The 55617-nt window shown below is 73.6% G+C and carries 52 protein-coding genes (1 of these 52 running past the window's edge); 15 read left to right on the top strand and 37 right to left on the bottom strand.

Annotation, left to right across the window (positions count from 1 at the left end; all coding sequences use genetic code 11):
* Window positions 1-751, top strand: partial view of an EamA family transporter gene (locus tag ACOTKD_RS35325; protein ID WP_424893074.1) — the 3' portion only. Its footprint begins 197 nt before the window's first position; only the last 751 of its 948 coding nucleotides appear in the window; its start codon lies off the left edge, out of view; it ends in the stop codon at window positions 749-751.
* A gap of 29 nt (window positions 752-780) precedes the next feature.
* On the top strand, window positions 781-1419 hold the full coding sequence (locus ACOTKD_RS35320; RefSeq protein ID WP_424893073.1) for an NAD(P)-dependent oxidoreductase: 639 nt from the start codon (window positions 781-783) through the stop codon (window positions 1417-1419).
* 193 nt (window positions 1420-1612) lie between these two features.
* Here ACOTKD_RS35320 and ACOTKD_RS35315 read toward each other — a convergent pair whose 3' ends face one another.
* Together ACOTKD_RS35315 and ACOTKD_RS35310 are read right to left on the bottom strand one after the other, a co-directional pair.
* On the bottom strand, window positions 1613-2005 hold the full coding sequence (locus ACOTKD_RS35315) for an RNA-binding S4 domain-containing protein (RefSeq protein WP_424893072.1): 393 nt from the start codon (window positions 2003-2005) through the stop codon (window positions 1613-1615).
* 10 nt (window positions 2006-2015) lie between these two features.
* Window positions 2016-3470 (bottom strand): PLP-dependent aminotransferase family protein, encoded by a 1455-nt coding sequence (locus ACOTKD_RS35310; RefSeq protein ID WP_424893071.1) that lies wholly within the window; start codon window positions 3468-3470, stop codon window positions 2016-2018.
* Between ACOTKD_RS35310 and ACOTKD_RS35305 the strand changes: the two genes are divergently transcribed.
* Together ACOTKD_RS35305 and ACOTKD_RS35300 are read left to right on the top strand one after the other, a co-directional pair.
* A complete protein-coding gene (locus ACOTKD_RS35305; protein ID WP_424893070.1) occupies window positions 3469-4404 on the top strand; it encodes a DMT family transporter in 936 nt (311 codons plus the stop codon). The genes ACOTKD_RS35310 and ACOTKD_RS35305 overlap by 2 nt on opposite strands.
* A gap of 136 nt (window positions 4405-4540) precedes the next feature.
* Complete coding sequence (locus ACOTKD_RS35300) at window positions 4541-4741, top strand: DUF1918 domain-containing protein (RefSeq protein WP_424893069.1); 201 nt, start codon at window positions 4541-4543, stop codon at window positions 4739-4741.
* 202 nt (window positions 4742-4943) lie between these two features.
* Here ACOTKD_RS35300 and ACOTKD_RS35295 read toward each other — a convergent pair whose 3' ends face one another.
* Window positions 4944-6236 carry a glycoside hydrolase family 10 protein gene (locus ACOTKD_RS35295; RefSeq protein WP_424893068.1) on the bottom strand — a complete coding sequence of 431 codons (1293 nt, stop codon included), beginning with the start codon at window positions 6234-6236 and terminating at the stop codon, window positions 4944-4946.
* 185 nt (window positions 6237-6421) lie between these two features.
* Here ACOTKD_RS35295 and ACOTKD_RS35290 point away from each other — a divergent pair, with 185 nt between their 5' ends.
* Window positions 6422-7279, top strand: a complete 858-nt coding sequence (locus tag ACOTKD_RS35290) for a 3-hydroxybutyryl-CoA dehydrogenase (RefSeq protein WP_424893067.1) — start codon at window positions 6422-6424, stop codon at window positions 7277-7279.
* A gap of 223 nt (window positions 7280-7502) precedes the next feature.
* Window positions 7503-7754 carry a hypothetical protein gene (locus tag ACOTKD_RS35285; protein WP_424893085.1) on the top strand — a complete coding sequence of 84 codons (252 nt, stop codon included), beginning with the start codon at window positions 7503-7505 and terminating at the stop codon, window positions 7752-7754.
* Window positions 7755-7791: 37 nt separating this feature from the next.
* Here ACOTKD_RS35285 and ACOTKD_RS35280 read toward each other — a convergent pair whose 3' ends face one another.
* From ACOTKD_RS35280 to infC, 10 genes are all read right to left on the bottom strand, one after another.
* Window positions 7792-8322: an NUDIX hydrolase gene (locus ACOTKD_RS35280; protein WP_424893066.1), complete on the bottom strand. Its 531-nt coding sequence runs from the start codon at window positions 8320-8322 to the stop codon at window positions 7792-7794.
* Between the two features lie 46 nt (window positions 8323-8368).
* The gene (locus ACOTKD_RS35275) at window positions 8369-9706 is read right to left on the bottom strand and encodes a tetratricopeptide repeat protein (RefSeq protein WP_424893065.1); all 1338 of its coding nucleotides are present in this window, start codon (window positions 9704-9706) and stop codon (window positions 8369-8371) included.
* Between the two features lie 99 nt (window positions 9707-9805).
* Window positions 9806-11014 (bottom strand): PP2C family protein-serine/threonine phosphatase, encoded by a 1209-nt coding sequence (locus ACOTKD_RS35270; protein WP_424893064.1) that lies wholly within the window; start codon window positions 11012-11014, stop codon window positions 9806-9808.
* A 267-nt stretch (window positions 11015-11281) separates the two neighbouring features.
* A complete protein-coding gene (gene pheT / locus ACOTKD_RS35265; RefSeq protein WP_424893063.1) occupies window positions 11282-13792 on the bottom strand; it encodes a phenylalanine--tRNA ligase subunit beta in 2511 nt (836 codons plus the stop codon).
* Entirely contained in the window at window positions 13792-14922 is a 1131-nt protein-coding gene (gene pheS / locus ACOTKD_RS35260) for a phenylalanine--tRNA ligase subunit alpha (protein ID WP_424893062.1), read from the bottom strand. Before pheS ends, pheT begins: the two co-directional genes overlap by 1 nt.
* A gap of 141 nt (window positions 14923-15063) precedes the next feature.
* Window positions 15064-16248, bottom strand: a complete 1185-nt coding sequence (locus ACOTKD_RS35255; RefSeq protein ID WP_424893061.1) for an ATP-binding protein — start codon at window positions 16246-16248, stop codon at window positions 15064-15066.
* A 37-nt stretch (window positions 16249-16285) separates the two neighbouring features.
* Entirely contained in the window at window positions 16286-17119 is an 834-nt protein-coding gene (locus ACOTKD_RS35250; RefSeq protein WP_030369868.1) for a TrmH family RNA methyltransferase, read from the bottom strand.
* Window positions 17120-17254: 135 nt separating this feature from the next.
* Window positions 17255-17641, bottom strand: coding sequence for a 50S ribosomal protein L20 (gene rplT, locus ACOTKD_RS35245; RefSeq protein WP_030369869.1), 387 nt, complete (start codon window positions 17639-17641; stop codon window positions 17255-17257).
* A 92-nt stretch (window positions 17642-17733) separates the two neighbouring features.
* Window positions 17734-17928 (bottom strand): 50S ribosomal protein L35, encoded by a 195-nt coding sequence (gene rpmI / locus ACOTKD_RS35240; protein ID WP_030369870.1) that lies wholly within the window; start codon window positions 17926-17928, stop codon window positions 17734-17736.
* A 127-nt stretch (window positions 17929-18055) separates the two neighbouring features.
* Complete coding sequence (gene infC, locus ACOTKD_RS35235) at window positions 18056-18715, bottom strand: translation initiation factor IF-3 (protein WP_106675931.1); 660 nt, start codon at window positions 18713-18715, stop codon at window positions 18056-18058.
* A gap of 321 nt (window positions 18716-19036) precedes the next feature.
* Here infC and ACOTKD_RS35230 point away from each other — a divergent pair, with 321 nt between their 5' ends.
* Window positions 19037-19402, top strand: coding sequence for a DUF1844 domain-containing protein (locus tag ACOTKD_RS35230; protein WP_106675956.1), 366 nt, complete (start codon window positions 19037-19039; stop codon window positions 19400-19402).
* 31 nt (window positions 19403-19433) lie between these two features.
* On the opposite strand, the gene ACOTKD_RS35225 is transcribed toward ACOTKD_RS35230, so the two are convergent.
* The 4 genes from ACOTKD_RS35225 to ACOTKD_RS35210 form a co-directional block, all read right to left on the bottom strand.
* Window positions 19434-20285, bottom strand: a complete 852-nt coding sequence (locus ACOTKD_RS35225) for an MIP family channel protein (RefSeq protein ID WP_424893084.1) — start codon at window positions 20283-20285, stop codon at window positions 19434-19436.
* A 159-nt stretch (window positions 20286-20444) separates the two neighbouring features.
* Entirely contained in the window at window positions 20445-21185 is a 741-nt protein-coding gene (locus ACOTKD_RS35220; protein WP_424893060.1) for an SseB family protein, read from the bottom strand.
* 695 nt (window positions 21186-21880) lie between these two features.
* Window positions 21881-23107 (bottom strand): type VII secretion-associated serine protease mycosin, encoded by a 1227-nt coding sequence (gene mycP, locus ACOTKD_RS35215; protein ID WP_424893059.1) that lies wholly within the window; start codon window positions 23105-23107, stop codon window positions 21881-21883.
* Window positions 23104-23982: a hypothetical protein gene (locus ACOTKD_RS35210; RefSeq protein WP_424893058.1), complete on the bottom strand. Its 879-nt coding sequence runs from the start codon at window positions 23980-23982 to the stop codon at window positions 23104-23106. Before ACOTKD_RS35210 ends, mycP begins: the two co-directional genes overlap by 4 nt.
* 203 nt (window positions 23983-24185) lie before the next feature.
* On the opposite strand from ACOTKD_RS35210, the gene ACOTKD_RS35205 reads away from it, so the two are divergent.
* Window positions 24186-25430, top strand: coding sequence for an alanine racemase (locus ACOTKD_RS35205; protein WP_424893057.1), 1245 nt, complete (start codon window positions 24186-24188; stop codon window positions 25428-25430).
* 34 nt (window positions 25431-25464) lie between these two features.
* Here ACOTKD_RS35205 and ACOTKD_RS35200 read toward each other — a convergent pair whose 3' ends face one another.
* The 4 genes from ACOTKD_RS35200 to ACOTKD_RS35185 all read right to left on the bottom strand — a co-directional run bounded on the left by ACOTKD_RS35200 (window position 25465) and on the right by ACOTKD_RS35185 (window position 30676).
* The gene (locus tag ACOTKD_RS35200; protein WP_424893056.1) at window positions 25465-26733 is read right to left on the bottom strand and encodes a haloacid dehalogenase-like hydrolase; all 1269 of its coding nucleotides are present in this window, start codon (window positions 26731-26733) and stop codon (window positions 25465-25467) included.
* A gap of 131 nt (window positions 26734-26864) precedes the next feature.
* Entirely contained in the window at window positions 26865-27650 is a 786-nt protein-coding gene (locus ACOTKD_RS35195; RefSeq protein ID WP_302859731.1) for a 3-oxoacyl-ACP reductase, read from the bottom strand.
* Between the two features lie 124 nt (window positions 27651-27774).
* Entirely contained in the window at window positions 27775-29151 is a 1377-nt protein-coding gene (locus ACOTKD_RS35190; RefSeq protein WP_424893055.1) for an aldehyde dehydrogenase family protein, read from the bottom strand.
* A 157-nt stretch (window positions 29152-29308) separates the two neighbouring features.
* Window positions 29309-30676: a glutamine synthetase family protein gene (locus tag ACOTKD_RS35185; RefSeq protein WP_424893054.1), complete on the bottom strand. Its 1368-nt coding sequence runs from the start codon at window positions 30674-30676 to the stop codon at window positions 29309-29311.
* Between the two features lie 71 nt (window positions 30677-30747).
* Between ACOTKD_RS35185 and ACOTKD_RS35180 the strand changes: the two genes are divergently transcribed.
* The 3 genes from ACOTKD_RS35180 (at window position 30748) to ACOTKD_RS35170 (ending at window position 33838) form a co-directional block, all read left to right on the top strand.
* Window positions 30748-31479, top strand: a complete 732-nt coding sequence (locus ACOTKD_RS35180) for a FadR/GntR family transcriptional regulator (protein WP_424893053.1) — start codon at window positions 30748-30750, stop codon at window positions 31477-31479.
* Window positions 31480-31593: 114 nt separating this feature from the next.
* Complete coding sequence (gene eat, locus ACOTKD_RS35175; protein ID WP_424893052.1) at window positions 31594-33069, top strand: ethanolamine permease; 1476 nt, start codon at window positions 31594-31596, stop codon at window positions 33067-33069.
* A 58-nt stretch (window positions 33070-33127) separates the two neighbouring features.
* Window positions 33128-33838, top strand: coding sequence for a gamma-glutamyl-gamma-aminobutyrate hydrolase family protein (locus tag ACOTKD_RS35170; protein WP_424893051.1), 711 nt, complete (start codon window positions 33128-33130; stop codon window positions 33836-33838).
* Window positions 33839-34036: 198 nt separating this feature from the next.
* Here the strand turns inward: ACOTKD_RS35170 and ACOTKD_RS35165 are convergent, their stop codons facing one another.
* Window positions 34037-34948 carry a LysR family transcriptional regulator gene (locus ACOTKD_RS35165; protein ID WP_424893050.1) on the bottom strand — a complete coding sequence of 304 codons (912 nt, stop codon included), beginning with the start codon at window positions 34946-34948 and terminating at the stop codon, window positions 34037-34039.
* A 70-nt stretch (window positions 34949-35018) separates the two neighbouring features.
* On the opposite strand from ACOTKD_RS35165, the gene ACOTKD_RS35160 reads away from it, so the two are divergent.
* Complete coding sequence (locus tag ACOTKD_RS35160; RefSeq protein WP_424893049.1) at window positions 35019-36143, top strand: TDT family transporter; 1125 nt, start codon at window positions 35019-35021, stop codon at window positions 36141-36143.
* Here the strand turns inward: ACOTKD_RS35160 and ACOTKD_RS35155 are convergent.
* The 3 genes from ACOTKD_RS35155 to ACOTKD_RS35145 are packed head-to-tail and all read right to left on the bottom strand — an operon-like array spanning window position 36070 to window position 39797.
* A complete protein-coding gene (locus tag ACOTKD_RS35155) occupies window positions 36070-36822 on the bottom strand; it encodes a helical backbone metal receptor (protein ID WP_424893048.1) in 753 nt (250 codons plus the stop codon). The two genes, ACOTKD_RS35160 and ACOTKD_RS35155, sit on opposite strands and share 74 nt — an antisense overlap.
* A 22-nt stretch (window positions 36823-36844) precedes the next feature.
* Window positions 36845-38650: an ABC transporter permease/substrate binding protein gene (locus ACOTKD_RS35150; protein ID WP_424893047.1), complete on the bottom strand. Its 1806-nt coding sequence runs from the start codon at window positions 38648-38650 to the stop codon at window positions 36845-36847.
* On the bottom strand, window positions 38643-39797 hold the full coding sequence (locus ACOTKD_RS35145; RefSeq protein ID WP_424893083.1) for a quaternary amine ABC transporter ATP-binding protein: 1155 nt from the start codon (window positions 39795-39797) through the stop codon (window positions 38643-38645). The genes ACOTKD_RS35150 and ACOTKD_RS35145 overlap by 8 nt, the downstream gene beginning before the upstream one ends.
* A 248-nt stretch (window positions 39798-40045) precedes the next feature.
* On the opposite strand from ACOTKD_RS35145, the gene ACOTKD_RS35140 reads away from it, so the two are divergent.
* Window positions 40046-40951, top strand: coding sequence for a 5'-3' exonuclease (locus ACOTKD_RS35140; RefSeq protein ID WP_424893082.1), 906 nt, complete (start codon window positions 40046-40048; stop codon window positions 40949-40951).
* Between the two features lie 80 nt (window positions 40952-41031).
* Window positions 41032-41880 carry a siderophore-interacting protein gene (locus ACOTKD_RS35135; RefSeq protein WP_424893046.1) on the top strand — a complete coding sequence of 283 codons (849 nt, stop codon included), beginning with the start codon at window positions 41032-41034 and terminating at the stop codon, window positions 41878-41880.
* A gap of 106 nt (window positions 41881-41986) precedes the next feature.
* Here ACOTKD_RS35135 and ACOTKD_RS35130 read toward each other — a convergent pair whose 3' ends face one another.
* The 12 genes from ACOTKD_RS35130 to ACOTKD_RS35075 all read right to left on the bottom strand — a co-directional run bounded on the left by ACOTKD_RS35130 (window position 41987) and on the right by ACOTKD_RS35075 (window position 54330).
* Window positions 41987-44812 carry a DEAD/DEAH box helicase gene (locus tag ACOTKD_RS35130; protein ID WP_424893045.1) on the bottom strand — a complete coding sequence of 942 codons (2826 nt, stop codon included), beginning with the start codon at window positions 44810-44812 and terminating at the stop codon, window positions 41987-41989.
* Window positions 44813-44891: 79 nt separating this feature from the next.
* A complete protein-coding gene (locus ACOTKD_RS35125) occupies window positions 44892-45803 on the bottom strand; it encodes a diacylglycerol kinase (protein ID WP_424893044.1) in 912 nt (303 codons plus the stop codon).
* Between the two features lie 18 nt (window positions 45804-45821).
* Entirely contained in the window at window positions 45822-46712 is an 891-nt protein-coding gene (gene tatC / locus ACOTKD_RS35120; RefSeq protein ID WP_424893081.1) for a twin-arginine translocase subunit TatC, read from the bottom strand.
* A 147-nt stretch (window positions 46713-46859) separates the two neighbouring features.
* The gene (gene tatA, locus ACOTKD_RS35115; protein WP_106677746.1) at window positions 46860-47141 is read right to left on the bottom strand and encodes a Sec-independent protein translocase subunit TatA; all 282 of its coding nucleotides are present in this window, start codon (window positions 47139-47141) and stop codon (window positions 46860-46862) included.
* A 229-nt stretch (window positions 47142-47370) separates the two neighbouring features.
* Window positions 47371-47586 carry a hypothetical protein gene (locus tag ACOTKD_RS35110; protein ID WP_030367646.1) on the bottom strand — a complete coding sequence of 72 codons (216 nt, stop codon included), beginning with the start codon at window positions 47584-47586 and terminating at the stop codon, window positions 47371-47373.
* 78 nt (window positions 47587-47664) lie between these two features.
* The gene (locus tag ACOTKD_RS35105) at window positions 47665-47904 is read right to left on the bottom strand and encodes a hypothetical protein (RefSeq protein ID WP_424893080.1); all 240 of its coding nucleotides are present in this window, start codon (window positions 47902-47904) and stop codon (window positions 47665-47667) included.
* 11 nt (window positions 47905-47915) lie between these two features.
* Window positions 47916-48878, bottom strand: coding sequence for a helix-turn-helix transcriptional regulator (locus tag ACOTKD_RS35100; RefSeq protein WP_106677749.1), 963 nt, complete (start codon window positions 48876-48878; stop codon window positions 47916-47918).
* A gap of 77 nt (window positions 48879-48955) precedes the next feature.
* Window positions 48956-49969: a helix-turn-helix transcriptional regulator gene (locus ACOTKD_RS35095; protein ID WP_424893043.1), complete on the bottom strand. Its 1014-nt coding sequence runs from the start codon at window positions 49967-49969 to the stop codon at window positions 48956-48958.
* A 128-nt stretch (window positions 49970-50097) separates the two neighbouring features.
* Window positions 50098-50472: an FKBP-type peptidyl-prolyl cis-trans isomerase gene (locus ACOTKD_RS35090; protein WP_235481847.1), complete on the bottom strand. Its 375-nt coding sequence runs from the start codon at window positions 50470-50472 to the stop codon at window positions 50098-50100.
* A 78-nt stretch (window positions 50473-50550) separates the two neighbouring features.
* Window positions 50551-51534, bottom strand: coding sequence for an FKBP-type peptidyl-prolyl cis-trans isomerase (locus ACOTKD_RS35085; RefSeq protein WP_424893042.1), 984 nt, complete (start codon window positions 51532-51534; stop codon window positions 50551-50553).
* 138 nt (window positions 51535-51672) lie between these two features.
* On the bottom strand, window positions 51673-53034 hold the full coding sequence (gene pafA / locus ACOTKD_RS35080; protein WP_424893041.1) for a Pup--protein ligase: 1362 nt from the start codon (window positions 53032-53034) through the stop codon (window positions 51673-51675).
* A 9-nt stretch (window positions 53035-53043) separates the two neighbouring features.
* On the bottom strand, window positions 53044-54330 hold the full coding sequence (locus ACOTKD_RS35075; RefSeq protein ID WP_424893040.1) for an MFS transporter: 1287 nt from the start codon (window positions 54328-54330) through the stop codon (window positions 53044-53046).
* Between the two features lie 122 nt (window positions 54331-54452).
* On the opposite strand from ACOTKD_RS35075, the gene ACOTKD_RS35070 reads away from it, so the two are divergent.
* The gene (locus ACOTKD_RS35070) at window positions 54453-55523 is read left to right on the top strand and encodes a LacI family DNA-binding transcriptional regulator (protein WP_424893039.1); all 1071 of its coding nucleotides are present in this window, start codon (window positions 54453-54455) and stop codon (window positions 55521-55523) included.
* Window positions 55524-55617: the final 94 nt, after the last annotated feature.

The following is a 55617-nucleotide window of genomic DNA, read 5'->3' as shown; positions in this document are numbered from 1 at the left end:
GCTGGTGCTCGGCGCGCTCAACATCGGCGCGTTCTTCGCGCTGCTGTTCGTCGCCGCGTACCGGCTGCCCGGCGGGGTCGCCGCGACCGTCGGCGCGATACAGCCGCTGCTCGTCGCCCTCCTCGCCTCCGGCCTGCTCGGCGAACGGCTCAAGCCGCGCACACTGATCGCCGCCGTCGCCGGCGTGGCGGGCGTCAGCCTGCTCGTCCTGCGGGCCGGCGCCCGGCTCGACGGGCTCGGCGTCGCCGCCGCGGCCGGCGGGGCGGTCGTCATGGCCACCGGCGTCGTCCTCAGCAAGCGCTGGACCCCGCCCGCGCCGCTGCTCGCGACCACCGGGTGGCAGCTCGTCGCGGGCGGCCTGCTCCTGCTCCCCGTCGCCCTCTTCACCGAGGGCCCGCCGCCGGTGCCGACGGGCACGAACCTCGCCGGCTACGCCTACCTCGCCGTCATCGGCTCGGCCCTCGCGTACGCCCTGTGGTTCCGCGGGATCCGCCTGCTCTCCCCCACCGACGTCACGTTCCTCGGGCTCCTCAGCCCGCTCGTCGCCACGGTGCTCGGGTGGCTGGCTCTCGGTCAGGAGCTCACCGCTGCACAGGGGTTCGGCGCGGTCGTCGTCCTCGGCTCGCTCGTCGCGGCGCAGGGAGGACGCGGACGGGGCCCGCGCGGCACGCGCACGCTTCCGCCCACGGACCGGCCGGCGGCCGGGACCGCCTCATCCACCGCCTCATCCACCACTTCATCCACCGTCTGACCCACCACCCAGCACAGGAGCTGACAGTCATGCGCATCACCGTCTTCGGAGCGGCCGGCAACGTGGGAAGCCGCGTGGTGGCCGAAGCCCTGGCCCGCGGCCACCACGTCACCGCCGTCGTACGCGACGCCGCCCGCTTCCCCGAACTGCCGGCCGCAGCGCGGGCCCGTACGGGCGACGCCTCGAACCCGGACGACGTCGCCCGGCTCAGCGCCGGGCAGGACGTCGTGATCGGCGCGACCCGTCCCGCGCCCGGCAGCGAGCGGCAGCTCGTCGCCGCCACGGAGGGGCTGCTGGCCGGGCTCGCCCGCACGGGGGTGCGGCTGCTGCTCGTCGGCGGCGCGGGCAGCCTGACCCTCCCCGGCACCGGGGGCACCACCGTGATCGACGGGCCCGGTTTCCCCGCCGACTGGCGGCCCATCGCCCTGGCCTGCAACGACCAGCTCGCGGCCTGCCACGCGGACCGGCAGGTGGACTGGGCCTACCTGAGCCCGGCCGCCCTCCTGGAACCGGGCGAGCGCACCGGCCGGTACCGGCTGGGCAAGGACGAGCTCCTGGTGGACGCCAAGGGCGTCTCGGCCATCTCCATGGAGGACCTGTCCGTGGCCCTCCTCGACGAGGCGGAACGCCCGGCGCACCACCGGACGCGGTTCACGGTGGCGTACTGACCGCGGGGCGGCGGCCGCGGCCGCGGTTGTGCCTTGCGGGCACGAGGGCCGGTGCTCCGGCACCGCCGGTACGGCCTCCGGCGGTTGCGCGCCGTCGCGGCGAAGAAATAGCCGCTCCGGCACCCTCCGCGCGGACGCCGCAGCGGGCACCGGTGCGGCGGCCGACCGCCGCACCCTGCTCGGCACGCCCGCGTCAGCGGCCCCGTTGCGCGCCCTGCAAGCGCTCCAGTTCGCGGCGGTCCCGCTTCGTGGGGCGGCCCGCGCCTCGGTCGCGGACGGCGGCCGCGGCCACGTGCTCGCGCGGCGGCTCCGGCGGGGAGTTGTCGACGTAGCACTCCGCCGCGACGGGCGCGCCGACGCGCTTGCTGATGAGCCGCGACACCACGACGACGCGCTCGCGCCCGGCGAGCCGCACCCGCACCTCGTCCCCGACGCGGACCGGCTGGGCCGGCTTGGCGCGCTCGCCGTTGACGCGGACGTGGCCCGCCCGGCAGGCGGTGCCCGCCGCGGAGCGCGTCTTGGCGAGCCGTACGGACCAGATCCAGCTGTCGACCCGCACCGGGCCGTTCCCCTCGTCTGAAGCCATGTCTCCGACTCTAGCCGGGCGCGCCGGTCACTCCGAGGAACGCCGTCCGCAGCCGCCCCACGCCCTCCGCCAGCTCCGCCACGCCGGCGGCCGCCGCGAAGCTGAGCCGCAGGTGCGGGGCGGCGGCTTCCGCGGGGTAGGAGGGGCGGCCCGAGGCGACGGCGACCCCGGCCCGCAGCGCGGCCACGGCCACGGCGTCCTCGTCCGTGCCGTCCGGGAGCCGGGCCCACATGTGGAAGCCGCCGGGCGGGACGAAGTCCACGGTGACGGCGGGCAGTTCGCGGCGGAGCGCGGTGAGCAGCGCCTCGCGGCGGATGCGCAGCTCGGCGGCGACGGTGCGCCGGTGGCGGGTCCAGGCGGGCGAGCCGACGAGTTCGAGGGCGGCCTCCTGGAGGGGCCGTGGCACGAAGAAGCTGTCGACGACCTGGATGGCCCGCAGGCGTTCGAGGACGGGCCCGCGGGCGGCGAGCGCCCCCACGCGCAGGCTGGGCGAGGTGGCCTTGGTGAGGGAGCAGACGTGGACGACGATGCCGTCGGGGTCGTCGGAGGCGAGCGTGGGCGGCAGCGGCGGGGCGTCCTCGTGGGCGAGGCGGCGCGCGAAGTCGTCCTCGATGACGAAGGCCCCGGCCTCGCGGGCCACCCGCATCACCTCGCGCCGCCGCTCGTCGGCCAGGACCGCGCCGGAGGGGTTCTGGAAGAGCGGCTGGCAGACGAAGACGCGGGCGCCGCTCGCCCGGAACGCGTCGGCGAGCAGGTCCGTGCGCACGCCGTGGGCGTCCGCCGGGACGGGGACGGGCCGCAGGCCGGAGGCGCGGGCGACGGCGAGCATGCCGGGGTAGGTCGGGGACTCGACGAGGACCGGCGCTCCCGGCGGGGCGAGGGCCCGCAGCGCGGCGGTCAGCGCGCTCTGGCCGCCGGCGGTGATGAGCACCTCGGAGGCGGCGACGGTGCCGGCGGGCCCGCCGATCTCGCGGGCGAACCAGGCGCGCAGCTCCGTCACCCCGTCGATGGGCGGGCGGCCCCACGCGCCGGGGCGGCGGCCGGCGCGGCCGAGGGCCGCGGCGAGGGCGCGCTCGGGCTGCAGGGCGGGGTGGAGGTAGCCGCCGCTGAGCTCGATGACGCCGGGCGGCGGCTCGGCGAGCGTGGTGAGCACGCCGGTGGCGTCCACGGCGCGCGGGATCGCCTCCGCGGCGCTCTCGGCGCTGAGGGCGACCTGCTGCCAGGAGGTGTCGCCGAGGCGCGCGGCCGCGCTGTGCGGGGCGGCTCGGAAGGCGCCCGCACCGGGGCGGGTGACCACCAGCCCCTCCGCGGCGAGCGCGGCGAGCGCCCGCGAGACGGTGACGGGGCTGACGCGGAAGCGCTCGACAAGGGTCCGGCTGGACGGCAGCTTCTCACCCGGAGAGTAGCGGTCGAGCTCTCTTTTCAGGGTTTCGGCCAGTTCAGCGACGCTGTTACGCTCGTGCATGAGACTCAAAGATAGCGCTATCCGCCCGACCGCGATAGCAGTGCAGCGCCCCGCGAGCGCCTCCGCCCCGGCCGACCGCACGCGGAGCGGCATCCTGCTGGCCGCCCTGGGCGTGGCCGCCTTCTCGCTGACGTTCCCCGCGACGGCCTGGGCCCTGGAGGGTCTCGGCCCGTGGTCCCTGGTCAGCTGCCGGATGCTGCTCGGCGGCCTGATCGCGGGCGGCTGCCTGCTGGCGCTGCGCGTACGGGCTCCCGCGCGCCGCCACTGGCCGGCGCTGTGCGCCGTGGCCGGCGGTACGGTCGTCGGCTTCCCCCTGCTGACCACGCTGGCGCTGCAGACCTCCACCACCTCGCACGCCGCCGTCGTCGTGGGCCTGCTGCCGCTGACGACGGCCGCCTACTCGTCCGTACGGAACCGGACGCGTCACTCCCGCACGTTCTGGGGCGCGGCCGTCGTGGGCGCGGCCGTGGTGATCGCCTTCGCCGCGCAGCAGAGCGGCGGCAACCCCACGACCAGCGATCTGTACCTGTTCGCGGCGCTGCTGGTGTGCGCGGCGGGCTACGCGGAGGGCGGTCAGCTGGCCCGCGAGATGCCGGGCTGGCAGGTCATCGCCTGGGCGCTGGTGCTGTGCCTTCCGGTCGCGGCCGCCGGTGCGGCGGTGGCGCTGCCGGCCGAGCCCGTACGGCTCACGGGCCACACGATCGCGGGGCTGCTGTGGCTCGCCGCGGGGTCGCAGTTCGTGGGCATGTGGGTGTGGTACCGCGGGATGAGCGCGATCGGCGTGGCCCGCGCCAGCCAGCTGCAGCTGGCCCAGCCCCTGCTCACCCTGGTCTGGTCGGTGCTGCTGCTCGGCGAGCACCTGACGCCCGCCGCGCCGGTGGCCGCGGTGGCGGTGCTCGTGTGCATCGGGGTGACGCAGCGGGCACGCGGCTGAGACGGCCTGTCACCGCGTTGCTCCACCTGGCCGAGGAGCGGGCCATATACCGCCGGTCACCGTAGACTTGGGAGCATCCCAGCGCACATCTCGAATCGCGAATCTCGAACGGAACTCGAACAGAAGGGCACCGTCGATGCATGCGAGCAAGGGTGACCACCTGGTGGTGCACGGTCGGGTCGTCGGCACGAAGGACCACGTCGTGGAGATCGTGGAGGTGCTGGGCGCCAATGGCAATCCGCCGTACCGGGTCCGCGACGACAAGGGCCACGAGACGATCATGTCGCCCGGCCCGGACTCGGTGGTCGACCACCGCAAGGCCTCCGGCCGGAGTTAGCCGATCGGGCTCCCCTCCGGCCCCCGGGGCGCGCACCCCTTCCGTCCGCCGCAGCGGCGCTCCGTCCCTGCGGCGGAATCCGGCGGTGCCGTACGCACCTCAGGTGGGTCCGGCGCCGCCGAAAAGGCGGTAGGGGGCTCGTCGCCGGCGCGGCGGAAGCAGCCTGCCGGAGCTCCGGAGGCACCCGTGACCGCGCCCGCCGTCAGCGGGGCGGGCGCACCCGGACCGGGTAGTGGTCCTTGACCACCCGTGCCATCGCCCCTATCGGGTCCCCCACCACGTACTTCGCCGAGAAGTAGACGTTCCCCAGCACCTCCGCGTACCCGCGCCCGAGGGCCACGTGCCGGGAGAGTTCCGCCGGGTCCTGCCAGGGCGCGGGCTGCGCGGGGTCGCCCGCCCGGTACAGCGCCTCCCCCACGTACAGCCGCACGCCCGTGCCGCGCACGGTCTCCGCCCACCACGGCACGAGCTTGGCGTAGTCCGCGGCGGCGAAGCCGATGTGCCAGTACACCTGCGGCACGATGTAGTCGATCCACTCCTCGCGAACCCACTTGCGCGTGTCCGCGCCGAGGTCGTCGTAGGTCTGGACGCCCGCGCGGGTGTCCGAGCCGAGCGGGTCGGTGGAGCGGTTGCGCCAGACCGCGAACGGGCTGATCCCGAACTGCACGTGCCGCTTGCGCCGCTTGATGCGCTCGCCCATCTCCCGCACCAGCCGGTCGATGTTGTCGCGCCGCCAGGCGGCCCGGTCGGGGAAGCCGGAGCCGTAGCGGGCGTACGCGGTGTCGTCGTCGAAGCGCCGGCCGGCCACCGGGTACGGGTAGAAGTAGTCGTCGAAGTGCACGCCGTCGAGGTCGTAGCGGGAGACGGCGTCGAGCATGGCGTCCTGTACGAAGCGGCGCACCTCGGGCAGGCCGGGGTTGTAGTAGAGCTTCCCGCCGTAGGGGACGACCCACTCGGGGTGGATGCGGGCGGGGTGCGTGGGGACGAGCCGGCCGGGGTCGGTGTGGTTGGCGATGCGGTAGGGGTTGAACCAGCCGTGCAGTTCGAGTCTTCGCCGGTGGGCCTCGCGGACGGCGAAGGACAGCGGGTCCCAGCCCGGATACAGCCCTTGAGTGCCCGTCAGATATTCCGACCACGGCTCGAACGGGGAGGGCCAGAAGGCGTCTGCGGTGGGGCGGATCTGCAGCATCACGGCGTTGAGCCGGCGCTCGACGGCCGTGTCGAACAGGGCGGTCAGCTCGTCCTGCTGCCGCTCGGGCGTGAGGCCCGGCTTCGACGGCCAGTCGACGTTGACGACGGTCGCCGCCCACATCCCCCGGAACTCGCGCCGGCGGCTGGGGGTGCCTCCCGGCGGCGGCTGGGGGAGCTCGCTCCCCGCGGTCGCGGGTTCCGGCCCGCTCGACTGCGCCGCTCCTGCCTCGCCGGACGCCAGCATCGCGGAGGACATCATCCCCGCGGCGGCCACGGTGAACCCTCTTCGGGTCATACGCCCCATATGCGGGACCTCTCTTCGCCGTCTCGTCGGATCGGTCACACCGTTCGAGGCCAGCATGCCCGCCCCGGCACCGCCGGGACCGCACGGCGCGGAGTAACGTCTGGAACGAGGCGGAGAGCGCGGCAGGGAACGCGGCGCCCCGCCGGACGACCAAGATCAGCGAAAGGCACGATGTGACGGACACTGTGGCAGACGTAGCGCGTGTCGGGGTGGTGGGCTGCGGCCAGATGGGCGCGGGGATCGCGGAGGTGTGTGCCCGTGCCGGTCTGGACGTCATGGTCGCCGAGACCACCGGCGAGGCCCTGGAGATCGGCCGCACCCGCCTGACCAACTCCCTCGGCAAGGCCGCCGAGCGCGGCAAGATCACCGAGGAGGAGCGCGACGCGACGCTCGCCCGGCTGAGCTTCACCACCGACCTCGGCGAGTTCGCCGACCGCGATCTGGTCATCGAGGCCGTCGTCGAGAACGAGCAGGTCAAGACCGAGATCTTCCAGGTGCTCGACCAGGTGGTCACCCGCCCCGACGCGATCCTGGCCTCCAACACCTCCTCGATCCCGCTGGTGAAGCTGGCCGTGGCCACCTCCCGGCCGGACCGGGTCATCGGCATCCACTTCTTCAACCCGGCCCCGGTGCAGAAGCTCGTGGAGCTCATCCCGGCGCTCACCACCAGCGAGGAAACGATCAAGCGCGCCGACGCTCTGGTCGCCAACGTGCTGGGCAAGCACGCGATCCGCGCCCAGGACCGCTCGGGCTTCGTGGTCAACGCCCTGCTCATCCCGTACCTGCTCTCCGCGATCCGGATGTTCGAGTCGGGCATCGCCAGCCGCGAGGACATCGACAACGGCATGGAGCTCGGCTGCGCCCACCCGATGGGCCCGCTCAAGCTCTCCGACCTCATCGGCCTGGACACCGTGGCCTCGGTCGCCGACAGCATGTACCAGGAGTACAAGGAGCCGCTGTACGCCGCTCCCCCGCTGCTCCAGCGCATGGTCGACGCGGGCCGCCTCGGCCGCAAGTCCGGCTCGGGCTTCTACTCGTACTGATCTCCGCACCGACCCCGGATCCGTACGGACGCCGGATCCGTACGGACGCCGACGCCCGTACGGACGTCACGCACCGTCACCGCCGCACACCCGTGTTCGCACGGGGTGTGCGGCGGTGACTCGCATATACCCCCCGCACACGCTCCCGTTCCGCGCCGCCGCGCGATTGACTCGGCTCGTCGGACACACAGGAGTCATTCCGGAAGGGGTACGGACCGTGACCATGCATCCCGAGCAGGCCACCAGAACGGCTGAGCTCGCGGAGCTCCGTCGTAGCCTCGACGTCGGCGTCGTCCGCATCGACGGCCACCTCGCCCTCCTCACCCAGCGCAGCGACCAGTCGGAACGCGACCTCACCGAGATGGCGGACCGGGTGCGGGCCCTGGAGCACGGCAGGTGGCCCCTGCCCTCGCTGGCCGCGCTCACCGGGGTCGCCGCCCTGGCACTCGCCGTCGGGCTGGCGACCGGCCGGTGAGCGCGGGACGTGCCGCGGCCGGGTGCGGGGCCGCGCGCTAGCCGAGCCTGATGTGGTGGAGCAGCAGCAGCGCCGCCGCCATGTTCGCGGCCGGCACCTCACCCCGGCCGATCATGTCGGGCACCAGCTTCAGCGGCACCCACTCGCGCCGGTCGGACTCGAAGGCGTCCTCCGGGTCGCCGATGTACTCGGCCTCGTCGGACCAGTAGATGTGGTGGCGGGCGTCGGTGAGGCCGTTGGACGGCTCCACGGACATCAGGTGCCGCAGCGGGCCCGGCCGCCACCCGGTCTCCTCCTCCATTTCGCGGGCCGCCGCGCCGGCGAGGTCCTCGCCGTCCTCGACCACGCCGGCGGCCAGCTCCCAGCCCCAGTTGTCGGTGATGAAGCGGTGCCGCCACAGCAGCAGGACCTCGTTGGCCTCGTTGACCACCGTGGCCACGGCGACGGGCCGCAGCCGGATGACGAAGTGGTCGAGGTGGCGGCCGTCGGGGAGTTGAACGTCTGCGAGATTGACCCGGAACCAGCGGTTCGCATAAACCGTCCGCTCCCTGAGATTCTTCCAACGCACGTGTTGCCACCTTCCGCCGAGGTGGCCACCTCCCCGGGCGCTGTCCTCACAGGGGCACGCGCAACGCCCCGTCGATCATCTCGGCGGCCTCGGCAGTGGCCGCACACCCACTTTCGATCAGGTGCTCGCGCACCGCCCGGAGCCGGTCCCGTAAGCGCTGCGATTCCATGCCTCTCGCCTGCTCGGTCATCTCCCGCGCGGTGGCCACCGCCTTGTCCGCGTCTCCTTGACGCAGCTCGATGTGCGTGAGCATGGCGAGCCGGTGGACACGTCCCCGGTCGTGGGCGGGGGTGTCGACGGCCCGGTCCGCGTGCTCACGGGCGGGTCCGAGGTCGCCGAGGCTGAGGAGCGCCTCCGCCACCTGCACGTTCACCAGGCCGGGCTGCACATAGCCGGTCTCGGCGGGCTCCTGGCCGCGGCGGATGCGTTCCGCGGCGGTCTCGGCGCGGCGGATGCAGGCGAGCGCACCGGCCCCGTCGCCGAGCCGGGCGTACGCCTTGGCCTGCATCGCGTAGAGATCGGCCGCGAGGGCCGGGGTCAGCTCCGCGCCCGCGGCCCGCAGCGCGGACTCGGCGAACGCGACGGCCTGCCGGTACTCGCGCATGAACAGCGACTGGTTGACGAGCAGGGCGATGACGTAGCCGCCGAGGCCGCGGTCGCCGCTGGCCTTGGCCAGCCGCAGCGCCTGGTGGAAGTAGCGCTGGGCCAGGCCGTGCGCGTCCGAGTCGTACGCGCAGATGCCGGCGACGGCGACCAGCCCGCCGGTGGCCCGGTGCAGCTGACGGCCCGTCTCGTCGGGGTAGCTGCCGCGCAGCAGGGGGGCCGCCTCGGCGTTGAGGAAGCCGACGACCCGGGCGCGCGTCGCGATGCCGCCGGCCTTGCGGTACATCTGCTCGTAGTGGGCGCGGGCCGCGCGCAGCATCTCGATGTCGTCCATGGAGACCCGGGTGAGGCCGCGCCGGGAGACGTCGGCGTCCTCGGGCGGGTTCTCCCACTCCCAGACCGGGATGACGGCGGGGGTCCCGGTGACGGCGGGGGCGGTGACGACGTGCTCGCGCTGCTGCTCGTCGGAGCGCCAGAGGGCGGTGGCCCGCTCGACGAAGCCGGAGAGCGGGGTGTTGGGCAGGCGGGGGCTGCCCGGGGTGCCGAGGCCGATGTCGTCGAGGGTCAGCGGGCGGTGCAGCCGCTCGCCGAGCACCTCGCAGATCAGATCCGGCACCTGGCCGCGGGGCCGCTGGCCCTTCAGCCAGCGGGCGACGGCGGTGTGCTCGTACCGCAGGGACAGCCCCCGGGCCCGGCCCGCCGCATTGATGTGCGCGGCCAGACCGGCGTGGGATATGCCTGCTTCGTCGAGGATGGCGTCTAGGAGAGTGTTGGGCTCCATCCTGCCCCTCCGCATGCGCTCGGTGGGCCCAGCGTAGTGGAGATCCCTTCGCACGGGGTGTGAACCAGCCGTGACGGAGCGTCAGTTCAACTGCGGGTCTCAGCGGCGGGGACGGCCCGAGCGGACCAGGCACGGGCGCGGCCCGTGCCTCGCGGCGCGGCGGCGGTCGTTGCTGAGCACCAGCAGCGCGATGTCGTCGGAGAGCCGGCCGCCGGTGTGCCGCAGCAGGGCGGCCTGGACGCGGTCGATGACCCGGGAGGGGACGATGGGCGCCCCGCCGGCGGCATCGCCGAGGACCCTGGCCAGCGGGAAGAAGGCTCCGGCCGCATCGCGCGCGTCCTCCGCGCCGTCCGTGTGGAGCACCAGGGCGTCCCCGGGCAGCAGCCGGGTCAGGCGGGCGACGGGCAGCTCGGGCGGCAGTGGGAAGAGGCCGAGGGGCGGCAGCGGGTCGCCCCGGCCCACGGAGGCGGCCCGGGCGCCGACGCCGTCGCCGTCACCGGCCGGGCAGGCGAGGCGGTACGGCCAGGGGTGGCCGCAGTTGAGCGCGGTGACCACGCCGTCGGGGCAGACCTCCAGGAGCAGGAGGGTCACGAACTCCTCGCCCAGCCAGCGCTCCGCTTCGCCCCCGGGCCCCGCCCTCCCTTCGGCGCGGGCCCGCTCGCACAGATGGCGCTGGAGGGCGCGGTCGAGGCGGCGGAGCACGTCCGCGAGGTCGGGCTCGTCGTGGGCGGCCTCGCGGAAGCTGCCGAGGACGGCGGCGACGGTGCTGATGGCGGTGAGGCCGTGGCCGCGGACGTCCCCCATGACGATGCGCACGCCGTAGGGCGTGGCCAGCGCCTCGTACAGATCGCCGCCGACCAGGGCGCCCTCGCTGACCGAGAGGTGGCCGCCGGCGACGGTGATCCCGTCGAGCCGGGGCGGCAGGGGGCGGAGCACCACGCTCTGGGCGGTGGCGGCGACCTCGCGGGCGCGCTCCAGCTCGCGCAGGAGCCGGCGGCGGCGCACGGTGACGGCGCACCCCGCGGCGGCGACGGCGACGATCGCGCAGCAGGTGCCGATGCGGATGCCGGCGTCCGCGCGCCCGGCCGACCCCAGGGGCACGAGGGCGAGGATCGCGCAGGCGCCCGCGGCGGTCACGCACTGGCGGCGGCCGGTACCCGCGCAGGCGATGGCGGGCGCGGCGGCGAGCAGCTGCACGGCCTGGCCGCGGGGGCACAGCAGCTCCCACACGACCACTCCCAGTACCCACAGCCCGGGGAGAGCGAAGACCACCCCCCGCCGCCAGCGCACCGCTCTTGTCCGGATCATGCCGTTGGCCCCCCTAGCAGCAATGACGCCCTCGATTCTCGCGAGTGTTCAGCGCTAAGTAACGACCCGGACCCCCGTTTCCACCCTATGGAGTGATATTCGGACACTCCTGACCGCGGAACCGCGCGAGGGGCGCACCCGGTTCACCCGGGTGCGCCCCTCGTTCCGGCTGCTTTTCCGCGGTCTCCCGCGGCTTCGCTCAGTCTCCGCCGACTGTTTTCGGCCGCCGCGCCGACGCTCGGCGGCCGTCACGCGGCGTCACCGGCCTCAGGCGCCTCGCAGCACCGCGCCCGTGCGCTCGACGGCCGCGGCGACGGCGGCGTCGCGCGCGGCGGACGCCTCCTCCGCGGTCAGCGTGCGGTCGGCCGCGCGGAAGCGCAGCGCGTAGGCGAGGGACTTCTTGCCCGCGCCGAGCTGCTCGCCGGTGAAGACGTCGAACAGGCGCAGCGACTCCAGCAGCTCGCCCGCGCCGGACCGCAGCGCGGCCTCGACGTCGGCGGCCGCGACGGAGGCGTCCACGACGAGCGCGACGTCCTGCGTGGCCACCGGGAAGGAGGACACGTGCGGGGCCGAGACGGCACCGGTGCCCGCCTGCTCCAGGACATCGAGGTCGATCTCCATGGCGCAGGTGCGCTCCGGCAGGCCGAAGGCCTTGATGACGCGCGGGTGCAGCTCACCGGCGGAGCCGGCGAACACCTCGGCGCCGTCGACCACGGCGTGGAACGCGGCGCAGCGGCCCGGGTGGAACGGCGCGCGCTGGTCCTGGCGGACGATCAGCCCGGCGCCGGCCTCGCGGGCGACGGTGCGGCCGGCCTCGACGGCGTCGGCCCAGCCGGCCGGACGGCCCTTGCCCCAGTAGCCGGCGAGCTCGCGGGCCCCGGCGAGGACGACGGCGGCACGGCGCGGCTGCACGGGCAGCGCGGCGTTCAGGCCGGCGATCTCCTCGTCGGTGGGACGGCGGTCGACGGGCAGCCGGACCGGGGTGATCTCCTCGCCCGTGGGCAGGAAGACGAGGCCGGTCTCGAAGAGGGCCAGGTCGTGCTCACCGCGGCTGTCGTTGCGGCGCAGGGCCGCGAACAGGCCCGGCAGCAGCGTGGTGCGCAGCGCCGGCTCGGCCTCGGAGAGCGGGTTGACCAGGCGCACCGTGGTGCGGCGCGCGTCGTCGGCCTCCAGGCCCAGGTGGTCGAGCGCCCAGTCCCCGATGAAGGGGTAGTTGAGCACCTCGACGTAGCCCGCGCCGGCCAGCGCCCGGCCGGCGCGGCGGTGCAGCCGCTGCCGGTGGGTCAGGCCGCGGCCGGCGGGCGGCGCCGGCAGGGTGGCGGGCAGGTTCTCGTAGCCCTCGAGCCGGATGACCTCTTCGGCGAGGTCGTTCGGGTCGGTGAGGTCGGGGCGCCAGCTCGGCACGGTGACGATCAGCTCGTCCTGCCCGTAGACGTCGCAGCCGACCTCCTGGAGGTGACGGACGACGGTCTCCCGGCCGTACTCGACACCGGCGACGCGGTCCGGGTGGTCGGCGCGGATCGCGATGGTGCGCGGCCCGCTGGGAGCGGCGTACTCGGTGACGCCGGCCTCGGCGGTGCCGCCCGCGAGCAGCACCAGCAGGTCCACGGTGCGCTGGGCCGCCGCGGAGGCCGCCTGCGGGTCGACGCCGCGCTCGAAGCGCTTGGCCGCCTCGGAGGGCAGCTTGTGGCGGCGGACAGCGCGCGCGATGGCGGTGGGGTCGAAGTGCGCCGCCTCGATGACGACCTCGGTGGTGCCCTGGGCGGCCCCGTGGTCGGCGATCTCGGTCTCGGCGCCGCCCATGACGCCCGCGAGCCCGATCGGGCCGCGGTTGTCGGTGATGACCAGGTCCTCGGCGTCCAGGACGCGCTTGGTGCCGTCGAGAGTGGTCAGCTTCTCGCCGCGCTCGGCGCGGCGGACGCCGATCGGGCCGTCGAGGCGCGAGCGGTCGTAGGCGTGCAGCGGCTGGCCGAGCTCCAGCATCACGTAGTTGGTGATGTCGACGGTCAGCGAGATCGGGCGCATGCCGGCCTTCTGCAGGCGGCGCTGCAGCCAGATCGGGGAGCGGGCCTCGGGGTCGAGACCGGTGACCGTGCGGGCCGTGAAGCGGTCGCAGCCGGCCGGGTCGGCGATCTGGACGGGGTGGCCGAAGCTGTTGGGCGCGGGCACGTCCAGCAGGGCCGGGTCGCGCAGCGGCAGGCCGTAGGCGGTGGCGGCCTCACGGGCGATGCCGCGCATCGACAGGCAGTAGCCGCGGTCCGGGGTGACGGCGATGTCCAGGACCTCGTCGACGAGCTGGAGCAGCTCGATGGCGTCGGTGCCGGGCTCGTACTCCTGCGGGAGCACGATGATGCCGTGCGTGCCGTCGTCGCCCATGCCCAGCTCCTCGCCGGAGCAGATCATGCCGTGCGAGACCTTGCCGTAGGTCTTGCGGGCGGCGATGGCGAAGTCACCGGGCAGGACGGCGCCGGGCAGCACGACGACGACCTTGTCGCCGACGGAGAAGTTGCGGGCGCCGCAGACGATCTCCTGCGGCGCACCGGTGCCGTTGGCCGTGCCGACGTCGACGGTGCAGAAGCGGATCGGCTTGCGGAAGCCCTCCAGCTCCTCGATGGTGAGGACCTGGCCGACGACCAGGGGGCCCTTCAGGCCGGCGCCGAGGCTCTCGACGCGCTCGACCTCCAGGCCCGCGGCGATCAGCTTGGCCTGCACGTCGCGACCGGTCTCACCGGCCGGCAGGTCGACGTATTCCCGCAGCCAGGAAAGCGGGGCGCGCATCAGATCTCCATCCCGAACGGCCGGGTGAAGCGCACGTCACCTTCGACCATGTCTCGCATGTCCTCGACGTTGTGGCGGAACATCAGCAGTCGCTCGATGCCGAACCCGAAGGCGAAGCCGCTGTACTTCTCCGGGTCGATGCCCGCGGCGGTCAGCACGCGGGGGTTGACCATGCCGCAGCCGCCCAGCTCGATCCAGCCCTCGCTGGAGCAGGTGCGGCAGGGGCGGTCGGGGTTGCCGGCCGACTCGCCGCGGCAGACATAGCACTGCATGTCCAGCTCGGCGGAGGGCTCGGTGAAGGGGAAGTAGTTGGGGCGCAGGCGCGTGGTCAGGCCCTCGCCGAACAGCGAGCGCACCATGTGCTCGATGGTGCCCTTGAGGTCGGCCATGGTCAGGCCCTCGTCGATGGCGAGGAGCTCGACCTGGGTGAATACCGGCGTGTGCGTCGCGTCCAGCTCGTCCATGCGGTAGACGCGGCCGGGGCAGATCACGTAGACGGGCGGCTCGCGGTCGAGCATCGTGCGGACCTGCACCGGGGAGGTGTGGGTGCGCAGCACGACGCCGGACTCGGCCTCCTTGGCCTTCTTGCCCGGGGCCTGGACGAAGAGGGTGTCCTGCATGGCGCGGGCCGGGTGGTCCTGCGCGATGTTCAGGGCGTCGAAGTTGAACCACTCCGCCTCGACCTCGGGGCCCTCGGCGACCTCGTAGCCCATGGCCACGAAGACGTCCTCGATGCGCTCGCAGAGCGTGGTGATCGGGTGGCGGGCGCCGGCCGGGGTGCGGTCGTACGGCAGGGTGACGTCCACCGCCTCCTCGACCAGCACGCGGGCGTCGCGCTCCGCCTCCAGCTCGGCCTGGCGGGCGGCGAAGGCCTTGTTCACGGCACCGCGGGCCATGCCCATGCGCTTGCCGGCCTCGGCCTTGGCGTGCGGCGGCAGGGCGCCGATCTCGCGGTTGGCGAGGGCGAGGGGCGAGCGGTCACCGGCGTGCGCGGCCTTGACCTCGCGCAAGGCGTCGAGGTCGGCGGCCGCGGCGACGGCGGCGAGCGCCTCGTCCCGCATGCGCTCGATCTCTTCCGGTTTCAGTGCCTCGACCTCGACAGGGTCATACGACTTATTGGGTGCGGACATCTCTTCCCGTGCTTCCGGTTCTGGATGGCTTCGCTTCGCTGCGCGGCTTTGCCCGACGGATGGGTGCCAAGGTCGTGCCAAAGGTGCCAAAGGTCGAGTCTAAGGGGCGCATGGGGGTCGGTGGGCCCGCGGGCCGCCCGCTCAGGCCTGTGAGAGAAAGGCCGGGGCGCCCACGGGCAACGTAAATCGGAACCGGGCGCCGCCGCAGGCGGCCCGCTCGACGGTGATCGTCCCGCCGTGGGCCTCGACGATGCCCTTGACGATGTACAGGCCCAGGCCGGTGCCGCCGCGCTTGCTGCCCCGCCAGAAGCGGGTGAAGACGCGGCCCATCGACTCCTCCGGGATGCCGGGCCCCTCATCGCTCACCGTGACCGCCGTGCCTTCCGTGCCCTCCGGCCGTGCCTTCAGCAGCGCCGGCGCCACCTCTATCGTGACGCGTCCCTCGCCGTGGCGCACCGCGTTTTCCAGGAGGTTGCCGAGGACCTGGTCGACCTTGTCGGGATCGGCCCAGAGGGCGGGCAGGGGGGCGGCGACCTTGACCTCGAAGCGGTCGGGGCGGTGGCCCGCCGTGGTGTACGCCTGGACGTGGCGGCGGACGGCCGCGACGATGTCGACCGGCTGGCGGCGCAGCTCCAGGCGGCCGGAGTCGATCCGGGAGATGTCGAGCAGCTCGGCGATCAGCCGGGTGACGCGGTCGGCGTCGGCGTCGACGGTCTCCAGCATCAGCCGCTTCTGGTCGTCGGTGAACCGCTCCCACTTGGCCAGGAGCGTGGCGGTGAAGCCCTTGACGGAGGTGAGCGGCGAGCGCAGCTCGTGGGCGACGGTGGCGATGAGCTCGGCGTGGCTGCGCTCGGTGCGGCGGCGGGCGTCGGTGCCGCGCAGCTGGACGACGAGGCGGCGCAGGGGCCCGGCGGGCCGCTCGCGTACGTAGCGCGCGGAGACGAGGACCTCGCGGCCGCCGGGGAGGAGCAGATTCCGCTCGGGCTGGCCCACCCGGGTGGCCGGGCCGCCGTACGGGTCGGTGAGCGGCCACCAGCGGCGGCCGTCCAGGTCCTCCAGGGGGAGGGCGCTCTCCAGGGGGCGGCCGATCGCCTCGTCGGGCCGGACCGCGGTGATCCGGGCCGCGGCGGCGTTGAAGCAGGTGACGCGGCCGTCCGCATCGGCGACGACGAGGCCGTCGGGGAGCTCGTCGGGGTGCGGGCCGAGGCCCTCGGGCCCCTGGGCGGGCGCTCCCCGGGAGCCGTCCTGGCCGTGGGATCCGTGCGGCGCGGGGTCCGCCGCCGGAGCGGCATCGGCCACGCCCCCGGAAGTCCTGACGTTCGTCATCCGCACCCCCTCCCGATCCCCCCGGGGGGCAACCCTACTAGCTGAAGGTCACGGAGCGGCACCCTCCGGGTGCACGCTGCGCACGGGCGGAGGCGTAGAGGCACACGGCGGCGGCCGTCGCGAGGTTCAGACTCTCGGCCTTGCCGTGGATGGGGACGCGCACCACGGCGTCGGCGAGCGCACGGGTCTCCTCCGGCAGGCCCCACGCCTCGTTGCCGAAGACCCAGGCGGTGGGCCCGCCCATGGTGCCCCGGTCCAGCTCGGCGTCCAGGTCGCGGTCGCCCGCGCCGTCGGCGGCGAGGATGCGGGCGCCGACGCCCTGCAGGCCGCTCACGACCTGCTCGACGGGGACGCCCACGGCGACCGGCAGGTGGAAGAGCGAGCCCACGGAGGCCCGTACGGCCTTGGGGTTGTAGAGGTCCACGGAGGCGTCGGTGAGCACGACGGCGTCCGCGCCGGCGGCGTCGGCGCAGCGCAGGACGGTGCCGGCGTTGCCGGGGTCGCGCACGTGGGCGAGGACGGCGACCAGGCGGGGCCGGCCGGCCAGGATCTCCTCGAAGGGCGTGTCCAGGAAGCGGCAGAGGCCGACGATGCCCTGCGGGGTGACGGTGTCGGACATCTCGGCGATGACCTCGTCCGTCGCGGTCAGGACGGGCACCCCGGCGGCGCGGGCGGCGTCGACGATGTCGGCGTGGCGCCCGGCGGCGTCCGGCGTCACGTACACCTCGACGAGGTGGCCTATGGCCTCGCGGACGGACTGCGGCCCCTCGGCGATGAAGCGGCGTTCCTTGGCGCGGAAGCTGCGCTTGGCAAGACGGCGGGCCGCGATGACACGGGGCGATCGCAGGGAGGTCAGCTCGGGGGCCGCCATGGGCTCACTTTCGGTTGCTGGTGTGCGCGGTGCGGTGCCGGGCCGGCACCGGGAGGGGTTCCTGGGGCCGGACGCGAGCGGACCCGCAGGCCGTGGGGCCTGCGGGTCCGGTCAGCAACAGCCTCGGGGTGCCGGTCAGGCAGCGGCCTTCGGGGCGTTGACGTCGGCCGGCAGGGCCTTCTGGGCGACCTCGACGAGCGCGGCGAACGCGTTCATGTCGTTGACGGCCAGGTCGGCGAGGATCTTGCGGTCCACCTCGATGTTGGCGGCCTTCAGACCCTGGATCAGGCGGTTGTACGTCATGCCGTTCTGGCGGGCAGCGGCGTTGATGCGCTGGATCCACAGCTGACGGAAGTCGCCCTTGCGCTTCTTGCGGTCGTTGTAGTTGTAGACCAGGGAGTGGGTGACCTGCTCCTTGGCCTTGCGGTACAGGCGCGACCGCTGGCCGCGGTAACCGCTGGCCGCCTCGAGGATCGCCCGGCGCTTCTTGTGCGCGTTGACTGCGCGCTTGACGCGTGCCACTTGTTAACTCCTTGTAGCGGGGCCGTGGTGGATTCTCACACGACCCGAAATCGATTGGGTCCCGGTGTGGACGTGCGGCCGAAGCCGGAACGTCACTTGCCGAGAAGCTTCTTGATCTTCTTGGCGTCGGCCGGGGCCATCTCGGCGTTGCCGGTGAGGCGACGCGTCAGGCGGGACGACTTGTGCTCGAGCAGGTGGCGCTTGCCGGCGCGCTCGCGCAGGACCTTGCCGGAGCCGGTGACCTTGAAGCGCTTCTTGGCACCGCTGTGCGTCTTGTTCTTCGGCATAGCGCCGTTCTCTCCTCGTCGGTGGCACTCCCCCGGCCGGATCAGGGCGTACGGGAGTGTCATCTGTTTCGGTTGGTGTCCGGGGCGGATGCCCCGGGGGTCATCCGGGGCGCGGGGCGCCCCCGGATCACGCCTCTGCGGGCTCCTCGGCGGCGTCCGCGGACGAGGCGCCGGAGCGCTCCGCCTTGCGGGCGGCCTGCGCCTCGCGGGCTTCGGCCATCGCCTCGGTCTTCTTCTTGTGCGGACCGAGGACCATGATCATGTTGCGGCCGTCCTGCTTCGGGTTCGACTCGACGAAACCGAGGTCCTGGACGTCTTCCGCGAGGCGCTGCAGCAGTCGGTAGCCGAGCTCCGGCCGGGACTGCTCGCGACCACGGAACATGATCGTGATCTTGACCTTGTCGCCCTGCTTGAGGAACCGGACGACGTGACCCTTCTTGGTGTCATAGTCGTGCGGGTCGATCTTCGGCCGGAGCTTCATCTCCTTGATGACCGTGTGCGCCTGGTTCTTGCGCGCCTCACGGGCCTTCATGGCCGACTCGTACTTGAACTTCCCGTAGTCCATGAGCTTGCAGACCGGCGGACGGGCGTTCGCCGCCACCTCGACGAGGTCGAGGTCGTACTCCTGCGCAAGCTCCAGTGCCTTGGCAAGCGGCACGATGCCGACCTGCTCGCCACTGGGACCGACAAGTCGCACCTCGGGGACTCGAATCCGGTCGTTGATGCGGGGCTCGGCGCTGATGGATCCTCCTCGGTAGCACCACGCGGCGGCCTGGCGGGCGGCCACGTAACGTCTTTTCGTAAGACCAACCGCGCCGGTGCAACAAAAATGCCCCGACGGGACACAGGCGGGGCTCCATGAAACCGGAACACCGCCACGGCATGCCGCGGGGCGCATCGGGCAGCTCCATCGTCCGTACGGAACGATGGGCGCCGCCTGACCGGAGACCTGCCGGCCTGTGGCCGGGCGAGGTGGGAGAACGGAGCTCCACTTGTGGGCCGGGCACATGAGTGTCCAGCCGGTCGTGTGCACAACCCTAGCAGTGATGCCAGGAGGTGCGCCAACCCGCGGCGAACCGATTCCTCACCGGCACGTATCGTGTCCGCCATGAGCGACGACGCGACCCCCACCGGCGAGAAGCCGGACTTCGACACCATGACCCGTGACATCGCGGACGTTCCCGCGGTCGAGGTGATCACCACGGTCGCGGTGCACCTGATGAGCTCGGCGGCGGTCAACCTCGGCCTCGCCGAGGAGGGCGAGCAGCACAAGGACCTCGACGAGGCCCGCAAGCTGATCACAGCGCTCGCCGGGCTCGTGACCGCCAGTGCCACCGAGATCAGCAACTTCCACGCCGGACCGCTGCGCGACGGGCTGAAGTCCCTCCAGCTCGCCTTCCGCGAGGCGTCCGTCGTGCAGGACGAGCCGGGCCAGGGGCCCGGCGAGAAGTTCACGGGCCCCGTCTTCGGCTGAGCCCCCCTCCCCGGGAGCTGTGGCGCCCCGGTCAGGCCAGGCCCGACGGACCCGCCTGATCGGGGCGCTCCCCGCCCTCCCCGCCCTCGTCCCCGTCGCCGCGGTCCTCCCGCGGCCCGGGGCGCTCCTCCGTCGGGTGCGCGGCCGTCGTCGGCCCCTTCGGGTAGTGCGGCAGCGCCAGGTCGTCCGCGAGGTTCGCCGGGCTGAACGGCGGATGCGTGACCCGGTGAGCGCAGGCCGCCAGGCCGCCGCCGATCAGCGGCGCGACGATGAACAGCCACAGCTGGGACAGTGCGCCCCCGCCCGCGAACAGCGCCGGGCCCAGGCTCCGCGCCGGGTTGACCGAGGTCCCCGTCAGCGGGATGCCCACCAGGTGGATCACCGCCAGGGCCAGGCCGATGGGCAGCCCGTCGAAACCCACCAGTGCGATCTTGTGGGTCACCGCGAGCACGACGAAGACCAGCAGGAAGGTCAGGACGACCTCCGCGAGGAACGCGCCGCCCGTGTTCAGGTGCACCGCCGAGCGCTTGCCCCAGCCGTTGCTGCCGAACGCGCCGTCCGTCCTCAGCCCCGGCACCTGCTTGGCCAGCAGGAACAGCAGCGCCGCGCCCACGATGCCGCCGAGCAGCTGCGCCACCCAGTACTCGATCGCCGTGCGCAGCGCGATCCGGCCCTCCATCAGCATGCCGAGCGTCACCGCCGGATTGACGTGGCAGCCCGACACCGGACCCAGCGCGTAGCAGAGGGCCAGCAGGACGAAGCCGAAGGCCAGGGCGATGCCGAGGACTCCGATGTAGTCGGCCGCGAGGACCGCGGAGCCGACGGCGAAGAAGACCAGCAGCAGAGTGCCGAGGAACTCGGCGGCGACGGTTCTCGTCTCCACGGAGTCGAGACTTGCGGCCCCCAGCTTCACGTCCATGGCGTCCTCCAGGGATCTCGTCGTGGACCTCTTCGCATTGTCGGTCGATCCACGGCGGGGCGCCTGTCGGCCTGCGGCCGGCTCGCGGGCCTGCGGGCCTGCGGGTGAAGACTCGGAGGCGGCTCAGCGGGTGAAGAGGGGCTCCCCCGGGACGGAGGCGCCGGCCGGCAGCAGGGCCAGGTCGAGGCCGCGCACGAGGCGGGCCCGCAGGACCTCGTCCGAGGCCAGCGCCTCGGCGACGCGCTGCACCGTGCCGGAGACCTCGGCGTCGCCGGCCAGGGCCAGCGCCAGCGTGCCGTCCGCCTCCCGCGACGGGGCCAGGTGGGCGCGGAGCACCGCCGGCTCGGCGGTGAGGACCGCGCGGAGCGCCTCCGCCACGGCCGGGTCGGTGAGCGGGTCGGTGCTCGCGCGACCCTCCGCGAGGGCCAGCAGGGCGGGGCCCGTCAGCTGGTACGGCACGGGGCCCGCCATGTCCAGGACGATCGTGTCGGCCTTCTCGTGCGCGGCCGCCTGCAGGGCCTGGTGCAGGGGGACGGCCACGGGGCGGGCATCGGCGCGCCAGCGCGCCAGCGACTCCGTCGAGGTGAAGGCGGGGAGCGCCTTGCGGCCGTCCGGGGCCTGCAGCGTCGGCACGGCCATGTCGCTGGTCTTCTCGCGCTTCAGCCCGTCCGGGCCCGTCTCGACCTCGCCGAGCACGGCCACGACGGGCACGAGCAGCCGGGTGCCGCGGAGCGCGGCGAGTACGCGGGCCTCGGCGCCGCGGTCCCGCTCCGCGGACCACGCCGCGAGCGCGGCGGTCAGCTCCGCATCGGCGGAACCGTCGTCGTCGGAGAACCCGGGATCAGGAATATTCTTCAGCGCCACCCGAAGAGTCTATGGTCCGCGCCTGACCTCCCTCTTACGGGGCGCCCCTGCCCTTGACTCCGGCACCGCCGGACCACGCCGCGGGGGCTGAGCACCGCCGCGGCGGAAGGAAGGGACCGGCGCTCCCTTCGCCCTCCTCGCCGGAGCCACCCCTGAATCCGCCGCCGCGGCGCGCAACCACCACGGTGGAACCCGGCGGTACCGAACCGGCCTCAGGCGAGGACCATCCGGCACCGCCGGACCACGCCGCGGGGGCTGAGCGCCACTGCGGCGGAAGGAGAGTCCCGGGGCCCCAAGCCCCCGCATCCGCCGCCACAGCGCACAACCACCACGGTGGAACCCGGCGGTACCGAACCGGCCTCAGGCGAGGACCATCCGGCACCGCCGGACCACGCCGCGGGGGCGGAGCGCCACTGCGGCGGAAGGAGAGTCCCGGGGCCCCCAGCCCCCGCATCCGCCGCCACAGCGCACAGCCACAGACGTGGAAGCCGGCGGAACCGAACCGGCCTCAGGCGAGGGCCCTCCGGCGCCGCCGGGCCGCGCCGCGATAGCTGAGCGCCGCCGCAGCGGAAGGAGGGTCCCGGGGCCCCAGCCCCCGCATCCGGCGCCACCGGACCACGCCGCGATGGCTGAGCGCCGCCGCGGCGGAAGGGCAAGCGCGGGCCCAGGCCGGCGAGAGACGGTGCCGGGCCGACTCAGGCCGTGCGGCGGCGGCCCCTCCACAGCGTCGCTGCCGTGGCCAGGAGGAGTACGCCCAGGGCGCCCGCGGCCGGGGCCGTGTAGTCCGGGGCGTCCCGGGGCCCGGGGGGCCGGCCGGCGGGGCCGGAGGTGCCGAAGTACGGGCTGCTGTACTCGCGCGAGGCCCGGGGCCTCAGCGCCTCCGGGGTCAGGTCCCCGCCGCGGGCGATGGCCGCGGCGGGGTCCACCACGCCCGCCCCCAGCGCGTCGCTGCGCCCGCCGGGCGGCGCGTCGCGGGCGGTGTCGACGAGGAGCCGGCGGATCTGGGCGGGGCTCAGGCCCGGGTGCGCGGAGCGGACGAGCGCGACCGCGCCGGAGACGAAGGCCGCCGCGGCGCTCGTCCCCCAGCCCTCGTAGTAGTGCCGGTCGGGGTCGGCGATGACGACGTCGACGCCGGGCGCGCTGACGGCCGCGTACCACCGGCGCGTGGAGAACGCGGCCCGGCTGCCGTAGCGGTCGACGGCGGTCACGGCGATGACGCCGGGGTAGGCGGCGGGGTAGGAGACGTGGTCGCCCTGTTCGCCGCCGTTGCCGGCGGAGGCGACGACGACGGCGCCCTTGCCGAGGGCGTACTGGACGGCGGCGTCCTCCTGGGGCTCGGGGTGGGCGGTGTCGCTGTCGTCGCCGAGGGAGAGGTTGATGACCTGGGCGCCGTGGTCGGCGGCCCAGCGGATGCCGTCGGCGAGGGCGTTGCCGCGTCCGCTGCGGGCCTTGGCCCGGGAGGGGTCGCCGTCCTCGAGGATCACCCGTACGGGGAGGATCTTCGCTTCGGGGGCGACGCCGACCACGCCGTCCGTGCCGTCCGCCCCGTGCCCCCGCCCGGCGATGATGCCGGCCATGGCGGTGCCGTGCCGGGCCCAGGCGCGGTCGCCGGGCCCGGCGCCGAAGCCGATGAGGTCCTTGCCGGGGAGGACCTGCCCGACGAGGTCGGGGTGGCCGTCGTCGACGCCGGTGTCGAGGACGGCGACGGTGATGCCGGCGCCCTTGGTGGTCTGCCAGGCCTCTTCGGCGTGGAGGGCGTCGAGCGCCCATTCCTGGACGCGTATGGAGTCGGCGTGCGCGGTCCCGGCGGCGGGCAGCACGGCGAGCGCGGCGGCGAGGACGGCCGTGAGCAGGGGCGCGGGACGCCGGGCGCCGGGCGCGGCCGGGCGGTGCCCGCGCCTGCGGGGCGGGGTGGCGGTCACCGGGAGCCCTCCTGGGCGGTCGTCTGCCGTACGGCCTCCCGGAGGCCGCTCTCGACGCGCCCGGCGAGGGCGGCGGCCTCGTGGCCGAGTCCGGCCTGCGCGGGGACGGTGGTGGCGCCGGGGCGGGTGGCGAGGGCGGCGGGCTGCGGGGGCGTGCCGGTGCGGCCGTCGGCGAAGCCGGTGACGGCGTAGACGACGGCGGGGGCGTCGGTGAGGACGCTGACGGCCCAGCTGGCGCGCTGGGCGTCGCCGAAGTGCTCGGCGACGGTGCCGCGCGGCGCGTACGGGCGGGGCATCAGATCGGTGCGCTCGTCGAGCCGTTCGTCGGCGAACCGCCGGCGCAGGTCGCGCATGCCCTGGCTGCCGGTGGCGGTGACGAGCAGTCCGACGGTGGTGACGGCGGTGGACGTGGCGTCGGTGTAGGTGGCGCGGAGCAGCCGTGTGCAGCCGGCGGGGGCGAGGGCCTTCTCCAGGAGCGGGTCGAAGGCTTCTTCGCAGCCGCTGTCGGGGGCGACGCCGATCCGGGTCCAGACCCGCTCGGCGCCGCCGGGCCCGGCGGCGTCGGCGCGCAGGACGGGCGGGAAGAGGTCGTCGACGGGGACGGTGCGCCAGAGCGTGCCGCCGCGGGCGAAGTCGCGTTCGGCCGCGGTCCCGCCGTCGGCGCGGTCCGCGAGCCAACTCCCGGCGAGGGCGCCCCCGATGAGCCCGAGGCCGAGGACGAGGCAGACGGCGGCGGACAGCGTACGGGCCCCGGCGCGGCGGACGACGGCCGGGGGCGGCACCGGCGGGAGGGGCGGCGGCGGGGGCGGGAAGCAGGCGGCGGCCGGGAGGGGACGGACGGGCAGTGCGGGAGCGCGGTCCGCCTCGGTGCTCACCCTGCGCTCCCCCTCGTGAGCTGGCTTCCCCGTACCCGCGCCCGGTCCCCGTTCGGGACAGGCCGGTTCGTATCCGGACATCACGCCGCGGGGCGTGCGGCCCGCGGTGTGGGCGCCACTCTACGGGGCGGGCGGCGGGCGCTGCCATCTCGCCCGTGCCGGGCCCCTGTCCACTGCCGGGCGGCTCTGGCAAGCTGCGCCCCATGCGTCTTCCCGCCGCACGTCCTGCCGCGCGTTCCGTCGCACATCCCGCCGTGCACGCGAGTGCCGAGCGGACCCGTCTGGACCGGGCGACCGCTTCCTGCGACGCGCCGCTGGCCGTGGTCGACCTGGAGGCCTTCGACGCCAACGCCGCCGACCTGGTGCGCAGGGCGCAGGGGAAGCCGGTGCGGGTGGCGAGCAAGTCGGTGCGCTGCCGGGCGCTGTTGGAGCGGGTGCTGGCGCGGGACGGCTTCACGGGTGTGATGAGCTTCTCGCTGGCCGAGTCCCTGTGGCTGGCGCGTTCGGGCGTGGAGGACGTGCTGCTGGCGTATCCGACGGCCGACCGGGCGGGCCTGGCGGAGCTGACGGCCGATCCGAAGCTGGCCCGGGCGGTGACGGTGACCGTGGACGACCCCGCCCAGCTGGCGCTGATCGACGCGGCCCGGACGGGGCGTGAGGAAGTACGGGTGTGCCTGGAGTTGGACACCTCGCTGCGGCTGCTGGGCGGCCGGCTGCGGCTCGGGGCGCTGCGCTCGCCGCTGCGCGATCCGGAGCGGCTGGCGGACCTGGCGCGGTCGGTCGTGCGCAGGCCGGGTTTCCGGCTGGTGGGCCTGCTGGCCTACGAGGCGCATGTGGCGGGTGTGGGTGATGCGGTGGAGGGACGGCCGCTGTACTCGCGCTCGGTGCGGCTGATGCAGGCCGCGGCGCGCCGGGAGCTGGCGGTGCGCCGGGCGGAGGCCGTACGTGCCGTGCGGGAGGTGGCGGAGCTCGCTTTCGTCAACGGCGGTGGCACGGGGAGCGTGCAGCACACGGCCGCGGAGGAGGCGGTGACGGAGATCGCCGCGGGGTCGGGGCTGTTCGTGCCGCGGCTGTTCGACCACTACCGGTCGTTCCGCGGCCGCCCGGCGGCGCTGTTCGCGCTGCCGGTGGTGCGGCGGCCGGGGGTGGGCGTGGTGACCGTCCTGGGCGGCGGGTACCCCGCGTCGGGGGCGGCCGGTTCCGACCGGCTTCCGCAGCCGTACCTTCCGGCGGGCCTGCGGCTGGACGCGCGGGAGGGGGCGGGCGAGGTGCAGACGCCGCTGCTCGGCGGGCCCGCGGACGACCTGCTGATCGGGGACAAGGTGTGGTTCCGGCACGCGAAGGCGGGGGAGCTGTGCGAGCGGTTCTCCGCGCTGCGGCTGATCGACGGCGACCGCATCGTGGATACGGTCGCCACCTATCGAGGCGAGGGACAGACGTTTCTGTGACGGTGATCTGTGACGGTGAGTCGTCAGGCCTTCGTCAGAACGCCTTGTCGGCCTGGTCCGGGATGACCGAGCCGTCGGCGCGGCGGACCGGCGTCTTCGAGCCGTCCTCCGCGGTCGCGCCCGTCGTCGAGCACGGGTACGTGCCGGACTTGCGCGGCATCGGGTCGATGAACATCGGGTTGGCCACCCAGCGGCCGTCCGCGTCGTCGTAGGCCCGGCACATCAGCTCGGACTTGTTGCGGTTGATGGCCACGTGCGCACCGGTGGCGTCGTTCACGAACGTCACGTCGGTGTCGGCGTCGCCCGCGCCGAGGGCGATGCGGTGCCTGAAGTCCTGCTGCTGCCAGGCCTTCGCGCCCTTGATCTTGAAGATCTCCTGGTTGATCATGCAGCGCTTGCCGTCCATGTACGGCAGGGCGTCGCCGCGGCCGGTCTCGACGCCGCCGCAGCCCTTGATGGCGGTGGTGAGACGGCCGTGCTTGGTGATGCTGCGGATGCCGATGGTGTGCTTGGCGTCCAGGCCCACGCCGCTCGACCAGGCCTCGGCGATCGGCTCGGAGGAGGCGGAGACGATGTAGACGTCGAAACCGGCCGCCTTGAGCGTGCGGATGAGGTCCTTCTGCTGGTCGTAGTAGCGGACGTAGCCGGCGAGCGTGTGCGTGCCGACGGTCTGCTTCGCGCCCACGGGCGCCGCGAGCTGCTCGGCGCGCGCCTGCTTGGCGAAGGAGGTCAGGGCGACGGGCGTGTGACCGGCGAACAGCTGGGGGATCCAGGCGTAGGCGGGCACGGTGCGGCGGTGGTTCCAGTCGCCCGCGAAGGCGTCCTCGCCGGCCATGGTCTTCGACTTCTCGCGGATCTCGAAGATCTCGTCGGCGCAGGCGGTGTTCTTCGAGGTGGGCAGCGGGCGACCGGGGCGCACGACGGTGCCGCAGGCCTTGGCGAGGGCCTTGTCGGCGGCCGGGGTGAGCCAGGCGCTGGTGTCCTTCCAGCTCTTCGGCTGCAGGATCTTGTCGTGCTTGAGGGCCCAGGCGAGGGTGGCGTCGGTGATGTCGTTCTTGACGACGGTGTTGTCCCAGTCGAAGGCGGCGACGGGGCGGGGGCCGCCGTTGCCGGAGCAGGTGCCGCGCTCGTCGATCATCTTCTGGAGCCGGGCGCGGTTGTCGCCGGCCCACGGGAGCTTCTTGTCGAGCTGGGGACAGTTGCGGCGGGGCGCGTCGTGGACGGGGGCCGCGGTGGCGGGTATCGCGGTGGCGAGGGCCGCGGCGGCAGCGAGGCCGGCGACGATGGCGGACTTGGTGCGCATGTGCTCTCTTTGCGGTGGTGCGTGCGGGTGGCAGGCAACCCCCCGGCGCCTTGCCGGCACCGGGGGATCCACGGCGGGCCCGGCCGCGGGGTCTGCACCCGCGGGCCGGTCCGGCCATTTGATCATGGACCCTACAGCGGGGTCACGTACGCGCCCGCGATGCCACCGTCGACGAGGAACTCGGCGGCGTTGACGAAGGACGAGTCGTCGCTGGCGAGGAAGGCGACGGCGGCGGCGATCTCCTCGGGCTCGGCGAACCGGCCGACGGGCACGTGCACGAGGCGGCGCGCGGCCCGCTCGGGGTCCTTGGCGAAGAGCTCCTTGAGCAGGGGCGTGTTCACCGGCCCCGGGCACAGGGCGTTGACGCGGATGCCCTCGCGGGCGAACTGCACGCCGAGCTCGCGGGACATCGCCAGGACGCCGCCCTTGGAGGCGGTGTAGCTGATCTGCGAGGTCGCGGCGCCCATGACGGCGACGAACGAGGCGGTGTTGATGATCGAGCCCTTGCCCTGGCGCTGCATGTAGGGCAGGGCGGCCTTGCAGCAGAGGTAGACGGAGGTGAGGTTGACCTCCTGGACGCGCTTCCAGGCGTCGAGGCCGGTGGTGAGGATCGAGTCGTCGTCGGGCGGGGAGATGCCGGCGTTGTTGAAGGCGACGTCGACGGAGCCGTAGGTGTCGTAGGCGGTCTTGAAGAGCGCCTCGACCTCCTCCGGGCTGGTGACGTCGACCTTGACGAAGAGCCCGCCGGTCTCGGCGGCCGCGGCCTTGCCGGCGGTCTCGTCGATGTCGGCGCAGACGACGCGGGCGCCCTCGGAGGCGAGGCGGCGGGCGGTGGCCAGGCCGATGCCGCTGCCGGCTCCGGTCACGACGGCGGTGCGGCCCTCCAGCCGGCGGCAGACGAAGGTGTGGTCGCTCAACGCAATGGCCTTTCTGTGGCTACGGGTACGGCTGTGGCCGTGGTGACACGAACGGGTCGGATCGGCCGGGGAGTGGCCGGAGGACGGGCGGCAGTCGCCCGCCCCGCGGCCCCCCCCCGGGTCGTCACGGGCTCTCGGTGAGGGGATCGGCGGCGATGAAGACGTTCTTGGTCTCCGTGAACGCGGCCAGCGCGTCCGGGCCCAGTTCGCGGCCGAGGCCGGACTGCCCGAAGCCGCCGAACGGCGTCCAGTAGCGGACGCTGCTGTGGGAGTTGACGGAGAGGTTGCCGGCGGCGACGGCCCGGGAGACGCGTACGGCGCGGGAGACGTCGCGCGTCCACAGCGAGCCGGAGAGGCCGTAGGCGGTGGCGTTGGCGATCCGCACCGCCTCCGCCTCGTCCTCGAAGGGGATGACGACGGCGACCGGGCCGAAGACCTCCTCGACCGCGGCACGGTCCTCCGGCCGGCCCTCCAGGACGGTCGCCGGGTACCAGAAGCCCTTGCCCGCGGGCGCCTCGCCGCGGATGGCGGCGGGGGCGGACTCGGGGACGTAGGACCGTACGCGCTCGCGGTGCGCGGCCGAGATCAGCGGCCCCATCTGCGTGGCGGGATCCGCCGGGTCGCCGACGGTGAAGGACTTCACGGCCGGCTCCAGCAGCTCCATGAAGCGGTCGTACACGGAGCGCTGGACGAGGATGCGGCTGCGGGCGCAGCAGTCCTGGCCGGTGTTGTCGAGGAAGGAGCCGGGGGCGGCCGCGGCGGCCCGCTCGACGTCGGCGTCGGCGAAGACGATGTTGGGGCTCTTTCCGCCGAGTTCGAGGGTCACGCGCTTCACGCCCGCCGCGCACTTGGCCATGATCTGCTTGCCGACGGCGGTGGAGCCGGTGAAGACGACCTTGGCGACGCCGGGGTGTTCCACGAGGGCGTCGCCGGCGACGGGCCCGGCGCCGGGCAGGACCTGGAAGAGGCCCTCGGGAAGCCCCGCCTCCAGCGCCAGCTCCGCCAGGCGCAGGGCGGTCAGCGGGGTGGTCTCGGCCGGCTTGAGGAGCACGGCGTTGCCCGCGGCCAGGGCCGGGGCGACGCCCCAGGCGGCGATGGGCATCGGGAAGTTCCACGGGGCGATGACGGCGACGACGCCGAGCGGCTCGTGGAAGGTGACGTTCAGGCCGCCCGCGACGGGGATCTGCGCGCCGGTGAGCCGCTCCACTCCCCCGGCCGCGTATTCCAGCAGGTCGCGGGCGTTGCCGGCCTCCCAGCGGGCGTTGCCGACGGGGTGGCCGGCCTCGCGGACCTCCAGCTGGGCGAGCTCCTCCAGGTGCGTGTCGACCACGTCGGCGAAGCGGCGGAGGTGGCGGGCGCGGTCGCCGGGAGCGAGGGCGGACCAGCCGCGCTGGGCTTCGGCGGCGCGGCGGACTGCTGCGTCGACGTCCTGCGGCGTCGCCGCGGGGATGGTGGCGACGAGTTCCTCGGTCGCGGGGTTGAGTACGTGTAGCTCCTGCAAGGCGTCTCCTGTGGTTCGCTGCGCCGCGTTTCGTGTCCGGCTGCACGCCGGTGGTCGCGGGGGGGGGGGGGGGGGGGGGCCCGGGGGCGCCCGGCCCCCCCCCCCCCCCGCAGGCGTTCCGCCCGGGCGGAACGCCTGCCCGCAACGCGCGGGCGTGTTACATCCGCTCGAAGGAGCGGAACCGCTCCCAGTCCGTGACGGCCGTGTCGTAGGCCTCCTGCTCGACGCGCGCCATGTGCAGGTAGTGCTCGACGACTTCGTCGCCGAAGGCCTCCCGCGCTATCGGGCTGGCCTCCCACAGGGCGGCGGCCTCGCGCAGGGTGGCGGGGACGTGCTGCGCGTCGCCCGCATAGGCGTTGCCGGTACAGACCTCGGGCAGCTCCAGTTCCTGCTCGACGCCGTACAGGCCGGCGGCCACCATGCCCGCGACGGCGAGGTAGGGGTTCACGTCCCCGCCCGGCAGGCGGTTCTCGAAGCGGTGGGAGTGGCCGTGGCCGATGACGCGCAGGGCGCAGGTGCGGTTGTCGGGGCCCCAGGCGACGGCGGTGGGGGCGAAGGAGCCGGGCCGGAAGCGCTTGTACGAGTTGATGTTGGGCGCGTAGAGGAGGGTGAAGTCGCGCAGCGCCGCGAGCTGTCCGGCGAGGAAGTGCCGCATCGTCGTCGACATGCCGTACGGGCCCTCGTCGTCGGCGAGGACGGGCCGCCCGGCCTCGTCGCGCAGCGAGAGGTGGATGTGGCAGGAGTTGCCCTCGCGCTCGTCGTACTTGGCCATGAAGGTGAGCGCCATGCCCTCCTGGGCGGCGATCTCCTTCGCGCCGGTCTTGTAGACGGCGTGCTGGTCGCAGGTGGTGAGCGCCTCGTCGTAGCGGAAGGCGATCTCGTGCTGGCCGAGGTTGCACTCGCCCTTCGCGGACTCCACGGTCATCCCGGCGGCGCCCATCTCGTTGCGGATGCGGCGCAGGAGGGGTTCGACGCGGCCGGTGCCGAGGACGGAGTAGTCGCAGTTGTACTGGTTGGCCGGGGTCATGCCGCGGTAGCCGCGGTTCCAGGCCTCCTCGTAGGTGTCCTTGAAGACGATGAACTCCAGCTCGGTGCCCGCGTACGCGCTCCAGCCGCGCTCGGCCAGCCGGTCGAGCTGGCGGCGCAGGATCTGCCGGGGCGAGGCGAGGACGGGCGAGCCGTCGTGCCAGGCGAGGTCGGCGGTGAGGAGGGCCGTGCCGGGGTTCCAGGGGGTGCGGCGCAGGGTGGAGAGGTCGCCGCGCATGGCGAAGTCGCCGTAGCCGCGTTCCCAGGACGACATGGCGTAGCCGTCGACGGTGTTGAGGTCGACGTCCACGGCGAGGAGGTAGTTGCAGCCCTCGGTGCCGTGGTCGAGGACGTCGTCGAGGAAGAACCGGGCGGCGAACCGCTTCCCCTGGAGTCGTCCCTGCATGTCGGTGAAGGCGAGGACGACGGTGTCGATCTCCCCGGTGTCGACCAGCCTGCGCAGCTCCTCGACGGCGAGCGGGGGCGTGGGGTCTGCCACGGTGATGCCTCCTGTCGGTGCGACCGGAGGTCTTAAGGTAGGGCTGTAGACCATTAAAGGGAAGAGGTCAGATGAACGATCATGCGGCGGACCGGACGGACCGGCTGGCGCCGGTGCTGCGGCCGGTCCGCGCGGGCAACGGCTTCGAGGAAGCGCTGGAGCAGATACTGCAGATCATGCGACTGGGCCTGGTGGCCGCGGGGGAACGGCTGCCCGCCGAGCGCGAGTTGGCCGACCGGCTGCACGTGAGCCGGGTGACGCTGCGCGAGGTGCTGAAGGTCCTGCAGGACCAGGGGCTGGTCGAGAGCCGGCGCGGCCGCTACGGCGGCACGTTCGTGCTGGCGCGGCCCGCCACCGCGGGCGAGGACGAACTGCGGCGCCGGGTCGCCCGCGTGGACGTCGAGGACACGCTGCGCTTCCGCGAGGTGCTGGAGGTGGGCGCGGCCGGGCTGTGCGCCGCGCACGGGCTGCCCGAGGGCGGTGCCGAGCGGCTGCGGGCCGCGCTGGCCGCCACGCACGACGCGCCGCTGGCCGGATATCGCCGCGCGGACACGCTGTTCCACCTGACGCTGGCCGAGCTGTCGGGATCCCCGTCGCTGGCCGAGCGGTACGCCGCGGTCCGGGCGACGGTCAACGACCTGCTGGACTGCATTCCGCTGCTGGTCCGGAACCTGGAGCACTCGCAGCAGCAGCACACCGCGCTCGTGGAGGCGGTCCTCGACGGCGACGCGGAAGGGGCGCGCGAGGTGATGCGCGAGCACTGCTGCGGGACGGCGGCGCTGCTGCGGGGCTTCCTGGCGTAACCCGGAAGGGCCTCTCTCGTAACCGGTCTTTTACGCAAGGGGGTTGCCGAATCAGCCACGCCGAGGCAAAGGTATGCCGCAATACCTTTATCTCCCCGAGGCAGGAGCGGCAGCATGCCCGAACGCACGGAGACACCCACGGCGGCGCCACGCTCCCCGGACCGGACGCCGGAGCACCCGGACTACCTGGAGAAGCGCACGCTGCGCCGCGGCAGCGCCGGCCCCCTGCTCCTCACCGGCCTCGGCGTCGCCTACGTCGTCTCCGGCGACTTCTCCGGCTGGAACTTCGGCCTCGCGCACGGCGGCTTCGGCGGGCTCGCCGTCGCCGCCGCCCTCATGGGCCTGATGTACACCTGCATGGTCTTCGCCCTCGCCGAGCTCGCCGCCATCCTGCCGACGGCGGGCGGGGGCTACGGCTTCGCGCGGCGCGCGCTCGGCCCGTGGGGCGGCTTCCTCACCGGCACCGCCATCCTCATCGAGTACGTCCTCGCGCCCGCGGCGATCTCCCTCTTCATCGGCGACTACGTCGAGTCGCTCGGCCTGTTCGGGCTCACCTCCTCCTGGCCCGTGTACCTCGCCTGCTTCGTCCTCTTCATCGGCATCCATCTGTGGGGCGTGGGCGAGGCGCTGCGGTTCAGCTTCGTCGTCACCGGCGTCGCCGTCACCGCGCTGCTGATCTTCGCGGCGGGCGCGCTCACCGACTTCGACGCGGCCCGGCTGCACGACATCCCCGCCGACACGAGCGCCCTCGGCTCCTCCTCCTGGCTGCCGTTCGGACTGCTCGGCATCTGGGCGTCCTTCCCCTTCGGGATGTGGTTCTTCCTCGGCGTCGAGGGCGTGCCGCTCGCCGCCGAGGAGACCAAGGACCCCGTGCGGTCCCTGCCCCGGGCCATGGCCGCCGCGATGGGCATCCTGCTGGTGCTCGCCCTCCTCACCTTCCTCGCCTCGACGGGCGCGGGCGGCGCGGACGCCCTCAAGGACGCCGGGAACCCGCTCGTGGCCGCCGTGCAGCCGGACGGGCACCCCACCGTGCTCGGCCGCATCGTCAACTACGCGGGGCTCGCGGGCCTGGTGGCCTCCTTCTTCTCCCTCATCTACGCCGGATCGCGGCAGCTCTTCGCCCTCTCCCGGGCCGGCTACCTCCCCCGCTCCCTCTCCCTCACCAGCCGCCGCAAGGCCCCCTGGCTCGGCCTGGTCGTGCCCGGCGCGATCGGCTTCGCGCTGGCGGCGGCCAGCGGCGACGGCGCGCGGATGCTGAACGTGGCCGTGTTCGGCGCCACCATCTCGTACGCGCTGATGTCGCTCTCCCACATCGTGCTGCGCCGCCGCGAGCCGGGGCTGGCGCGGCCCTACCGCACGCCCGGCGGCGTCGCCACCTCGGCGCTGGCCCTCCTGCTGGCCTGCGCGGCGCTCGTGGCGACCTTCCTCGTGGACGTCACCGCAGCGCTCGTCGCCCTCGGCGTCTACGCCGTCGCCGCCGTGTACTTCGCCTGCTGGAGCCGGCACCGGCTCGTCGCGGGGGCGCCCGAGGAGGAGTTCGCGGCGCTCGCGGCGGCGGAGGCGGAACTGAACCGCGACCCGCGCTCGTGATCCACGTCGTAGCGTACGGAGCGTACGCCGGGACGTACGTACGGAAAGGACCCGCTCCATGCCCCGCCAGCCACTGATCGGTGTCACCACCTACCTCACCCGGGCCCGCTGGGGCGCCGCGTGGGACCTGCCGGCCGCGCTCCTGCCCGCCTCCTACGCGCAGCACGTGCAGCGGGCCGGCGGCCTGGCCGTACAACTCCCGCCGGACGACCCGGCCGCCGCCGGCGACATAGTGCGGCGGCTGGACGGCCTGGTCCTCGCCGGCGGCGAGGACCTCGACCCCGGCCTCTACGGCGAACGCCCCCATCCGCGCGCCGGCACGCCGGTGCCCGAGCGCGACGCCTGGGAACTGGCGCTGCTGGACGCGGCGCTGGAGCGGGGGGTCCCCGTGCTCGGGATCTGCCGGGGGATGCAGCTGATGAACGTGCACGCGGGCGGTGCGCTGTGCCAGCACCTGCCGGACGAGGTCGGGCACGAGGACCACAACCCGGTCGTCGGCGCCTTCACCGACCACCTGGTCAAGCCGGTCCCGGACACGCGGCTGGGCCGCCTCCTGCCCGAACCGTTCGACGTCGCCACGCACCACCACCAGTCCGTCTCCCTCCTGGGCGACGGCCTCGTCGCGACGGCGTACGCGGAGGACGGCACGATCGAGGCCCTGGAGAGGCCGGATGACGGCGTGTTCGCGGTGGGCGTCCAGTGGCATCCGGAGGCGCGGGACGACTTGCGCCTGACGCGAGCCCTGGTGGAAGCGGCGGCGCGGGCCTGAACGCTTCCGGGCCCGCCCGGTTGCCCCTCGCCACGAGTTCGTGGGGCGCCCGCACCCATCGGCACGGCACCGCCGAGCACCTCGCCTGCGGTCACTCGCCGTCGCGGCGGAAGGGAGTTGCCCGCACTGGTCCGGGCAGGAGTGCCGCCATGGGCTCATGGGTGCTCGCACCCATGAATCCGCCGCGGCGAGGCCCCGCTAGGGGCCCTGCGTCAGGCTCAGGAGATCCCTCGCCGGGCCCGTGGGGCGGTGGCCCGTGGGCCAGACCGCGCGCAGGGACCGGTGCAGGTCGAGATCCGCGAAGGGGATCCCGACCAGGCGCCCGGACGCCAGCTCCTCCCCGATCGCCAGCTCGCTGAGCACGGACGGCCCCGCACCGCCCACCACCGCCGCCTTCACCGCCGTCGTGGAGGCGAGTTCGAGCAGGGGCTCGGAGAGCCCCCCGTGCGCGGCGAGGGCCGCGTCCAGGACCTGCCGGGTGCCCGAGCCGCGCTCGCGGAGGATGAGCGGCGTCGCGGCGAGCTCCTCCGCGCCGAGGGGCGCCCGGCGCCGGGCCCAGGGGTGGGCCGGGGCGGTGACGACCACCAGACGGTCGCTCCCGACGACCGCGCCGGCCAGCCCGGCCGGCACCGTGAGCCCCTCCACGAACCCCAGGTCGGCCTCGCCGGCCCGCAGCCGCTCCGCGACGGCCGCGGAGTTCCCGGCGAGCAGGGAGACAGCGGTCCCCGGCCGCCGGGCGCGCAGGGCGACCAGCCACCCCGGCAGCAGGTACTCGGCGATGGTCATGCTCGCCGCCACCCGCAGCCGCGAGTCCCGCCGCCCGCGCAGCGCCTCCGCGCCGGCGTCGAAGGCTTCGGCGGCCTCGACGATCCGCCGGGCCCAGTCGGTGACGAGGACGCCCGCGTCGGTGAGCGTCGAACCGCGGGGCGAGCGCTCGACGAGGCTGACGCCGAGCATGCGCTCCATGCTGCGGATCCGCCCGCTCGCCGCGGGCTGGGTGATGCCCGTCTCCCGCGCGGCGCGCCCCAGGCTGCCCAGCCGGGCCACGGCCAGCAGCAGCTCCAGGGCGGCGAGGTCGGGTACGCGGTCCGCCAGCCGCCGATCGCTCATAACCCCAGCTTATGCCCTCATAGAAACAAGGTCTCTGGTGGCGGGCCGGACCCCGGCCGATCCTTGAGCCATGAGCACCCCTCGCACCGCCTCCCCCTTCCGCCACCTCGGCCCCAACTGGTACGCCGCCGTCATGGGCACCGCCATCGTCGCGAGCGCCGGCCGGGCGCTGCCCGTACGGCCGCCGGGCCTGGCCGGGGCGTGCGAGGCGGTGTGGGTGCTGTCGGCGGCGGCGCTGGCCGTCCTGCTGGTGGCGCGGGCCGTGCACTGGGCCCGCCACGCCGACCAGGCGCGGCGGCACCTCGGCGACCCGGCGGTGGCACCGTTCTACGGCTGTGCCGCGATGGCGCTGCTGGCGGTCGGCGGGGCCGGCCTCTCGGTGGGCTCCGGGCTGATCGGCACGGGTGCGGCCGTGGCCGCCGACGCCGTCCTGTGGACGGCGGGCACCGTGACCGGCCTGGTCGCCGCGGCCGGCATCCCGTACCTGATGGTGACCCGGCACCGCATAGAGCCGGGCCAGGCGTCCCCGGTCTGGCTGCTGCCCGTCGTGGCGCCCATGGTCTCGGCGGCGCTGGGCCCGGCCCTCGTGCCGCACCTCCCCTCCGGGCAGTGGCAGGCGGCCATGGTGCTGGCCTGCTACGCGCTCTTCGGGATGAGCCTGCTGGCGACCCTGCTGATCCTGCCCGCGGTCTTCGCCCGGCTGATCCACCACGGCCCGCTGCCGCTCGTGCTGACCCCGGCCCTCTTCCTCGTGCTGGGCCCGCTGGGCCAGTCGGCCACCGCTGTCGGCAACCTGGCCGACGCCGCGCAGGGCGCGCTGCCCGCCCCGTACGCGCACGCCGCGGCGCCGTTCGCCGTGCTGTACGGCACCCCGGTGATGGGCTTCGCGCTGCTGTGGCTGGCGCTGGCCGCGGCCATGGTGCTGCGGGCGTTCCGGCAGGGCATGGGCTTCGCGATGACCTGGTGGGCCTTCACCTTCCCCATAGGCACCTGTGTCACCGGCGCCGCGGGGCTCGCCCGTCACACCGGCCTGCACGCGCTGACCTGGCTGGCCGTGGGCCTGTACGCGCTGCTGGTGGCGGCCTGGGCGGTCGCGGGCGCGCGCACCGTGCACGGCCTGGTCAGCGGCCGGCTGCTCGCAGCGCCGCGCCCAGTACCTCAGCAGCTTCCGTCAGTGAGGGTCCGTACCACGTGAGGTGACGCCCGCTGACGAGCGCGCACGGCAGCCCGGGGAAGGCCTCCGGGCCGTCGTCGTGCGTGAAGCGGTAGGGCTCGTCGGGCAGTACGGCCAGCTCGGCGCCGCACGCGTTGAGCTCGGCGAGGGGGACGCGCGGGTAGCGCTCGGGGTGGCCGGCGTGGACGTTGGCGACGCCGAGCCGGGCGAGGAGGTCGCCGGCGAAGGTGTCCCGGCCGAGGACCATCCAGGGCCGCCGCCACACCGGCACCACGGCGGGCACGGCCGGCCCCGCGGCCCGTACGTCCCGCCACGCGTCCTCCGCGTCGGCCAGCCAGGCGGGCCGGGCCAGCCCGCAGCCGCGCACCAGGACCCGCTCCAGCTCCGTGAACGCCTGGGGCAGCGTGCGGACTTCGGTGACCAGCACGTCCAGCCCGGCGGCGCGCAGCGCGCCGAGGTCGGGGGCGCGGTTCTCCTCCTCGTTGGCGAGGACGAGGTCGGGCGCGAGGGCGACGATCCGCGCCGTGTCGGGGTTCTTCGTCCCGCCGATCCGTACGACGCCGAGGTCCGCGGGGTGGTCGCACCAGTCGGTGGCGCCGACGAGCAACCCGGGCTCGGTCGCGGCGACGGCCTCGGTCAGGGAGGGGACGAGGGAGACGACGCGGCGTACGGCGGGGCGGCTGCTCCTGTGCGGGACCACCGCCCCACCGTACGCTCGTTCGTCAGCCGCGAACAGGCGCGAGCTTGTCCGCGAGGCCCGGGTGGGCGTCCAGCCAGCGGCGGGCGGACTCCTTCTCCTTGCCCTTGCCGCCGTCCTGGATCCCGACCTCCAGGGAGGCGAGGTCCTTCTCGGACAGCTTGAAGTCCTTCAGCCAGGCGGTGACCTCGGGGAAGTCCTTGCCGAAGTCCTTCTTGCCGACGGCGTGGATCTCCTCGCCCTTGCCCCAGGCGCCCTTGGGGTCCTTGAGCTTCTTCAGCTGGTGCTTGCCGTAGGCCCAGTGCGGCGACCACAGGGTGGTGACGATGGGCTCCTGCTTCTTGATGGCCCGGTCGAGGTCCGCCAGCATCGAGGAGGTGGACGAGGAGACGACCTTGTACTCGCCGTCCAGTCCGTACTCCTTGAGGACCTTGTCGTTGAGCGTGCCCATCATGCCCGCGCTGGACTCGATGCCGGTGATCTTCCCGCCGAACAGCGCGCTCTTGCCCTTGAGGTCCTCCAGCGAGTCCACGCCCTTGACGTAGTCGGGCACGGACAGCTCCAGCGACGTGGGCCCGTACCAGGCGCCCAGGTCGGTGAGCTTGTCGCCGTAGCGGTCCATGTACTGCTTGTGGGTCGTGGGCAGCCAGGAGTCGAACTGGACGTCCATCTGGCCCTGGGCCAGCGCGGTGTACAGCGGACCGGGGTCGAGCTGCTTGACGTCCGGCTTGTAGCCGCGGTCCTCCAGGATGTTCTGCCACAGGTACGTGGTGGCAACGGCCTCGTCCCACGGGAAGTAGCCGAGCTTGATGCCGCGGCCCTGGCCCACGTTCGCGCCGGCCGCCACGCTCTGCCGGTCGTCGCCACTGCGGGCGAGGTTCATGCCGCCGGCGACGAGCGCGAGGACGACGACACCGACGGTGGCGACGGCCGTGCCGGGCCGGTAGCGCAGGACGGCGAGCCCGCGGGCGGCGGCCGCGGCCTTGGCGGCGGCGCGGCGGCCGAGCGGGGAGACCCGCTGGTTGAGGGCGCCGGTCATGCGGTCCAGGTAGATGGCGAGGACGACGACGGCCAGGCCGCTCTCGACGCCGCCGCCGATGTCGACCTTGGTGACGGCCGCGTAGACGGCCTCGCCGAGGCCGCCCGCGCCCGCCATACCGGCGATGACGACCATGGACAGGGCCAGCATGATCACCTGGTTGACGCCCGCCATGATCGTGGGCAGGGCGAGCGGCAGCTGCACCCGGGTGAGGGTGTCGCGCGGCGTGGTGCCGAAGGCCGTCGCGGCCTCGACGAGCTCGCCGTCGACCTGCCGGATGCCCAGCTCGGTCATGCGCACGCCGGGCGGCATCGAGAACACGACGGTCGCGATCAGGCCGGGGATCGGCCCGATCGAGAAGAACATGACGCCGGGGATGAGGTAGACGAACGCCGGCATCGTCTGCATGACGTCCAGCGCGGGGCGCAGCGCCCCGCTGACCTTGCTGCTGCGCGCCGCCCAGATGCCGAGCGGCACGGCGACGAGCAGGGTGATCAGGCTCGCGACGAGGACGAGCGAGAGGGTCGCCATCGCGGCTTCCCACAGGCCGAAGGAGTCGACCAGGGCGAAGCCGGCGAAGGTGAGCACGGCGGGCAGGAGACCGCGCAGCCACCAGGCGACGACGGCCAGGATGCCGGCCATGAGCAGCGGCTCGGGGCCGCCGAGGACGGCGTTCACGCCGTCGTACATGCCGGTCAGGACGGTGTTGACGGCGTCGAAGAGCCAGCTCAGGTGGGTCTGCAGCCAGCTGACGGCGCTCTCCGCCCAGCTTCCGAGGTGGATCCTAGGCACGGGCGCTCACCTCCGCCTCGTCGGCGCGGGCAGGCGTGGCGGCCTCCGCGGGCTCGCCGGTCTCCGCGGGCTTCCCCGCCTCCGGGGCCGTCGCGCTCTGCGCGGCCTGCGGGGTCCGCGGGGCGGGCACCACCTCCGGCTCCTCGCCGAGCGCGGCGAGCAGCAGGTCGCGCGTGACGACGCCGGCCGGCTCGCCCCGCTCGTCGGTGACGGTGACGGGGTCCGTGCTGCGGGCGAGCGGGGTGAAGAGCTCGGCGACGGGCGTCGCTGCGGGCACGGTGGTGGCGCCGTCCAGGGCTCCGCCCTCGGTGCTCATGATCGAGCCGGCGGTCAGCACCCGGCTGCGGTCGACGTCCTGGATGAACGAGGCCACGTAGTCGTTGGCCGGGCGCACGAGGATGTCCTCCGCGGTGCCGTTCTGCACGATCCGGCCGTCGCGCATGACGGCGATCCGGTCGCCGAGGCGCATGGCCTCGTTGAGGTCGTGGGTGATGAAGACGATGGTCTTCTTCAGCCGCGTCTGCAGGTCCAGGAGCTGGTCCTGCATGTCACGGCGGATCAGCGGGTCGAGGGCGCTGAAGGACTCGTCCATCAGCAGCAGGTCCGCGTCGGTGGCCAGCGCGCGGGCGAGGCCGACGCGCTGCTGCATGCCGCCCGAGAGCTGGTCGGGCCAGGAGGTCTCCCAGCCCTTCAGGCCCGCGAGCTCCAGCGCCTCGGCGGCGCGCTCCCGGCGCTCCGCGCGCGGCACGCCCTGGACCTCCAGGCCGTAGGCCGCGTTCTCCAGCACGCTGCGGTGCGGGAACAGCGCGAAGTGCTGGAAGACCATGCTGATCTTCCGGGAGCGCACCGCGCGCAGGTCGCGCGGGGCCAGCGCGGTCAGGTCCTGGCCGTCGAAGAGGACGCGTCCGGCGGTCGGCTCCAGCAGGCCGTTGAGCATGCGCAGGAGGGTGGACTTGCCGGATCCGGACAGCCCCATCACCACGAAGATCTGGCCGGCCTCGACCTCGAACGAGGCGTCGATGACCGCTGCGGTGGTGCCGTCGGCGCGCAGCTCGTCGCGGTCGGCGCCGCCTTCGAGCCGTTGGACGGCGGCTTCGGGTCGTCTGCCGAACACCTTGTACAGACGCTCGGCCTGGAGCCTGGACACATACACCTCTCGGGTCGAACTCACGACGGCCCTGCCTCCCCCGGGTGGCAGGGCCGTGGAGCGGTGCGGCATCGGTCCGCGTGCCCGCTTCCAGGCACACGTGCCGAGGACCGGGTCCGCTCCGGTGCCGCGCCTGCCCCCGTTCAATCCGGGCAAACGGAACAGTGACCCGGTTCACATCGGCGGGGCGGGGGCGCCGGGGCCGTGTCAGTGGTCTGCGGCATGATCGGAGCGTGACGCGACGCCTGATGCTCCTCGACACCGCTTCCCTGTACTTCCGCGCCTACTTCGGCGTGCCGGACTCCGTCCGCGCCCCCGACGGCACCCCGGTGAACGCCGTGCGCGGCCTGCTCGACTTCATCGCCCGCCTCGTCCAGGACCACCACCCGGACGACCTCGTGGCCTGCATGGACTTCGACTGGCGGCCGCACTGGAGGGTCGAGCTCATCCCCTCGTACAAGGCCCACCGGGTCGCCGCGGAGACGGCGGCCGGCCCGGACGAGGAGGAGGTGCCGGACACCCTCTCCCCGCAGGTCCCGGTCATCGAGGCGGTGCTCGACGCGATCGGCATCGCCCGGGTGGGCGCCGTGGGCTACGAGGCCGACGACGTGATCGGCACGCTCGCGGGCCGCGCCGCGGGCCCGGTCGACATCGTCACGGGCGACCGCGACCTGTACCAGCTGGTGGACGACCGGCGCGGGGTGCGCGTGCTGTATCCGGTCAAGGGCGTCGGCACGCTGCAGCCGGTCGACGAGGCCCTGCTGCGCGAGAAGTACGGGGTGGACGGCTCCGGCTACGCGGACCTGGCGCTGCTGCGCGGCGACCCCAGCGACGGGCTGCCGGGCGTGCCCGGCATCGGCGAGAAGACGGCCGCGAAGCTGCTGGCCTCCTTCGGCGACCTGGCCGGGATCCTGGCGGCCGTGGACGACCCGGCGGCGAAGCTGACCCCCACGCAGCGCAAGCGGCTGGCGGAGGCCGGGCCGTATCTGGCGGTGGCGCCCAAGGTCGTACGGGTCGCGTCCGACGTCCCGCTGGCGCCGTTCGACGCCGCGCTGCCGGCGGAGCCGCGGGACCCGGAGGTGCTGGAGGCGCTGGCGGAGCGGTGGGGGCTGGGCGGGTCGCTGCAGCGGCTGCTGGACGCCCTCGGCGGGTGAGCCGCTGGGCCGGGTCCGCCTAACTTTGTTAAGTTAGGCGGACCTAACTTTTCAGGATCAGGGGATCAGGGGAGACAGCCATGGCAGACCGTCCCGTCCGGAAGCAGCCCAAGCTCAACCGCGCGCACGTGCTCCGCACCGAGCGGCTGACGCCGCACATGGTGCGCGTGGTCCTCGGCGGCGAGGGGCTCGCGGACTTCGGCGCCGGTGAGCACACCGACCACTACGTGAAGCTCGTCTTCCCCGTGCCCGGCGTCACCTACCCCGAGTCCTTCGACATGGAGGTCATCCGCCGCGAGCTGCCCCCCGAGCACTGGCCGAAGACCCGCACGTACACGGTGCGGTCCTTCGACCGCGAGGCGCGCGAGCTCGCCATCGACTTCGTCGTCCACGGCGACGAGGGCCTGGCCGGCCCGTGGGCGGCCTCCGTGCAGCCCGGCGCCGAGGTGCTCTTCCGCGGGCCCGGCGGCGCCTACTCCCCCGACCCGGCCGCCGGCTGGCACCTGCTGGCGGGCGACGAGAGCGCTCTGCCGGCGATCGCCGCGTCCCTGGAGCGGATCCCCGCGGGCGCGCGCGTCCACGCCTTCGTCGAGGTCGCGGGCCCGGAGGAGGAGCAGAAGCTGGAGCTGGCCGAGGGCGTCGAGGTCACGTGGCTGCACCGCGGCGGCGCGCCCGTCGGCGAGGCGCTCGTCGCGGCCGTCCGCGCCCTCGACTTCCCCGCCGGTGACGTCCAGGCCTTCGTGCACGGCGAGGCGGGCTTCGTGAAGGAGCTGCGCCGCTACCTGCGCGTCGAGCGCGAGGTGCCGCGCGAGCGGCTGTCCGTGTCGGGCTACTGGCGCCGGGGCCACGACGAGGACGGCTGGCAGGCCTCCAAGCGCGACTGGAACCAGCAGGTCGAGGCCGAGCAGGAGGGCGCGGCGGCGGCGTAGCCGCGGACGCGCCTGGCCCTCCCCTTGAAGGGAGGGCCAGGCGAAGGTCCCCGCCGCGACGGCGCACGGCTCCCACCGGAGGTGACCGGCGGTGCCGAAGCAGCCGTCAGCCCACCGACGAGTACGCCACAACGCCCCGCAACAGCCCGTCGACCGCCCGGCGCGCGTTCCGCGCGACCGTGCTGCCCTCCTGCGGCGCCGCCGCGATCTGGCCGAGCACGTCGATCAGCTGCTTGCACCACCGGACGAAGTCGCCCGCCGGCATCTCGACTTCCCGCAGCACCTCGTCCAGGCTGTGCCCGGACGCCCAGCGGTACGCGGCCCAGGCGAAGCCCAGGTCCGGCTCGCGCTGGCCGACGCCCTCCGTCTGGTTGATCTTGTGCGCTTCCTCCAGGGCGTCCAGCCGGCCCCAGATGCGGACCATCTCGCCGAGGGCCTCCTTCGCGGGGCCCGCGGGCAGCTTCGGCGGCGCCGCGTCGTCGGCGGTGCGGGCCTCGAAGACCAGCGCGGAGGCGCACGCCGCCAGCTCGGCCGGCTTCAGCCCCTCCCACACGCCGTCGCGCAGGCACTCCGAGGCCAGCAGGTCGAGCTCGCCGTAGAGCCGGGCGAGCCGCTTGCCGTGCTCGGTGACCTCGCTCCCGTGCAGGTAGTCCAGGTCGGTCAGGAGCGCGCAGATCCGGTCGAAGGTGCGGGCGATGGTGTTCGTCCGCCCCTCGATGCGCCGCTCCAGCTGGCGGGTGTCCCGCAGCAGCCGGTGGTAGCGCTCGGCCCAGCGGGCGTGGTCCTCGCGCTCGTCGCAGCCGTGGCAGGGGTGCGCGCGGATAGCCGCCCGCAGCCGGGCGATCTCGGTGTCGTCCGTGGCGGCGGAGCGGGACTTGCGGTGCCGGTCGGGCACGATGTGCCCGGCCTTGGTGCGCAGCGCGGACGCGAGGTCGCGGCGGGACTGCGGGGAGCGCGGGTTGAAGGACTTGGGGATCCGCATCCGCTCCAGGGGCTCCACCGGCACCGGGAAGTCGATCGGGGCGAGCCGCTTGACCTGCCGCTCCGCGGTGAGCACGAGCGGGCGCGGCCCGTCGTAGTGGTCGAAGCCGCGGTGCCGGTCCGCGCGGGCGGGCGGCACACCGGGGTCGAGCACGAGGGCAAGGCCCGCGTACTTCCCGGTCGGGACGTGGATGACGTCACCGGGCTTGAGCCGCTCCAGGGCGGTGGCCGCCGCGGCACGGCGCTGCACCGCGCCCTGCTTGGCCAGCTCGGTCTCGCGGTCCTTCAGCTCGCGCCGGAGCCGTGCGTACTCCTCGAAGTCCCCGAGGTGGCAGGTGACGGCCTCGCGGTAGCCCGCCAGGCCCTCCTCGTTCTTCTGCACCTGCCGGGAGATGCCGACGACCGACTTGTCGGCCTGGAACTGGGCGAACGACGTCTCCAGCAGCTCGCGCGAGCGGTGCCGCCCGAACTGCGAGACGAGGTTGACCGCCATGTTGTACGACGGCTTGAAGCTGGAGCGCAGCGGATAGGTGCGGGTGCCGGCGAGGCCGGCGAGCGCGGCCGGGTCCATGCCGCGCTGCCACAGCACGACCGCGTGGCCCTCGACGTCGATGCCGCGCCGCCCCGCGCGGCCCGTGAGCTGGGTGTACTCGCCGGGCGTGATGTCGGCGTGGGTCTCGCCGTTCCACTTGACGAGCTTCTCCAGCACCACCGAGCGGGCCGGCATGTTGATCCCGAGGGCCAGCGTCTCGGTCGCGAAGACGGCCTTGACCAGGCCCTTGACGAAGAGCTCCTCGACGACCTCCTTGAAGGTCGGCAGCATGCCGGCGTGGTGGGCGGCGATGCCGCGCTCCAGGCCCTCCAGCCACTCGAAGTAGCCGAGGACGTGCAGGTCCTCGTCGGGGATGGAGGCGCAGCGCTCCTCGACGACCTCCCGGACCCGGGCGCGGGCCGCGTCGTCGTTGAGCCGCAGGCCGGCGTAGAGGCACTGCTGGACGGCGGCCTCGCAGCCGGCGCGGCTGAAGATGAAGGTGATGGCGGGCAGCAGGCCCTCGGCGTCGAGGCGCTCGATGACCTCGGGGCGGCCGGGCGTCCAGATCCGGCTGCGCTGGCGGCGCTCGCGCTCGCGGTCGGCCTCGCGCACCATCTTGCCGCGGCGCCGCTCCCGCGGGTTGTACGTGCGGCTGTTCTCCATGCGGGCCATGCGCAGCAGGTCGGGGTTGACCTCGCGGCGCGCGGCACCGCGGCCGCCGTGGTCGCTCTCCTCCTCGAAGAGGTCGTAGATCCGCCGGCCGGCCAGCACGTGCTGCCACAGCGGGACGGGGCGCTCTTCGGAGACGATCACCTCGGTGTCGCCGCGCACGGTGTCCAGCCAGTCGCCGAACTCCTCGGCGTTGGAGACGGTGGCCGAGAGGGAGACCAGGGTCACCGAGTCCGGGAGGTGGATGATGACCTCCTCCCAGACGGCGCCGCGGAAGCGGTCGGAGAGGTAGTGCACCTCGTCCATGACCACGTAGCCGAGGCCGGCCAGCGCCTGGGAGCCCGCGTAGAGCATGTTGCGCAGGACCTCGGTGGTCATCACGAGCACCGGGGCGTCGGCGTTGATGCTGTTGTCGCCGGTCAGCAGGCCGACCTTGGCGGCGCCGTAACGCTTGACGAGATCGCTGTACTTCTGGTTCGACAGCGCCTTGATGGGCGTGGTGTAGAAGCACTTGCGGCCCTGGAGGAGGGCCAGGTGGACGGCGAACTCGCCCACGATGGTCTTGCCCGAACCGGTCGGTGCGGCGACCAGGACACCCTTCCCGGCCTCCAGGGCCCTGCAGGCGTCTATCTGGAAGGGGTCCAGCTCGAAGTCGTACATCTCGCGGAACGGTGCGAGCGCGGTGGCCTGCTCGGCGGCGCGGACCCGCGAAAGGGCGTAGCGCTCAGCAGGGGACATGTCGTCGGTCATCTTGTGTACGAGCCTACCGGTGACCTCTGACAGGCACCTGATCTTTATGGAGCTCCTTGGCCCGGCATGGGGCTTCCCTTTATGCAGCTCCGGGCGGCTGTGCGGCTCCGAGCAGCCGCACGGCCCCCGGGACGGTCTCGGCGGTCAGCGGGAGCGGCCCGAGCGGCTCGCCGTCCGCGTAGGCGGTGATCCCCGGGGCGCTCAGCGCGATCTTCGCGACGCGGTGCACCGTGACGGCGGGGTGGCCGAGGTGGGTGCCGCGGTAGACCTTCGGGAAGACCTTCAGGAGGGTCGTGCGGCTGCAGGGGCCGACGACGGTGACGTCGAAGAGCCCGTCGTCCGTGCGGGCGTCCGCGCAGATCCGCATGCCGCCGCCGTACGAGGAGCTGTTGCCGACGGCGACGAGGGTGGCCTCGGTCTCCAGCTCCGGGCCGTCGTCCAGCCGGATCCGGTACGGAACGGGCCGCAGCGCCGCGAGCTCGGCGAGCAGCGCCAGGTCGTAGCGGAGCCGGCCGGCGGGGAAGCGCAGCCGGTTGCCGCGGTCGTTGACGCGCGAGTCGAAGCCGGAGGCGAGCACGGTCGCGAAGTACGTCCCGCCGGCCAGGCCGAGGTCCACCGGACGGCCGCCGTCGCCCTTGAGGGACGCGGCGATGAGCCGGCCGGCCGCGGCGGGGTCCCGGACGGGCAGCCCGGCGGCGCGGGCGAAGTCGTTGCCGGTGCCGACGGCGACGACGCCGAGCGGGACGGGGGTGCCTGCGACGGCCTGGAGGGCGAGCGAGGTCATGCCGTCGCCGCCGACGGCGATCAGGGCCCCGGTGCCGCCCGCGACGGCCTCCCGGGCCCGGCGCAGGGCGTCGGGGGCGTCCGCACCGAGGACGGTGCGGACGGAGAACCCGGCGGCGCGCAGCGCCCGGGCGGCGGGCTGAGCGGCGCCCGCCCCGCGCCCGCGGCCCGCCGCCGGGTTGACGAAGAGCGTGATGTCGCTGGTCACCCGGCGGACCCTACCGGGTCAGGTCACGTCGTCGTAGCTGTTGCGAGCGGCGTGCTGACGGCCGTCCTCGGACCGGTCGCGCAGGGCCGGCATCGGCTCGGAGTCGCCGAGGGACTGCGGGGTCAGGTCCAGCGGTGAGGCCTCGTCGTCCGACAGCATCCGGTCGGGGTTGCTCCGCGCCCGGCGCTTGTCGTTGAGCATCGAGAACCCGACCGCACCGAAGTACAGGATGATGATCGGGACGGCCAGGATGCACATGCCGAACGGGTCGGTGCTGGGTGTGGCGACGGCACCGAAGACGAAGGTGCCCATGACGACTCCGCGCCACCACTTGACCATGGTCTTGCCCGTGACCATGCCGGCGACGTTCATCATCACCAGGAGCAGGGGCAGCTCGAAGGCCAGGCCGAAGACGAGGATCATCCGGACGGTGAAGTCGAGGATGTCGTCGAGGGCGAGCGTGTTGGCCGCGGATTCGGGGGTGATCTTCAGCAGCACCCGCATGCTCATCGGCATGATCGAGTAGGCCAGCCAGGCGCCCGCGACGAAGAGCGGAGCCGCCGTCGCCACGAAGGCGATCGTGTACTTCTTCTCGTTCTTGTGCAGGCCGGGGGCGAGGAACGCCCACAGCTGGTAGAGCCAGACCGGCGCGGAGACCGTCACGCCCGCCAGGAGGCAGATCTTGACGATCGTGGTGAACGGCGACGACAGGCTGCTGAAGACCACGACCGCGCAGTTGCCGCCGTGGCTCTGCGCGAGGTCCCGGCCCTCGCACTTGGGAACGGGGCTCGAGAGGAAGTCCGAGAGCTGCTTCTGGTAGAAGGCCGCGACGATCGCGACCACGACGATCGCGAGGACCGCCTTGGCCAGCCGGTTGCGCAGCTCACGGAGGTGCTCCGCGAGCGGCATCCGCCCCTCGGGGTCCTTCTCCTTCTTGCGGGCAGACTTGGGCAACCCACGTCCCTATCTCGTGCGGCAGACGGACGCCGCGGGGGCGGCCGCCTCGATCGTCCCTGGAAAAGCTGGAAAAACCTGGAAAGCGCTGGAAAGCGGTGATCAGTGCTGCGTCGTGCGGTCGCTCGGCTCCGTGACCGGACGCGCGCCGGCGACATCGCCGGGAGCCGCCTTGATCGTACGCGGGGCCTGGCCGGCGGGCGGGTCGGCCGGGGCGGAGGCGTTGTCCTGGCCCTCCGACTTCATGGCCTTGGCCTCGCTCTTGAGGATGCGGGCGGACTTGCCGAGGGAACGCGCCATGTCCGGGAGCTTCTTCGCACCGAACAGCAGGACGATGACGACGAGAATGAGGATGATCTCGGGGGCGCCGAGCCTACCGAACATTTGCGTTTACCTTCTCACCGAGGCGGCATGGGGTGGGGTACTGCCCGACTGATCGGACATTTGTCCATCAGACGTACGGCAGCGATCGTAACGCGCAGGGGTGAACGCCGGGCAATCCCCGTGCGTACTCCCGGATGCGACCCCCCGCCTCGTCGCCGGGGCCACCGAAACAGCGTACCGCCCGGTCAGCGGCCCCAGCAGAGAGCGGGAGCGACGTTGTCAGAACCGCTCATTCCTGGCGCAAAGTCTGCACTGCCTGCGCGCTCGCGGCGGCGAGCGGCGCCGCGGCGCGCTCCAGGTCCTCCGCCGCCCGGCTGATCCGCACCGAGCTCTCCGAGACCTGGCGGGCCAGCCGCCGCACCTCGGCCAGCACCCGGGCGGCCAGCACCCCGAGGACGGCGATGCCCAGGAAGGCGAGGGCGACGGCGAGCATGGGCCAGAACATGGAGCGAACCTATCGGGATGCCGGAGTGACGCAAAACATCGGAATGACTCAAAACAGCTGTTTGTCCGAGCGGCGCGCTCAGACCGTCGAGTGCAGCCTCAGCGTCCGCACCCCGCCACCGGTCAGCAGCTCCACGATCCGCTCCCCCGCCGGCTTGCGGACCGCGGCACCGCAGTCCGGGCACGTGAAGGAGTAGAAGGTGGTGCGCCGGCTGCCGCCGATCGCCAGCCGCAGCGCGCTCGCCGCCAGCTCGAAGCTGCCGCGGCAGTCCGGGCAGGCCGCCTTGAACATCGCGGCACCCGGCACCCTCCCGTCCATCGCGTCCACCCTCACTCCCCGTACGCCGCAAGGGCCTCGCGAGCCGCGTCCCGGGCGCTGTCCGCCAGCGCGGCGGGCGAGACGATCCGCCCGTCGCCGCCGAGGCGCAGCGCGAGCCGGCGCAGCGAGGCCGGGTCCGGCGTGCGCAGCGTGATCCGCAGGCCCCCGTCGGGCAGCTCCTCGGCGCTGTCGTGGGGGTAGTACTCGGCGACCCAGCGGCCACCGGGGCCGACCTCGATCACGACCTCCGGGTCCTCGGCGGCCGGCTGGACCAGCCCCTCGGAGAGGTCCCGCAGCTCGACCGGCGGCGGGTCGGACGGCTCGTCCAGCAGCCGGATTTCGGCCACCCGGTCCAGGCGGAAGGTGCGCCGGGCCTCCGACAGCCGGCACCACGCCTCCATGTACGTGTGGCCGACGACGAACAGCCGGATCGGGTCGACCTCGCGCTCGGTGAGCTCGTCGCGCGCGGGCGAGTAGTACGTGATCCACACGCGGCGGCGCTCGGCGATCGCCCGGTCGACGTCCGCGAAGACGCCGCCCTCGGACTCGAAGGTCACCGACAGCCGGGAGCTGGCCCCCGCGGCCTCGCCCGCGGCGGCCTCGATCTTCGCGGTGGCCCGCACCAGCGCCTGCCGGCCGCTCTCGCGCAGGCCCGGCAGCGTGGCCACGGCGCGCGCCGCCACCAGCAGGGCCGTCGCCTCGTCGGCGGCGAGCCGCAGCGGCTCGCCGGTGCTGCTGCCCGAGGCGTCCGGGTTGTGCCACCAGATGCGGTCGCCGTCGGTGTCGATGTCGAGCAGGTCACCGCCGCGGAAGCTGGTGCCGCACATGGGCAGCACGTCGAGGTCGCCGATGAGCTCGTCCTCGGTGATCCCGAAGGCCCGTGCCACGTCCGTGACCCGGGCGCCGGGGCGCTCCCGCAGATAGGTGACCAGCGACAGCATGCGCCGCGTCTGGTCAATGGCGTTTCCGGCCATCAGAAGTCGGTCCGTTCCTCTCAGCCCTCGCCGGGCCCTCGGGCCCGTCGTCCGCCTGTCCCCTTGATCAGCCTGTCTCAGCCCTTGGCCACGGCACGCAGCCGGTCCAGGACCGCTTCCCGCAGCTCGGCCGGCTCCAGCACGACCACGTCCGGGCCGAACTCCACCAGCCACGCGTCCAGCCCGTGCCCGTAGGGGATCTCCAGCTCGTCCCAGCCGTCGCCCAGCTCGCGCGTGCTCGTGGCCCGGGCCCGCAGCGGATAGCCGTGGTCCGCCCGCACCTTGATCCGGGCCGTGCCCGTCGCCGTCTCGCCCGCCCACCGCTCGACGGTCTCGCGGACCGTCACGTGGTCGGGCACCGGCGCCGTGAAGGGGATGCCCCGCGAACGGACCTTGCCGGTGATCCGGGACAGCCGGAAGACCCGCTCCGCCTTGCGGTCGCGGTCCCAGCCCGCCAGGTACCAGTGGCCGCGCCAGCACTCCAGCGTCCACGGCTCGACGTGGCGCTGCTCGGGGCGGGCCGAGTTCGCCTTGCGGTAGTCGAAGACCACCGGGCGCCGGTCGCGCGCGGCGAGCATCAGCGGCTCGAAGGCGGCCTCGTGCGCCGGGATCCGCGTCTCCAGCGCGCTGTGGCTGCCGTAGACCTCTTCCGCGAGCGGCATCCCGGCGGCCCGCAGCTTCTGCAGCGCTCCGCTGGCCGCAGCGGCCAGGCGGGCCTGCTGCCAGACGCTGGCCGCCAGGCCCAGGGCGGCGGCCTCCTCGACGTCCAGCGTGATGGGGGGCAGGCGGTTGCTGTCGCGGCGGGCCAGATAGCCGGTCTCGCCGTCGACGCTCTCCACCGTCTCGATGATCAGGCCGAGCTCGCGCAGGTCGTCCTTGTCGCGCTCGAACATGCGGTTGAAGGCGTCATCGCTGCCCGTGGCATTGTCCGCGGCGGCGGACTCGGTGCCCGAGGCCGCGCCGTTCCCCGGCCCGAAGGCCTCGAGGTAGGCCTCGATGGACCCGCGAAGCTCCCGCTTGCTCAGCGGGCGGCGGGTCCCCAGCAGGCACAGCGCCAGGTTCATCAGCCGCTCGGCCTTGGCAATCGCCATCGACGCCCTCTCTACTTGTGCTCTCAACCGCTGACCGTACCGCTCCGGTCTTCCTGCGCAAAAGCCGAGGGCCCATGCCCCTCGGGAGCATGGGCCCTCGGCCCTGGAATCGGGTCGGCCGGGTGGCGTCAGACCGCGATCAGGTCACAGACGAAGATCAGCGTCTCGCCCGGGGCGATCACGCCGCCGCCGGCGCCACGGTCGCCGTAGGCGAGGTGGGCGGGGATGACCAGCTTGCGGCGGCCACCGACCTTCATGCCCTGGATGCCCTGGTCCCAGCCCGGGATGACCTGGCCGGCACCCAGCTTGAACTCCAGCGGGTTGCCGCGGTTCCAGCTCGCGTCGAACTCCTCGCCGGTGGAGAAGGCCACGCCCACGTAGTGGACCTTGACGAAGTCGCCGGCCTTGGCGACCGCGCCGTCGCCCTCCCAGACCTCGGTGATCTCCAGCTCGGTGGGCGCCGGGCCCTCGGGGAAGTCGATCTCGGGCTTGTCGATGCTCACGAAAGTGCTCCTACGAACGAATCTTGTAGACAACCGTGCAAGTCTGGCAGATCCCGGTCAAGGTTCGGACCTTACGGGTCAGACCTTGCCCACGATGTCCACGACGAATACCAGGGTGTTCTTGTCCAGGCCGCTGCCGGCCTGGCCCTCGTAACCCAGCTTCGGCGGGATCACCAGCTCCACCCGGTCCCCGACGTGCTTGCCGACCAGGCCCTTGTCCCAGCCCTGGACGACCGAGCCGGTGCCGATCTGGAAGCTCGTCGCGCCCGAGTGGTCCCAGGAGGAGTCGAACTTCTTGCCGTCCTCCCACTTCACGCCGGTGTACTGGGCGATCAGACCCTCGCCGGCCTTGATCTCCGGGCCCGAGCCCTTGATCAGCACCTGCTCCTTGAGGTCCGACGGCGCCTTGGCGTCCTTGGGAATGGTGATCTCCGCGGCCTTCTGCGGCACCACCTTCACCTCGGGCATGCCCTCGTCCGGCTTGGCCTGGTCGCCCTTGACCTCGCTCTTCGGGTCGACCTTCTGACCGCCGGCCACGTCCACGACCCAGACCAGGCCGTCCTCCGGGGCCAGGCCGAGCTGCGGGTTGACCTGCTCGCCGATGGTGTCCTTCACCGTGCCCACGACCTCGACCCGGCTCCCGGCCCGCTGGCCGATCACGGCGTCCGCCACCTTCGCGGGCACCTGCTGCCCCGGCTGGCCCGCCGCGAAGACGTCCTGGCGGCGCACGTCCTTGTTGCCCGGGATCTGCCCCTGGCTCGACCAGGAACCGCCCAGCGGCTTGTCGTCCTTCATGCTCTGCACGGCGAAGTCGAGGCGCACGAACGTGCCCTTCTCGACCTTGTCGCCCTTGCCCTCGGAGAGCGTCTTGACGGTGAGCTCGTCACCCGCCTTCGCCCCCTTCTCCACGGAGATCTCGGGCTTCTGGCCGAAGTCGCCCGTCACCGAGACCTTCGCCTCGGACGAGCCCTTGTCGTCACCACCGCACGCGGCGGCGGAGAACAGCAGGGCAGGCACGGCCAGCGCCGCGGCCAGGCGACGCGTGTTCTTCGTGAGGTTCATCAGTCCAACTCGGGCTAGGGGGGTGACTGAGCAAGTGCCCGCCACTCTACGGGCTCAACCTGTGCGATCAACCCCGCCCGACACGGCGGTGCACCGGGCCCGAACCGCCCGGTGCACCCCGTCGCCCGCGCCGCCGGTTCACATCCCGGCGATCAGCTTCTCCACCCGGTCGTCCACCGACCGGAAGGGGTCCTTGCACAGCACCGTCCGCTGCGCCTGGTCATTGAGCTTCAGGTGCACCCAGTCGACCGTGAAGTCGCGCCGCTGCTCCTGCGCGCGGCGGATGAAGTCGCCCCGCAGCCGGGCCCGGGTCGTCTGCGGCGGCACCGACTTGCCCTCGAAGATCTTGAGGTCGTTGCACACCCGGGCCGCCTGGCCGCGTTTCTCCAGCAGGTAGTACAGCCCGCGGCGGCGGTGGATGTCGTGGTAGGCGAGGTCTATCTGCGCCACCCGCGGGTGCGACATCGTGATGTTGTTCTTCGCGCGGTAGCGCTCGATGAGCTGGTACTTCATGACCCAGTCGATCTCCGTGGAGATGCGGTCCAGGTCCTCGTCCCGGACGGCCTCCAGGGTGCGGCCCCACAGCTCCAGGACCCGCTCCACCGTGCCCGTGCGGATGCCGCGGCGCTCGCAGAAGTCCACGGCCTTCTCGTAGTACTCCTGCTGGATCTCCAGGGCCGAGGCCTCGCGCCCGCTCGCGAGCCGGACCTTCCGCCGGCCCGTGATGTCGTGGCTGACCTCGCGGATGGCCCGGATCGGATTCTCCAGCGTCAGGTCGCGCATGACCGTGCCCGCCTCGATCATGCGCAGCACCAGGTCGGTCGCGCCGACCTTCAGCAGCATCGTCGTCTCGGACATGTTGGAGTCCCCGACGATGACGTGCAGCCGGCGGTAGCGCTCGGCGTCGGCGTGCGGCTCGTCCCGCGTGTTGATGATCGGGCGGGAGCGGGTGGTCGCCGAGCTGACGCCCTCCCAGATGTGCTCCGCGCGCTGGCTGACGCAGTAGACCGCGCCGCGCGGCGTCTGCAGGACCTTCCCGGCCCCGCACAGCAGCTGCCGCGTCACCAGGAACGGGATGAGGATGTCCGCGAGACGCGAGAACTCCCCGTGCCGCGCGACGAGATAGTTCTCGTGGCAGCCGTAGGAGTTCCCGGCGGAGTCGGTGTTGTTCTTGAAGAGGTAGACGTCGCCCGCGATCCCCTCCTCGTGCAGGCGCCGTTCGGCATCGACCAGCAGACCCTCGAGAATGCGCTCGCCCGCCTTGTCGTGGGTGACCAACTCGATCACGCTGTCGCACTCCGGCGTTGCGTATTCCGGGTGCGAGCCCACATCCAGGTAGAGACGCGCTCCGTTGCGCAGGAAGACATTGCTGCTGCGGCCCCAGGAAACGACACGGCGGAAGAGGTAGCGCGCCACTTCGTCAGGCGACAGCCGGCGCTGTCCCCTGAAGGTGCACGTGACGCCGTACTCGTTCTCCAGCCCGAAAATGCGGCGGTCCATGCCTGAACATTACGCCTGATGCCCTGCGCTGAAACCGGGTTCGACCGCACCGTTCCGATCATTTTCCGACCGCGCCACGACGGGCTCGTCCTCCGACCGGGCCACGATGGGCGAGGGGCCCGCGGGAGCCTGCAGCGCACGCCGCGCCAGCAGCATGACGAGCAGGGCGGCCACGCCGCAGCCCACGGCGACCGCGAAGCCCGCGCGGAGGCTGACGCTCTGCAGCGCGGGGCCGGCGAAGGCCGTGCCGATGGCCGCGCCCACGCCGAACGACGTCACCAGCCACGAGAACGCCTCGGTGACGGTGCCGCGCAGCGCGTGCCGGTCCACGACCACGAAGGCGCAAGCCAGGCAGGGGGCCAGGAAGACGCCGGCGACACCGGCGAAGACCGTCATCAGGACCGGTCCCGGAACCAGCAGCAGCGGCAGGTAGCACACCGCGAGGCCGGTCACGAGCAGCCGCAGCCGCTGCTCCGGGGTGCCGGGCCACTGGCGGTGGCCGTAGACGGTGCCGCCGATGAAGGCGCCGACGCCGACCGCGGAGAGCAGGTAGCCGGAGATGTTGCCGTCGTCGTGGGCCTCGCCGTAGGCGACCGCGGAGACGGCGATCGAGCCGAGCGCGGAGCCGATGAAGAAGAACGTGCCGAGGAGCACGAGCAGCCCGCGCGAGCGCAGGGCGCCCAGCCAGTGCGCCTCACGGGGCGCGCTGCGCCACTCGCGGGAGGGCGGCGAGGTGACGACGGCGAGCGCGCCGAGGGCACCCAGGGCGTTGATCACGAACAGCGAGCCGGCCGGGGACCACAGGGAGACGAGCCCGGTGATGATCAGCGGGCCGACGACGTACATCACTTCCTGGGCGATGGCGTCGAGGGAGTACGCGGCGTGGATGCGCTCCTCGCTCTTGAGGACGGAGGGCCACAGGGCCCGCAGCCCACCCTCCAGCGGCGGCGTGAAGAATCCGGACACCACCATGGCCGCGTAAGCTAGGGCGACGGGCTCCAGACCGACGGCCGCGAAGACCGTCATGCCGAGCGCGGCCAGCAGGGCCGACGGCAGCATGACGCGCGGCTGGCCGTAGAGGTCGACGGCCCGGCCCAGCAGCGGCTGACCGACCGCGTTCGCCACGCCGTAGACGGCGGAGAGCGCCGAGGCGAGCGCGAGGCTGCCCCCCTCGGCACGGACGAAGAGGACGATCGCGAGCGCGGCCGTGGCATTCGGCAGACGGCCGACCAGCGTGCCTGTGAGCAGGCGCGCGGCATGCCGCGTTCGGAGCATCTCGCCGTAGCCGGCCGCCATCGGTGACTTCCTCTCTTCCCCGAGCCTCGGGTTTTACGTATAACTAGAGGCGTCATACGTATCATGGCCGCAGCCCGCGGGTCCAACGCCGCAGGCTGCGGCAGTCAGGGGAGGCACCGACAGTGACCAGCGGCGAAGACAGCGCCCAGCGCCGCGACGAGCGGTGGCCCACGGCCCGCGGCCCCCGCGCCGGCGCCCGTGCCACCAGCCGCGACGTCGCCCGCGCCGCCGGCGTCTCCCAGGCCACGGTCTCCCTCGTCATGGGCGAGAAGTGGCGCGGCCGGGTCTCCGAGCGCACCGCCGAGGCCGTCCGCTCCGCCGCCCGCAGCCTGGGCTACCGCCCCAACCTCGCCGCCCGCGACCTCCGCCTCGGCCGCACCCGTACGGTCCTGCTGGTCGTCCCCGCGCTCACCAACGAGTTCTTCGCCCGGGTGCACACCGGCGTCGTCCGGGTCGCCCGCGAGCACGGCCTCGGCGTCGTCCTCTACCTCTCCCCCGAGGGCACCGGCCCGGCGCGCGACCCGTTCGCCTCCGCGAGCGCCACCCTCGACGGCGTCCTCGCCTCCTCGATGGCCGCCGAGGCCCTCGGCAGCATCCGGGGCGGCGGCCTCCCGCTCGTCATGCTCGACAGCGACCCCGGCCACGAAGGCGCCTCCGCCACCGTCAACCCCGACATCGCCGACGGCATGCGCCAGGTCGCGGAGCACCTGCTGGGCCTCGGCCACCGGCGCTTCCTGCACCTCGCCTCGGACATCGACACCTGGACCTTCCGGGTCCGCGCCCGCGCCCTCGCCGATGCCCTGCACGAGGCGGCCGGCGTGACGCTGCGGACGGAGCGGGCGCCCCTCACCGTCCCCGACGGACTGCGCGCCACCGAGAAGGCCCTCGCCGAGCCCGGCCACCGCCCCACCGCGATCATCTGCGACGACGACGTCCTCGCCGCGGGCGCGTGCAAGGCCGCCCGCCGGCTGGGCCTGCACGTGCCCGCCGACCTCTCCGTCACCGGCTTCACCGACCTGGCCCTCGCCACGGCCGTCGAGCCCGAGCTCACCACCGTCCAGCTGCCGGCCGAGGCGGTCGGCGAGGCGGGGATGCGCGCCCTCGTGGCCGTCCTCGACGGCCGCGCCCCGGCCCCCGAGGGCCTCCCGGTCCGCCTGGTCACCCGCGGCACCACGGCGCACGCCCGCACCTAGCGGGTCCGCCGGGGCGAACCGGAGCGAAAACGCCGTGGGGCCCCGCGGGGGCCCCCCCCGGGGGGCCCGCCCGGCCCGCCGACACGGCGGGGCA

The organism is Streptomyces sp. XH2 (assembly GCF_049725035.1).
In the GTDB taxonomy this organism is placed as follows: domain Bacteria; phylum Actinomycetota; class Actinomycetes; order Streptomycetales; family Streptomycetaceae; genus Streptomyces; species Streptomyces roseoverticillatus.
Note: the sequence above shows the minus strand (reverse complement) of the source record. Positions and strands in the feature narration are given on the sequence as shown.

Bases quoted from the DNA above. Each gene is read 5' to 3' on its own strand.
- ACOTKD_RS35320 (WP_424893073.1), top strand. From the start codon at position 781: ATGCGCATCACCGTCTTCGGAGCGGCCGGCAACGTGGGAAGCCGCGTG.
- ACOTKD_RS35315 (WP_424893072.1), bottom strand. From the start codon at position 2,005: ATGGCTTCAGACGAGGGGAACGGCCCGGTGCGGGTCGACAGCTGGATC.
- ACOTKD_RS35305 (WP_424893070.1), top strand. From the start codon at position 3,469: ATGAGACTCAAAGATAGCGCTATCCGCCCGACCGCGATAGCAGTGCAG.
- ACOTKD_RS35310 (WP_424893071.1), bottom strand. From the start codon at position 3,470: ATGCACGAGCGTAACAGCGTCGCTGAACTGGCCGAAACCCTGAAAAGA.
- ACOTKD_RS35300 (WP_424893069.1), top strand. From the start codon at position 4,541: ATGCATGCGAGCAAGGGTGACCACCTGGTGGTGCACGGTCGGGTCGTC.
- ACOTKD_RS35295 (WP_424893068.1), bottom strand. From the start codon at position 6,236: ATGGGGCGTATGACCCGAAGAGGGTTCACCGTGGCCGCCGCGGGGATG.
- ACOTKD_RS35285 (WP_424893085.1), top strand. From the start codon at position 7,503: ATGCATCCCGAGCAGGCCACCAGAACGGCTGAGCTCGCGGAGCTCCGT.
- ACOTKD_RS35275 (WP_424893065.1), bottom strand. From the start codon at position 9,706: ATGGAGCCCAACACTCTCCTAGACGCCATCCTCGACGAAGCAGGCATA.
- ACOTKD_RS35270 (WP_424893064.1), bottom strand. From the start codon at position 11,014: ATGATCCGGACAAGAGCGGTGCGCTGGCGGCGGGGGGTGGTCTTCGCT.
- pheT (WP_424893063.1), bottom strand. From the start codon at position 13,792: ATGCGCGCCCCGCTTTCCTGGCTGCGGGAATACGTCGACCTGCCGGCC.
- pheS (WP_424893062.1), bottom strand. From the start codon at position 14,922: ATGTCCGCACCCAATAAGTCGTATGACCCTGTCGAGGTCGAGGCACTG.
- ACOTKD_RS35255 (WP_424893061.1), bottom strand. From the start codon at position 16,248: ATGACGAACGTCAGGACTTCCGGGGGCGTGGCCGATGCCGCTCCGGCG.
- ACOTKD_RS35250 (WP_030369868.1), bottom strand. From the start codon at position 17,119: ATGGCGGCCCCCGAGCTGACCTCCCTGCGATCGCCCCGTGTCATCGCG.
- rpmI (WP_030369870.1), bottom strand. From the start codon at position 17,928: ATGCCGAAGAACAAGACGCACAGCGGTGCCAAGAAGCGCTTCAAGGTC.
- ACOTKD_RS35230 (WP_106675956.1), top strand. From the start codon at position 19,037: ATGAGCGACGACGCGACCCCCACCGGCGAGAAGCCGGACTTCGACACC.
- ACOTKD_RS35205 (WP_424893057.1), top strand. From the start codon at position 24,186: ATGCGTCTTCCCGCCGCACGTCCTGCCGCGCGTTCCGTCGCACATCCC.
- ACOTKD_RS35200 (WP_424893056.1), bottom strand. From the start codon at position 26,733: ATGCGCACCAAGTCCGCCATCGTCGCCGGCCTCGCTGCCGCCGCGGCC.
- ACOTKD_RS35180 (WP_424893053.1), top strand. From the start codon at position 30,748: ATGAACGATCATGCGGCGGACCGGACGGACCGGCTGGCGCCGGTGCTG.
- eat (WP_424893052.1), top strand. From the start codon at position 31,594: ATGCCCGAACGCACGGAGACACCCACGGCGGCGCCACGCTCCCCGGAC.
- ACOTKD_RS35170 (WP_424893051.1), top strand. From the start codon at position 33,128: ATGCCCCGCCAGCCACTGATCGGTGTCACCACCTACCTCACCCGGGCC.
- ACOTKD_RS35165 (WP_424893050.1), bottom strand. From the start codon at position 34,948: ATGAGCGATCGGCGGCTGGCGGACCGCGTACCCGACCTCGCCGCCCTG.
- ACOTKD_RS35160 (WP_424893049.1), top strand. From the start codon at position 35,019: ATGAGCACCCCTCGCACCGCCTCCCCCTTCCGCCACCTCGGCCCCAAC.
- ACOTKD_RS35140 (WP_424893082.1), top strand. From the start codon at position 40,046: ATGCTCCTCGACACCGCTTCCCTGTACTTCCGCGCCTACTTCGGCGTG.
- ACOTKD_RS35135 (WP_424893046.1), top strand. From the start codon at position 41,032: ATGGCAGACCGTCCCGTCCGGAAGCAGCCCAAGCTCAACCGCGCGCAC.
- ACOTKD_RS35130 (WP_424893045.1), bottom strand. From the start codon at position 44,812: ATGACCGACGACATGTCCCCTGCTGAGCGCTACGCCCTTTCGCGGGTC.
- tatC (WP_424893081.1), bottom strand. From the start codon at position 46,712: ATGCCGCTCGCGGAGCACCTCCGTGAGCTGCGCAACCGGCTGGCCAAG.
- tatA (WP_106677746.1), bottom strand. From the start codon at position 47,141: ATGTTCGGTAGGCTCGGCGCCCCCGAGATCATCCTCATTCTCGTCGTC.
- ACOTKD_RS35110 (WP_030367646.1), bottom strand. From the start codon at position 47,586: ATGTTCTGGCCCATGCTCGCCGTCGCCCTCGCCTTCCTGGGCATCGCC.
- ACOTKD_RS35105 (WP_424893080.1), bottom strand. From the start codon at position 47,904: ATGGACGGGAGGGTGCCGGGTGCCGCGATGTTCAAGGCGGCCTGCCCG.
- ACOTKD_RS35100 (WP_106677749.1), bottom strand. From the start codon at position 48,878: ATGGCCGGAAACGCCATTGACCAGACGCGGCGCATGCTGTCGCTGGTC.
- ACOTKD_RS35095 (WP_424893043.1), bottom strand. From the start codon at position 49,969: ATGGCGATTGCCAAGGCCGAGCGGCTGATGAACCTGGCGCTGTGCCTG.
- ACOTKD_RS35085 (WP_424893042.1), bottom strand. From the start codon at position 51,534: ATGAACCTCACGAAGAACACGCGTCGCCTGGCCGCGGCGCTGGCCGTG.
- pafA (WP_424893041.1), bottom strand. From the start codon at position 53,034: ATGGACCGCCGCATTTTCGGGCTGGAGAACGAGTACGGCGTCACGTGC.
- ACOTKD_RS35075 (WP_424893040.1), bottom strand. From the start codon at position 54,330: ATGGCGGCCGGCTACGGCGAGATGCTCCGAACGCGGCATGCCGCGCGC.